The 57,671-nt window shown below is 47.9% G+C and carries 51 protein-coding genes (1 of these 51 running past the window's edge); 12 read left to right on the top strand and 39 right to left on the bottom strand.

Annotated features, from left to right (window positions below; all coding sequences use genetic code 11):
* Nucleotides 1–114: the 5' end (the start) of an HD domain-containing protein gene (locus TDIS_RS05915; RefSeq protein WP_068670328.1), read on the bottom strand. It extends 462 nt beyond the left edge of the window; the window shows 114 of its 576 coding nt (coding positions 1–114); it begins with the start codon at nucleotides 112–114; its stop codon lies beyond the left edge, outside the window.
* Nucleotides 115–355: 241 nt separating this feature from the next.
* Between TDIS_RS05915 and TDIS_RS05905 the strand changes: the two genes are divergently transcribed.
* A complete protein-coding gene (locus TDIS_RS05905) occupies nucleotides 356–1,669 on the top strand; it encodes a phenylacetate--CoA ligase family protein (protein WP_068670322.1) in 1,314 nt (437 codons plus the stop codon).
* A 2-nt stretch (nucleotides 1,670–1,671) separates the two neighbouring features.
* Nucleotides 1,672–2,118 (top strand): acetolactate synthase, encoded by a 447-nt coding sequence (locus tag TDIS_RS05900; protein WP_068670321.1) that lies wholly within the window; start codon nucleotides 1,672–1,674, stop codon nucleotides 2,116–2,118.
* 9 nt (nucleotides 2,119–2,127) lie between these two features.
* Here the strand turns inward: TDIS_RS05900 and ligA are convergent, their stop codons facing one another.
* Entirely contained in the window at nucleotides 2,128–4,185 is a 2,058-nt protein-coding gene (gene ligA, locus TDIS_RS05895; protein ID WP_068670319.1) for an NAD-dependent DNA ligase LigA, read from the bottom strand.
* Nucleotides 4,186–4,375: 190 nt separating this feature from the next.
* Between ligA and TDIS_RS05890 the strand changes: the two genes are divergently transcribed.
* Together TDIS_RS05890 and paaI are read left to right on the top strand one after the other, a co-directional pair.
* Nucleotides 4,376–5,527 (top strand): 3-deoxy-D-manno-octulosonic acid transferase, encoded by a 1,152-nt coding sequence (locus TDIS_RS05890; protein ID WP_161939488.1) that lies wholly within the window; start codon nucleotides 4,376–4,378, stop codon nucleotides 5,525–5,527.
* Complete coding sequence (gene paaI / locus TDIS_RS05885) at nucleotides 5,527–5,943, top strand: hydroxyphenylacetyl-CoA thioesterase PaaI (RefSeq protein ID WP_068670315.1); 417 nt, start codon at nucleotides 5,527–5,529, stop codon at nucleotides 5,941–5,943. Before TDIS_RS05890 ends, paaI begins: the two co-directional genes overlap by 1 nt.
* On the opposite strand, the gene TDIS_RS05880 is transcribed toward paaI, so the two are convergent.
* Complete coding sequence (locus tag TDIS_RS05880) at nucleotides 5,930–7,711, bottom strand: RiPP maturation radical SAM C-methyltransferase (RefSeq protein WP_068670313.1); 1,782 nt, start codon at nucleotides 7,709–7,711, stop codon at nucleotides 5,930–5,932. The genes paaI and TDIS_RS05880 overlap by 14 nt on opposite strands.
* Nucleotides 7,712–7,779: 68 nt before the next feature.
* Between TDIS_RS05880 and TDIS_RS05875 the strand changes: the two genes are divergently transcribed.
* A complete protein-coding gene (locus TDIS_RS05875) occupies nucleotides 7,780–10,209 on the top strand; it encodes a Lon protease family protein (RefSeq protein WP_068670311.1) in 2,430 nt (809 codons plus the stop codon).
* A 7-nt stretch (nucleotides 10,210–10,216) separates the two neighbouring features.
* Here the strand turns inward: TDIS_RS05875 and TDIS_RS05870 are convergent, their stop codons facing one another.
* From TDIS_RS05870 to TDIS_RS05860, 3 genes are all read right to left on the bottom strand, one after another.
* The gene (locus TDIS_RS05870; RefSeq protein WP_068670309.1) at nucleotides 10,217–12,802 is read right to left on the bottom strand and encodes a protein translocase subunit SecDF; all 2,586 of its coding nucleotides are present in this window, start codon (nucleotides 12,800–12,802) and stop codon (nucleotides 10,217–10,219) included.
* A 56-nt stretch (nucleotides 12,803–12,858) separates the two neighbouring features.
* Entirely contained in the window at nucleotides 12,859–13,674 is an 816-nt protein-coding gene (locus TDIS_RS05865) for a metal ABC transporter substrate-binding protein (RefSeq protein WP_161939487.1), read from the bottom strand.
* 208 nt (nucleotides 13,675–13,882) lie between these two features.
* On the bottom strand, nucleotides 13,883–15,187 hold the full coding sequence (locus TDIS_RS05860) for a lytic transglycosylase domain-containing protein (protein WP_068670305.1): 1,305 nt from the start codon (nucleotides 15,185–15,187) through the stop codon (nucleotides 13,883–13,885).
* Nucleotides 15,188–15,308: 121 nt separating this feature from the next.
* Between TDIS_RS05860 and TDIS_RS05855 the strand changes: the two genes are divergently transcribed.
* Both TDIS_RS05855 and TDIS_RS05850 read left to right on the top strand, forming a co-directional pair.
* Nucleotides 15,309–15,716: a Fur family transcriptional regulator gene (locus tag TDIS_RS05855; protein WP_068670300.1), complete on the top strand. Its 408-nt coding sequence runs from the start codon at nucleotides 15,309–15,311 to the stop codon at nucleotides 15,714–15,716.
* A 160-nt stretch (nucleotides 15,717–15,876) separates the two neighbouring features.
* Nucleotides 15,877–16,158, top strand: a complete 282-nt coding sequence (locus TDIS_RS05850) for an HU family DNA-binding protein (RefSeq protein WP_068670296.1) — start codon at nucleotides 15,877–15,879, stop codon at nucleotides 16,156–16,158.
* 37 nt (nucleotides 16,159–16,195) lie between these two features.
* Here TDIS_RS05850 and TDIS_RS05845 read toward each other — a convergent pair whose 3' ends face one another.
* Nucleotides 16,196–19,009, bottom strand: coding sequence for a ChaN family lipoprotein (locus TDIS_RS05845; RefSeq protein ID WP_161939486.1), 2,814 nt, complete (start codon nucleotides 19,007–19,009; stop codon nucleotides 16,196–16,198).
* Between the two features lie 4 nt (nucleotides 19,010–19,013).
* On the opposite strand from TDIS_RS05845, the gene TDIS_RS11165 reads away from it, so the two are divergent.
* Nucleotides 19,014–19,163, top strand: coding sequence for a hypothetical protein (locus TDIS_RS11165; protein WP_161939485.1), 150 nt, complete (start codon nucleotides 19,014–19,016; stop codon nucleotides 19,161–19,163).
* A 23-nt stretch (nucleotides 19,164–19,186) separates the two neighbouring features.
* Here TDIS_RS11165 and TDIS_RS05840 read toward each other — a convergent pair whose 3' ends face one another.
* The 6 genes from TDIS_RS05840 to TDIS_RS05820 are packed head-to-tail and all read right to left on the bottom strand — an operon-like array spanning nucleotide 19,187 to nucleotide 26,617.
* Nucleotides 19,187–20,542, bottom strand: a complete 1,356-nt coding sequence (locus TDIS_RS05840; protein ID WP_068670294.1) for a cobyrinic acid a,c-diamide synthase CobB — start codon at nucleotides 20,540–20,542, stop codon at nucleotides 19,187–19,189.
* Nucleotides 20,500–20,973: a hypothetical protein gene (locus TDIS_RS05835; protein WP_068670293.1), complete on the bottom strand. Its 474-nt coding sequence runs from the start codon at nucleotides 20,971–20,973 to the stop codon at nucleotides 20,500–20,502. Before TDIS_RS05835 ends, TDIS_RS05840 begins: the two co-directional genes overlap by 43 nt.
* Complete coding sequence (locus tag TDIS_RS05830; RefSeq protein WP_084270991.1) at nucleotides 20,970–22,019, bottom strand: prepilin-type N-terminal cleavage/methylation domain-containing protein; 1,050 nt, start codon at nucleotides 22,017–22,019, stop codon at nucleotides 20,970–20,972. Before TDIS_RS05830 ends, TDIS_RS05835 begins: the two co-directional genes overlap by 4 nt.
* Nucleotides 22,016–22,372 carry a prepilin-type N-terminal cleavage/methylation domain-containing protein gene (locus tag TDIS_RS10845; protein WP_161939484.1) on the bottom strand — a complete coding sequence of 119 codons (357 nt, stop codon included), beginning with the start codon at nucleotides 22,370–22,372 and terminating at the stop codon, nucleotides 22,016–22,018. Before TDIS_RS10845 ends, TDIS_RS05830 begins: the two co-directional genes overlap by 4 nt.
* Complete coding sequence (locus TDIS_RS05825; RefSeq protein ID WP_068670289.1) at nucleotides 22,359–22,844, bottom strand: pilus assembly FimT family protein; 486 nt, start codon at nucleotides 22,842–22,844, stop codon at nucleotides 22,359–22,361. Before TDIS_RS05825 ends, TDIS_RS10845 begins: the two co-directional genes overlap by 14 nt.
* Nucleotides 22,841–26,617 carry a pilus assembly protein gene (locus TDIS_RS05820; RefSeq protein ID WP_068670287.1) on the bottom strand — a complete coding sequence of 1,259 codons (3,777 nt, stop codon included), beginning with the start codon at nucleotides 26,615–26,617 and terminating at the stop codon, nucleotides 22,841–22,843. Before TDIS_RS05820 ends, TDIS_RS05825 begins: the two co-directional genes overlap by 4 nt.
* Before the next feature lie 439 nt (nucleotides 26,618–27,056).
* On the opposite strand from TDIS_RS05820, the gene purQ reads away from it, so the two are divergent.
* Both purQ and tatC read left to right on the top strand, forming a co-directional pair.
* Entirely contained in the window at nucleotides 27,057–27,878 is an 822-nt protein-coding gene (purQ, locus tag TDIS_RS05810) for a phosphoribosylformylglycinamidine synthase I (RefSeq protein WP_068670282.1), read from the top strand.
* Nucleotides 27,875–28,585, top strand: coding sequence for a twin-arginine translocase subunit TatC (gene tatC, locus TDIS_RS05805; protein ID WP_068670281.1), 711 nt, complete (start codon nucleotides 27,875–27,877; stop codon nucleotides 28,583–28,585). Before purQ ends, tatC begins: the two co-directional genes overlap by 4 nt.
* Here the strand turns inward: tatC and TDIS_RS05800 are convergent.
* From TDIS_RS05800 to TDIS_RS05745, 12 genes are read right to left on the bottom strand one after another with little or no spacing between them, the layout of a single operon-like run.
* On the bottom strand, nucleotides 28,582–29,121 hold the full coding sequence (locus TDIS_RS05800; protein WP_068670280.1) for a MotE family protein: 540 nt from the start codon (nucleotides 29,119–29,121) through the stop codon (nucleotides 28,582–28,584). The two genes, tatC and TDIS_RS05800, sit on opposite strands and share 4 nt — an antisense overlap.
* Nucleotides 29,118–29,549, bottom strand: a complete 432-nt coding sequence (gene fliJ, locus TDIS_RS05795; RefSeq protein WP_068670279.1) for a flagellar export protein FliJ — start codon at nucleotides 29,547–29,549, stop codon at nucleotides 29,118–29,120. Before fliJ ends, TDIS_RS05800 begins: the two co-directional genes overlap by 4 nt.
* Nucleotides 29,546–30,856, bottom strand: coding sequence for a FliI/YscN family ATPase (locus tag TDIS_RS05790; RefSeq protein ID WP_068670278.1), 1,311 nt, complete (start codon nucleotides 30,854–30,856; stop codon nucleotides 29,546–29,548). Before TDIS_RS05790 ends, fliJ begins: the two co-directional genes overlap by 4 nt.
* Nucleotides 30,846–31,583 carry a FliH/SctL family protein gene (locus tag TDIS_RS05785; RefSeq protein ID WP_068670277.1) on the bottom strand — a complete coding sequence of 246 codons (738 nt, stop codon included), beginning with the start codon at nucleotides 31,581–31,583 and terminating at the stop codon, nucleotides 30,846–30,848. Before TDIS_RS05785 ends, TDIS_RS05790 begins: the two co-directional genes overlap by 11 nt.
* The gene (gene fliG / locus TDIS_RS05780; protein WP_068670275.1) at nucleotides 31,576–32,586 is read right to left on the bottom strand and encodes a flagellar motor switch protein FliG; all 1,011 of its coding nucleotides are present in this window, start codon (nucleotides 32,584–32,586) and stop codon (nucleotides 31,576–31,578) included. Before fliG ends, TDIS_RS05785 begins: the two co-directional genes overlap by 8 nt.
* A gap of 1 nt (nucleotide 32,587) precedes the next feature.
* Complete coding sequence (fliF, locus tag TDIS_RS05775) at nucleotides 32,588–34,153, bottom strand: flagellar basal-body MS-ring/collar protein FliF (protein WP_068670273.1); 1,566 nt, start codon at nucleotides 34,151–34,153, stop codon at nucleotides 32,588–32,590.
* Nucleotides 34,154–34,163: 10 nt separating this feature from the next.
* The gene (gene fliE / locus TDIS_RS05770; protein WP_068670271.1) at nucleotides 34,164–34,451 is read right to left on the bottom strand and encodes a flagellar hook-basal body complex protein FliE; all 288 of its coding nucleotides are present in this window, start codon (nucleotides 34,449–34,451) and stop codon (nucleotides 34,164–34,166) included.
* A 10-nt stretch (nucleotides 34,452–34,461) separates the two neighbouring features.
* Entirely contained in the window at nucleotides 34,462–34,875 is a 414-nt protein-coding gene (gene flgC, locus TDIS_RS05765) for a flagellar basal body rod protein FlgC (protein WP_068670269.1), read from the bottom strand.
* 2 nt (nucleotides 34,876–34,877) lie between these two features.
* Entirely contained in the window at nucleotides 34,878–35,270 is a 393-nt protein-coding gene (gene flgB, locus TDIS_RS05760) for a flagellar basal body rod protein FlgB (RefSeq protein WP_068670267.1), read from the bottom strand.
* An 18-nt stretch (nucleotides 35,271–35,288) separates the two neighbouring features.
* Complete coding sequence (locus TDIS_RS05755; RefSeq protein WP_068670265.1) at nucleotides 35,289–36,611, bottom strand: sigma-54 dependent transcriptional regulator; 1,323 nt, start codon at nucleotides 36,609–36,611, stop codon at nucleotides 35,289–35,291.
* 4 nt (nucleotides 36,612–36,615) lie between these two features.
* Nucleotides 36,616–38,526: a tetratricopeptide repeat protein gene (locus tag TDIS_RS05750; protein ID WP_153303783.1), complete on the bottom strand. Its 1,911-nt coding sequence runs from the start codon at nucleotides 38,524–38,526 to the stop codon at nucleotides 36,616–36,618.
* A gap of 38 nt (nucleotides 38,527–38,564) precedes the next feature.
* Nucleotides 38,565–39,515 carry a sigma-54 interaction domain-containing protein gene (locus TDIS_RS05745; RefSeq protein ID WP_084270987.1) on the bottom strand — a complete coding sequence of 317 codons (951 nt, stop codon included), beginning with the start codon at nucleotides 39,513–39,515 and terminating at the stop codon, nucleotides 38,565–38,567.
* An 87-nt stretch (nucleotides 39,516–39,602) separates the two neighbouring features.
* On the opposite strand from TDIS_RS05745, the gene nadC reads away from it, so the two are divergent.
* Nucleotides 39,603–40,460, top strand: coding sequence for a carboxylating nicotinate-nucleotide diphosphorylase (nadC, locus tag TDIS_RS05740; protein ID WP_068670259.1), 858 nt, complete (start codon nucleotides 39,603–39,605; stop codon nucleotides 40,458–40,460).
* Nucleotides 40,461–40,558: 98 nt separating this feature from the next.
* On the top strand, nucleotides 40,559–41,338 hold the full coding sequence (locus TDIS_RS05735) for a sulfide-dependent adenosine diphosphate thiazole synthase (RefSeq protein WP_068670257.1): 780 nt from the start codon (nucleotides 40,559–40,561) through the stop codon (nucleotides 41,336–41,338).
* 48 nt (nucleotides 41,339–41,386) lie between these two features.
* Here the strand turns inward: TDIS_RS05735 and TDIS_RS05730 are convergent, their stop codons facing one another.
* From TDIS_RS05730 to TDIS_RS05665, 14 genes are all read right to left on the bottom strand, one after another.
* Entirely contained in the window at nucleotides 41,387–42,337 is a 951-nt protein-coding gene (locus TDIS_RS05730; RefSeq protein WP_068670255.1) for a manganese-dependent inorganic pyrophosphatase, read from the bottom strand.
* Between the two features lie 39 nt (nucleotides 42,338–42,376).
* The gene (gene hflX, locus TDIS_RS05725) at nucleotides 42,377–44,014 is read right to left on the bottom strand and encodes a GTPase HflX (protein WP_068670253.1); all 1,638 of its coding nucleotides are present in this window, start codon (nucleotides 44,012–44,014) and stop codon (nucleotides 42,377–42,379) included.
* 6 nt (nucleotides 44,015–44,020) lie between these two features.
* Complete coding sequence (der, locus tag TDIS_RS05720; RefSeq protein WP_068670252.1) at nucleotides 44,021–45,340, bottom strand: ribosome biogenesis GTPase Der; 1,320 nt, start codon at nucleotides 45,338–45,340, stop codon at nucleotides 44,021–44,023.
* A 9-nt stretch (nucleotides 45,341–45,349) separates the two neighbouring features.
* A complete protein-coding gene (locus tag TDIS_RS05715; protein WP_153303782.1) occupies nucleotides 45,350–46,909 on the bottom strand; it encodes an ASKHA domain-containing protein in 1,560 nt (519 codons plus the stop codon).
* The gene (locus TDIS_RS05710; RefSeq protein ID WP_068670250.1) at nucleotides 46,879–47,301 is read right to left on the bottom strand and encodes an archease; all 423 of its coding nucleotides are present in this window, start codon (nucleotides 47,299–47,301) and stop codon (nucleotides 46,879–46,881) included. The genes TDIS_RS05715 and TDIS_RS05710 overlap by 31 nt, the downstream gene beginning before the upstream one ends.
* Nucleotides 47,282–49,471 (bottom strand): DNA internalization-related competence protein ComEC/Rec2, encoded by a 2,190-nt coding sequence (locus TDIS_RS05705; RefSeq protein ID WP_068670249.1) that lies wholly within the window; start codon nucleotides 49,469–49,471, stop codon nucleotides 47,282–47,284. The genes TDIS_RS05710 and TDIS_RS05705 overlap by 20 nt, the downstream gene beginning before the upstream one ends.
* Nucleotides 49,468–50,157 (bottom strand): YggS family pyridoxal phosphate-dependent enzyme, encoded by a 690-nt coding sequence (locus TDIS_RS05700; protein ID WP_208595679.1) that lies wholly within the window; start codon nucleotides 50,155–50,157, stop codon nucleotides 49,468–49,470. The genes TDIS_RS05705 and TDIS_RS05700 overlap by 4 nt, the downstream gene beginning before the upstream one ends.
* Nucleotides 50,141–51,766: an L-aspartate oxidase gene (gene nadB / locus TDIS_RS05695; RefSeq protein ID WP_244147486.1), complete on the bottom strand. Its 1,626-nt coding sequence runs from the start codon at nucleotides 51,764–51,766 to the stop codon at nucleotides 50,141–50,143. Before nadB ends, TDIS_RS05700 begins: the two co-directional genes overlap by 17 nt.
* Nucleotides 51,767–51,771: 5 nt before the next feature.
* Nucleotides 51,772–52,995 (bottom strand): cofactor-independent phosphoglycerate mutase, encoded by a 1,224-nt coding sequence (locus TDIS_RS05690; RefSeq protein WP_068670239.1) that lies wholly within the window; start codon nucleotides 52,993–52,995, stop codon nucleotides 51,772–51,774.
* The gene (locus TDIS_RS05685; protein WP_068670237.1) at nucleotides 52,992–53,447 is read right to left on the bottom strand and encodes an FKBP-type peptidyl-prolyl cis-trans isomerase; all 456 of its coding nucleotides are present in this window, start codon (nucleotides 53,445–53,447) and stop codon (nucleotides 52,992–52,994) included. Before TDIS_RS05685 ends, TDIS_RS05690 begins: the two co-directional genes overlap by 4 nt.
* A 70-nt stretch (nucleotides 53,448–53,517) precedes the next feature.
* Nucleotides 53,518–53,934 carry a cytochrome c3 family protein gene (locus tag TDIS_RS05680; RefSeq protein ID WP_068670236.1) on the bottom strand — a complete coding sequence of 139 codons (417 nt, stop codon included), beginning with the start codon at nucleotides 53,932–53,934 and terminating at the stop codon, nucleotides 53,518–53,520.
* A 17-nt stretch (nucleotides 53,935–53,951) separates the two neighbouring features.
* Entirely contained in the window at nucleotides 53,952–54,716 is a 765-nt protein-coding gene (locus TDIS_RS05675; RefSeq protein ID WP_068670235.1) for a 4Fe-4S dicluster domain-containing protein, read from the bottom strand.
* 11 nt (nucleotides 54,717–54,727) lie between these two features.
* On the bottom strand, nucleotides 54,728–55,894 hold the full coding sequence (gene nrfD / locus TDIS_RS05670) for an NrfD/PsrC family molybdoenzyme membrane anchor subunit (protein ID WP_068670233.1): 1,167 nt from the start codon (nucleotides 55,892–55,894) through the stop codon (nucleotides 54,728–54,730).
* Between the two features lie 203 nt (nucleotides 55,895–56,097).
* The gene (locus tag TDIS_RS05665) at nucleotides 56,098–57,501 is read right to left on the bottom strand and encodes a NapC/NirT family cytochrome c (protein ID WP_068670231.1); all 1,404 of its coding nucleotides are present in this window, start codon (nucleotides 57,499–57,501) and stop codon (nucleotides 56,098–56,100) included.
* Between the last annotated feature and the right edge of the window lie 170 nt (nucleotides 57,502–57,671).

Genomic DNA, 57,671 nt, shown 5'->3' with positions numbered 1-57,671 from the left:
GTGAGCCGCTACACTCTCCTCGCCGCTACCTAGATAGGCGTAACCCGTGCGCTTTAGGTGTTTCAACATAGCGGCCTCAAATAGGGCCTTGGCGTAACGATGGAAGGCACTCATAGCTTTAAAAGTAAAAGCTTACGCCTCTCCTGTAAAGTTGAATTTTTGTGTGCCAAATGTCACGGAGAGCCATCCGGAGAAAAAGACCCTTTGGGATTTGAAAAAGCGGGTCTCAGAGAAGAGGAAATAATAGCCGTTATCGGCGTAGTCGTCCCAGTTGCAAAATAAAATAAGAATAAGCCTTCTTGCCTTGAAGGCCATTTTTTGGTAAGGGAGGGATAAAAGTCTGGGGAGGATAGTCATGAAACCGAATGCCGCCGATTACCTTTCACGTGAGGAATTCGAAGCTCTCCAACTAAGACGCCTCAAGGAGACCGTTACCAGAGTTTACAATTTAGTGCCCTTCTATAAGGCCAAATTTGATGAGGTTGGTATCAGGCCTCAGGATATCCGAAGTCTCGAGGACATCAAAAATTTGCCTTTTACCACCAAACAGGATCTACGGGATCACTATCCCTTCGGGTTGCTCGCAGTCCCCATGGATCAGGTAGTGCGGATCCACTCCTCTTCCGGGACTACGGGTAAGCCTACGGTGGTGGCCTATACCGAACACGACATGAAGGTCTGGATTGAGGTCATGATGCGGTCCCTCCTTATGGCCCGAGTGGGCCCGGGAGATGTGGTCCACAATGCTTATGGTTATGGGCTATTTACCGGAGGTCTCGGGTTCCACTACGGGGCCGAGGCCCTTGGGGCGGCGGTGGTGCCTTCAAGCGTGGGTTTCACCAAGCGTCAGCTCATGCTTATGCGGGATTTCGGGGCTACCATTCTCTGTTCCACCCCTTCCTACGCCCTGCATCTTGCGGAAGTGGCCGAGGAGGAAGGGTTCGATCCCCGAAACGATTTTAAGCTCCGAGCGGGCTTCTTCGGAGCCGAACCGGCCTCGGAAGGCCTGAGACAGGCGGTGGCCGAGGCCTGGGGCATTAAATATTTTGAGGCTTACGGTCTTTCGGAGATCATTGGTCCGGGGGTAGCAGCTTCTTGTGAGTACGGGGAACTTCACATTTTTGAAGATCATTTCTATCCCGAGATCATAGATCCCGCGACCGGAGAGGTGCTTCCAGAGGGCGAGGAGGGCGAGTTGGTCTTTACCACCCTTACCAAGCAGGCCCTACCCCTCATTCGCTACCGTACCAGGGACATCTCGCGGATCTATCGGGAGCCTTGCCGTTGCGGACGGACTATCCTTCGCATGGGGAAAGTGGTTGGCCGAAGCGACGATATGCTCATCGTCTCTGGAGTAAACGTCTTCCCCTCTCAGGTGGAGCACGTGCTCACCAAGGTAGAAGGCCTTACCCCCAATTACGTCATTGTGGTGGACAAGCGAGGAGTACTTGATGTCCTTGAGGTCTGGGTGGAGGTGGACGAACGCATCTTTACCGGGGATCTGGGATCTCTTGAAAATCTCAAACACAAACTCGAGGAAGAACTGGCCAATCACCTATTTTTGAGAGCCAGGGTTAAATTGGTTGAACCCAAAACCCTGGAACGTTCTATGGGCAAGGCCAAGAGGGTTATTGATCGTCGTGAATTACAGGAAAAACTTGGAGGTTAGCCATGCGAAGCCAATACGCCATAAAACAGCTTTCGATCTTTCTTGAAAACCGTAAGGGGCGTCTTAAGGAACTCACCGAGACCCTCTATAAGGCTCAGGTGAACATCCGTGCGCTTGCGCTTGCCGAAAGTGCGGAGTTCGGGATCCTGCGGCTAGTGGTGGACAATCCGGAGAAGGCCCGTAGTGTCCTTTCGGCGGCTGGTTTTACCGTTAAGGAGCAAAGCGTCTTTGCGGTGGAGGTGGAGGACAAACCGGGTGGTTTCTATCAGGTGGTAAAGCTTCTCTCTGAAGCTGACATCAATGTGGATTATACCTACGCCTTTGTGGGAGGCGGTGACCGAGCGGTTTTGGTCTTCAAGGTCCCTGACGAGAATTTTGATAAGGCCCTTGAGGTGGTCTATAAAGGTGGTATCAAATTGGTGGAGCCCATTTTCTTTTACGGAAGTTAGACTCCTAATTTAAGGCTTTTCGCCGATCATATGAAGAAATTCCTCTTCATTAATGATCTTGAGTCCTAGGGCCCGGGCGCGATCGTATTTGGAGCCCGGGTTCTCCCCCACTACTACATAGTCCACGTTCCTCGAAACTGAAGAAGTTACTCTTCCCCCAAGGGCCTGCACTTTCCGCTTGGCCTCTTCCCGAGACATACTCTTCAAGGCCCCGGTAAATACAAAAGTAAGGCCGGCAAGGTTCTTTCCCTCTGCCACCTCCTCCACCGTTTTTTCTTCCTCAAAAGTGAGGCCCGCCTTTCGAAACTTTTCTAAGGTCTGGAGGTTTCTTTCGTTGCGAAACCATTCCCAAATCGCACGGGCGGCTTCGGGCCCAATGCCAGGAACGCTCATGAGATCGGTCAGGGAAGCCTTTTTGATAGTTTCAAGGTTTTTGAAGTGTTGAGCCAGAAGCTGGGCCGTTACCTCACCCACGTGTCTTATGCCGAGGGCATATAGGAAGCGAGAAAGGGTGGTCTTTTTGCTCCTCTGGATGGCCTCGTAGAGATTACGGGCCTTTTTAAGGGCAAAGCCTGGAAGCTGTAGGAAGTCCTCTACCTTGAGATAGTAAAGATCCGCTATGTCCTGAACTAGACCGGCGTCCACTAAGGCCTGGGCTACTTTGGTTCCCAGACCTTCAATATCCATGGCCGCCCGGCTGGCGAAATGTATAAGATGGCGCACCAGTTGACCGTAACAACCCTTATTGGGGCATCTCCAGACGGCCTCGCCGGGTTTGCGTATCAGTTTGCTTCCGCAAACCGGACATTTTTCGGGCATCTTGAAGGGCTTCTCGTTGCCGGTTCGCCGCTCTTTAATAACCATGACTACTTCGGGGATGACATCTCCGGCCCGTTGGACCAGGACCCAGTCTCCGATGCGAATGTCCTTGCGACGGATCTCATCCTCATTGTGAAGGGTGGCCCGTGAGACCACCACTCCTCCAACTTGCACGGGTTTCAGAATGGCCACCGGAGTTACGGCCCCGGTTCGTCCCACCTGCACGATGATGTCAAGGACCTGCGTGGTGACCTGAGTAGGGGGGAATTTGTAGGCCAGGGCGTAACGAGGACTGCGGGCCTTGGTGCCAAGTTTTTCCCAAAGAGAAAGATCGTTCACCTTGATGACGATACCGTCTATCTCGTAGGGTAACTCCTCGCGTTTTCTCTCCATCTCGTGGTGGTAAGCAATGGCTTCGTGGATGTTTTTGACCTTGCGGACCATTGGATTGACCTTGAGGCCCCATTTGGGAAGGGTGGTCAAGATCTCCCACTGGCTCTTGAACTCGTAACCCTCAACCCTTCCTACTCCGTAAAAAAAGACGTCCAAAGGACGTTTGGCGGTGACATTGGGATCGAGCTGTCGCAGGGAGCCCGCGGCCGCGTTGCGCGGATTGGCAAAAGGGGGTTCTCCTTTGCTCAATCGTTCTTCGTTTAGCTTTTTGAAGTCCTCTTTCCTCATGAAAACCTCTCCCCGGGCCTCAAGAAGCTGGGGTAGAGGAAGATCTCCCTCTGAAAAGAGTCTCAGGGGTATGCTCTTTATGGTCTTGATATTATTAGTGACATCTTCGCCGGTGTAGCCATCTCCGCGGGTGGAGCCCACCGTGAGACTCCCGTTCTCGTAAACTACTTCCACCGCCACGCCGTCCATTTTGGGTTCAACCGTGTATTCTATTTCGGCATCCTTCGGGAGGTTGAGGAATCTTTTTATACGTTTATCAAATTCAAGGACTTCTTTTTCGGAAAAGGCGTCGTCAAGCGAGAGCATGGGAATATAATGTGGCACCTGCCGGAATTCTTTGGCTGGAGGATAACCGACCCGCTGGGTAGGAGAATCCGGAGTGATTAGCTCAGGGTACTTAGCCTCGAGCTCCTTGAGTTCCCGCATGAGGGCGTCGTATTCTGCATCCGAGATCACCGGCGAATCCAGGACATAATACCGATAATTGTGGTATTCGATTTCTTTCCGCAGTTGGTTGACCCGCTCAATAACTTCGGGGGGAATAGTCTTCTTTTCGTCGGCAGCCATCTTTCCTCCTCCCGCTTTAGGGAAGACTTCTTATGAAATTATAGGTCTTTCGGAAGTATTTTAAAAGCTCATCCGGTGCTATAGTTAAGCCGTGAGATTTGAAAGGTTAGACTTGGCATATACTCTTTTTTCAGGATTGGTTTGTCCTTTTTATTTTCTGGCTCAATTGAAGAAGAAAAGAAGGGTCTATTTGCGAAAAAGATGGCATCCTCGCTTCGATGATTTGTCGCCTAAAAAAGAACGTATTTGGATCCATACCCTTTCGGTAGGAGAGCTTCAGGCCGCAGGTACCTTGCTCAAAGGACTCCGCAAACGCTTTCCTCAATACGAGCTAGTGCTCACAGCCACTACGACTTCCGGACTCAAACTGGCCAAAGAGAGATTTTCGAACCTGGCCCGGGTCCATCCCTCGCCCCTGCATTGTCCACGGAGCCTCAAGCGCTATTTTTCGGCCATAAGGCCTCGACTTTTCATCCTAGTCGAGACCGATGTCTGGCCGGATCTCGTGGGTTTCGCTAAGGCTGCCGGAGTACCATTGATACTGGCTAATGGCGCCATTTCGGAAAAAGCCTACCGAAGACTTAGAAGATTTAGGTTTTTGGCTCGTTTCCTTTACAGGCCTTTTGCGGTACTGGCCATGGCCAGCGAGGAGGACCGTATTCGTATGGAGGCCCTCTCTCCGGGCCCCCGGGTCCTCTTCTTAGGCAATCTGAAGTACGATTTTCCGCCTCCCAACAAGGAAGAAATCGAGGCCTTGCGCCAGGATCTTTCGGCCTTTGTTTCTCCGCCGGTGATAGTGTGTGGTTCCACCCATGCCGGAGAGGAAGAACTGATCCTTAAAGCCTTCAAAAGGCTTCCCCATGGTACGCTCATTCTCTGCCCCCGGCATCCCGAGAGAGCCGCCGAAGTAAAAGCCCTTTCCGAAAGACTGGGCTTTGAGACCGCTCTGCGCTCAAGGCCTTCCCCGGCCAGGGTTTTGGTGGTAGATACCCTGGGGGAGCTGAGGGCTCTATATGCTCTGGCGGAGGTGGCTTTCGTGGGAGGCACCTTGGTTCCAGTGGGGGGACATAATCTTCTTGAGCCTGCGGCTTTGAGTGTTCCGGTCCTCTTCGGTCCTTATGTAGAGAGCATAGCTTCGGTAGCCCGCGAGCTTGAGGCCGAGGGAGGAGGTGAAAAGGTAAAGCCGGATCCGGAGGCCCTGGCCATGGCCATGAAAAGATTTTTGAAGGAGTCCAGGGATCGGGGAGAGCGCGCTTTGAAGGTTTTTTCAAGGCACCGGGGAGCCCTTGAGCGTTACCTCAATTTGATAGCCAATTTCTTGGACAAAGGAGGACGTGCCTGATGGACAAAGCTTTAAAGATCGCCCATTTCATGAGAGAGCACGACAAGGTGGCGGTCTGGCTCGGGGTAGATTTACTTGAAGTTCGCCCGGGCTACGCCCGTGTGGCCATTACGGTAAGGGAAGACATGCTTAACGCCGCTGGAGTCTGTCAGGGAGGGGTAACCTTTTCACTTGCGGACTTTGCCTTTGCCGTGGCTTCAAATAGTCATGGGAAACTGGCGCTGGCGGTCTCGGCCCAAATATATTATCCGGCTTCGTCTAGACTTGGGGATCGTCTGATCGCCGAGGCCCGTGAGGTAAACCTCACCGAAAAGACCGGTATATATGAAGTTGAAGTCCGCAAGGAGGACGGTACCCTGGTGGCCTTTTTTACCGGACAAGTGGTAAGGCGAGATATGGAACTCAAGGTAGATTAGCCCTTATCGCCAAGGCCAGAAAACGGTCTTTTTCCTGAAACATGAGTTTTTTGCGGACGAGATCTTGGAGAAAGACCTTAATCTTTTCTCCGGAAAGGTTGGGGAAGGCGGAAGTTATATCCCCAAGGCTTCGGGGTTCGGTAAGAAACAAATAAATGGCCCGCGAGAGGCCTTTCAGGCGGTGGTGAAGAACCCGCCCCTGGGGGGTTACCTGACGGATAAGAATGAAGTCCAGGCCTTCGCGATAAGTGAGAAGAGGCCCCTTCTCCTCCCTGAGCCTGGACCAGATTTTTTGCCAGCCTTTCACCTTTTCGATGACCGGCCGCCAAAGCTGAGTTTGTTTCCTGCGATCTCCGCTATAGGATAAAATTAAGGGTTTGAGGCGCTTGCGTAGCTCTTCTGGAAAGAGGTAACTATAATAAGGATGAGGATAAAGACGGGAGAGGCCGAAGTCCGTAGGATTTCTAAAAATGGGACTCCCATATCCCAACCAGAAGGAGACCGTGGTAAGAGGCCGAAAGGGAAAGACGTAATCTAGGGCAGAGAGGGTCTCTTGAATTTCTTCTTCGGTGCTCCCCGGAAAATGGCATATAAGATTGGCCGAGAGTTCAAGACCGGTCTCTTCACAATGGCGCATGGCGGCTACATTGGCCATGGCGGTTGTGCCTTTGCCCAGGCGTTTGAGAAGCGAAGTTGAAAGGGCCTCGATACCTATCTGAACCCAATAGAGGCCCCCTTTTCGCATTCGACGGTATTCCTCTGCGGTATAAATGGCTCGTAGCTCGGCAAAGATGCGATAATCCCGCCCCTCTCCGGCCAAGTTTTCAAAGAGTTCAAGGGCCTGAGATCTGTCAAGACAGTTATCCATGAAGGCGAAATCGAGAAGTCCGGCTTCGGCGTGGCGTCTTATGTCGTAAAGCACGTTTTTCATCGGCCTCAGACGATAGCCGTGCCACTGGAGATTGAGGTTGCAGAAGCGGCACTTTCCCCACCAGCAACCCCGTGAGGCTTCTAGAGAGATCAGCGGAAAAAATCGCTTTTCTGGAGGAAGGAGATTCAATTCTCGGAAGTAGTCCTCATAGATGGGGGAAGGAATTTCCTCAGGAGAAAGTTCCCAAAAACCTTGTCCAGAGATCTTGCCATCTTCCCGGAAAAAGAGGCCCGGGACATCCGAGGGCTTAGTTCCCGATGAAAGGGCTTTCAAGAGTTCGGTGAGGGGCTTTTCACCTTCACCGTTTATTACAAAATCAATAAAAGGAAAGACTTCAAGATAGCTTCGGCCCAGATCTTCGGCACAAAGGGCGCCCCCGAATACGATCTTGAGATGTGGGAAGGCCTTCTTCAGTCTTTGGGCGGCCCATAGGGAGAGAGTCAACTGGTTCAAACATACGGAAAAGCCTACTATCTGGAATGTCTTCCAAGGAAGACGTCGGAGATAAATGGAAAGGGTCTCTTCAGTAATAGCCAAGACTTCTTCATAGGTTTGCTTAAGATCCTCCTTGCGGGCAAGCTTCTGAAATAGTTTTCGGGCCCGGGGTCGCATTTCCGGAAAGAGGAGTCCGGCCCCCACGCTTTCTGAAAGCCAGGAGGAATCGCTTATTTTTTGATACTCTTTATAACCCAGGGCCTGTGCCAAAAAGAGGTAGGGATGAAAGGTTTTGACCTCGATTTCCGGCAGATGCTTTCTGAGATAGCCCTTGAGTACACCGAGCTGAATCGAGGGTCGATTAAAAAGGGGCCAGGGCATGGATATGAGGGCTATCTTCATGGAGTAGGCCTCTTGTTTTTCGTCCCTTTTTAACCTATGGTTTAGGTAAGTGTAAAGGAGGGGAGCCCATGGCGGAAGTAAGAGAGCTAACTCCTGAGGATCTCAGGGTAACCGTAGACCCCAAAACTCTCGGCGTAGAGTCTTCGGAAGAACTCCTTCGGGAAGAGCCTCCGATGGTCATGGCTCAGGAAAGGGCCCTGGCGGCCCTCTCCCTGGGAATAAAGCTGGATGATTCCGATTTTCATATCTATGTGGCCGGTGAGATGGAGCTAGGAGCGAATTATATCACTCGAGTTCTGGTTGAGGAGGAGGCCAAAAAAAGGCCCACGCCTTCGGACTGGTGTTACGTCTATAACTTCGAGGATCCGGATCGCCCTAAAGCCCTTGAGCTTCCGGCCGGCAAAGGCCGGGAATTCAAGAAGGATATGGAGCGTTTCATCACGGCCCTGCGTGAAAGGATTCCCGAGGCCTTTGAGGATGAGACTTACGTCCAAAAGAAAGAAGCCCTGCTCCGGGAATTCAACCAGCGTAGGTCTAAGATCTTTGAAGAACTCGAGAGCAAGGTCAAGGCCGAAGGCTTTGTCCTAAATGTGGAACCCATGGGTATGATGATTATTCCGGCCAAACCTGATGGTACCCCCATGACTCCTCAGGACGTCCAAGATCTTCCCGAGGAGGAGAAGGAGAGGCTTAAGGCCAAAAGCAAGGAACTTCAGCAGGAACTGAATGCCACTGTAAGAAATATCCAGAAACTCGAAAAGGAATTACATGAGGCCTTGAAGAATCTTGATCGGGAAGTGGCCTCTCAGGTTATCACAATCCATCTCCAGGAATTGAACCAAAAGTATGCCCACCTCACTCCTGTGGTCACCTATCTTGAGGAAGTCGCCAAGGACATCCTGGAGCATCTTGATGAGTTCCGTCAAGCCCCTGGGAAGGAGGCCCCGCACCCTCCGTTTCCCGTCCCCACGCCTCCCCGGGAGTCCATTTTTACTCGGTATGAAGTCAATCTCTTTGTGGATAATGCTGGTAAAGAAGGAGCTCCGGTGATTTTTGAACCCAATCCTACCTATCCTCGACTTTTCGGGGCCATTGAGCGCAAGGCCCAGTTCGGGGCCCTTATTACGGATTTCACCATGCTTCGGGCTGGAAGCCTTCACCGGGCAAACGGGGGTTTCATTATCATTCGGGCCATCGATATTCTAAGGAATTTCTATTGCTGGGAGACCTTGAAACGCATTATAAAAAGTGGAAAAATCTTTTTAGAGGATCTCGGTGAACAACTCGGGCTTTTCACTACCAAGACCCTCCGTCCCAAGCCCATCCCCTTTAGGGCCAAAGTGATTCTCATAGGAGATCTCTTCCTTTATCATCTTCTCTATACTTATGACGAAACCTTTCGAGAACTCTTCAAAATCAAGGCCCCGCTTGAGGAATGGGTGGACCGCAATGAGGAGCGCACCCGGGAATTTCTCCGTACGGTGGCCTTTGTAGTCAAAAAGAAAGGGCTCAAGCCCGTCTCCGCAGATGGTCTGGCCCGACTTGTAGAGTATGCCTGTGAGATCTCTGGCCGCAAGGATAAGCTCACCCTGAAACTCTCCGAGATCTTTGATACCCTAAGGGAAGCCGATTTCTGGGCCGAAAAGGAAGGGGCTGAAAGGATTACTGCCGCTCACCTGGAGAAGGCCATTGAGGAACGTCGCCGAAGGCTTTCTCTCCTTGAAGACCGTATCCACGAGGTTATTCAAAAGGATCTCATTAAAATCAAGACCACCGGAGAGGAAGTGGGTAGCATAAATGGGCTTTCGGTCTATGACCTTGGAGACTATCGGTTCGGACGGCCAACGCGTATTACGGTGAACATCTCTCTTGGAAAAGAGGGCGTGGTCAATATCGAACGGGAAGCCGAACTTTCCGGAAAGATACATACCAAAGGGGTGATGATCCTTTCCGGTTTTCTCAGGGAGCGTTTCATTCAGGATAAACCCCTTACCCTTTCGGCCACCCTCTGTTTCGAACAGAGCTACGGTCTGGTAGAAGGGGACTCGGCCTCCAGTGCCGAGCTTTTTGCTCTACTTTCGGCCCTTGCTGGCGTGCCCATCAAACAGGGCATTGCGGTTACGGGCTCCGTGAGCCAAAAAGGCGAAATACAGCCCGTGGGAGGAGTTAACGAAAAGATCGAGGGTTTCTTTAAAGTCTGCGCCGAGCGTGGGCTTACCGGTGAGCAGGGGGTGATCATTCCTCAGGCTAACGTCAATGATCTCATGCTCAAAAAAGAAATCGTGGCTGCGGTGGCCGAAGGCAAGTTTCACATCTGGCCCATCTCACGGGTGGAAGAGGGGATAGCTATCTTGACCGGTATGCCTGCGGGAGAGCCTGGGCCCGACGGCCGATACCCGGAGGGAACGGTCTTCTACCTAGTTGACAAGCGCCTCCGGGAACTGGCCGAACGGGCCCGGGAGTTCGCCAAACCAGAGAACTCTCAGGGCAAAACTTAAGCTCGGCTTACCCTCCCAGTTTCGGGGTCTTACCCTTGTGCCAAAGGTAAACTATGGGGCTGGCCACAAAGACCGAGCTGTAAGTTCCCACGATTACGCCCAGGAAGAGGGCTAAGGCAAAGTCTCTTAGCACTACCCCTCCAAAAATAAGAATAGAAAGGATCACCAACATGGTGGTGAGGGTAGTGATAATGGTCCGGGCCAGCATCTCGTTTACGCTCCGGTTTATGATCTCGGAAAAAGGCGTACGCTCCCCCAGCTTTCGGATGTTTTCCCGGATACGGTCAAAGATAACCACGGTATCCGTAAGGGAGTAACCGGCGAGGGTTAGGAGGGCCGTTACTAGAAGAAGAGATATTTCCCGGTTGAGAAGATAGAAAATACCCAGAACCGCCAGCACGTCATGAAAGGTGGCCACGGCCGCCGCAACCCCGAAACTGATCTTGAACCGAAAGGCCAAGTAAAGGATAAAACCGACCAGCGAGATCAAGATGGCAATGATGGCCTTGCGCTTCAATTCTTTGCTTATGGCCGAACCGATTTCTTCTTTTCCTATGAGTTTAAACTTGAGCTCTGGAAACTTTTCTGAAAGGACCTTGCTTATAAGTTTTTCAGTCTTCCCCACGGTTTCAGTTTTTTCCCGTACTCTTACTAGTAGAAGATTTTCGTTCTTTACGTCCTGTAGTTGTATGCCTTTGAGACCGGTTTCGGAAAGGACTTTACGGATGGCATCAAGCTTGAAGGCCTTTTCGGCCTTGTAGTAAGCCAAAACTCCTCCTCCAAAATCCACACCTAGGTTAGCCACTCCACGCGAAATCTGTACGAAGGCCAAGAGGCCCAAAGCTACTAGTGCGCCCGAGAGGGCGAAGCAGAATCGGCGAGCGGCCATGAAATTGATCTTGGGTTTGCCAATGATCTGCAGGAAATTGATGCGTGGAGTCTTGCCTTTCGCGATCAAGGCATCATAGACAATGCGGGTGGCGAAGATGGCCGTAAAGAGGTTGATCACGATACCGGCAGAAAGAGTGACCGCGAAACCCTTTATGGGGCCGGTTCCGAAGAGGAAGAGGGCCAGAGCCGTGATCAAGGTGGTCACATGGGCGTCCACAATGGTCCAGAACGCCCGGTCGTAACCGGCGTTAATGGCCGCCCGCGGCGGACGTCCCAAGAGAAGCTCTTCCCGCATACGTTCGAAGATGAGGACGTTAGAGTCCACACCCATACCCATGGTGAGGATGATTCCGGCGATTCCCGGCAGAGTGAGAGTGGCCCGGAATAGGCTCAGGACCGCGAGCAAGAAGAGGACGTTGAGGACTAGGGCTACGTCTGCAACGAAACCCGAAAAACGATAATAGATGATCATGAAGACCAGAACCGCTACGCCACCGATTACACCCGAAAGAAGCCCCTTATGGATGGAATCTCGTCCCAAGGTGGGCCCGACGGTAATGTTCTGAATGACCTCCACAGGCGCCGGGAGGGCTCCGGCTCGCAATACGATGGCGAGATCCGAGGCCTCCTCGTAGGTAAAACCTCCCGAGATCTGAGCTTGGCCTCCGGGTATGCGTTCCCTAATTACCGGGGCCGAACGTACTACATTATCCAGCACGATAGCCAGTCTTCGGCCTACGTTTTCTCCGGTAATCCTTTCAAAGATCCTGGCTCCACGGGAGGTTAGGGTTAGAGAGACGTAGGGTTCATTGTAAGGCCCTCCTATGCGCACATGAGCGGTCTTGACCATGTCTCCGGTAAGAAGGGCCCGGCGATGGAGAATAATGAGCCTTTTAATAGTTCTTCCGGTGTCCCGATCTCGGGTGACCCAGAAATAGATCTCGTCTCCGGGGGGAAGATAGGACCGAAGAATACGGTTCAGATCCTCACGGGTATAATTGGGTTTGAGGCGGCCATCCTTCAGGGCCTGATCTATAAGACGATAATAGAAATCGATCTTCTGCATAGCCTCTTCATCTACTAACTTGAACTCGAGTTGGGCGGTCTGTCCGATGAGTTTCAAGGCCCGTTCGGGGTCTTTAACTCCCGGGAGTTGAACTACGATCTTGTCCTTGCCCTGACGCACGATTACTGGTTCGGTAACTCCGAACTGGTCAATTCGGTTTCTGATAACCTCAAGACTTTGTTCTACCGCATGCTCCCGAATGAATTGGGCCCGTTCGGCAGAAAGGGCCACTTTTATCTCGGGATATTTTCCAGGCCTTTCCTCCAGGATTTTGAGTTCAGGATACTCACGGTCGATCAGATCTTTGGCTCGGGCAAAGTCCTTTTCGTTCCCAAAAGAGAGTACAAAACCCTCAGGAGCCTCTTTGATGACTACTTTAATACCATGCTTTCCCAAGGCTTCCCTGAGATCCTGAACAGAGGCGTTGAGGGCGTTGTGGATGGCCTTGTCCACATCCACCTTGAGGACCACGTGCATCCCGCCCTGAAGATCGAGTCCGAGCTTGAGTCTTGCACCATAGACGTACTTCTTGAACCAGGAAGGAAGATTTTGATAAAAAGAAGGCAAAACTAGGATCACTGAGACCAGGGTAAGAATCGCCACCAGAAGGACCTTCCACTTGAGATAGCGCGGCATAAAAAGACCTCCTTGCCTTTAGGTTTCTTTACGGATGGTTTTCTCCTATACCAAAACTAAGAATTTGGCAAGCTTGAAGAACAAAGACCTATCTTGAGATTTCTCAAGTTCTTGCGTAAAAGTGCAAAAAAATCTAAATTCCGATCTTCAGGCAAAAGAGGTAATCCGGGGTTGAGAGTAAAAACTCGAACTCGCCTTTTTTTCTGAAACAGAGGTAGATATTTCCGGAAAGAGGGATCCAAAAGGAAAACGACAGAAATATTTTCTCTTTTCATGAGTTCCAAGGTTTCATGTAGTCTTCTGGGAGGAACTTCTCCTTCAGGATGGGGACCGGCCAGGGCCACTTCTTCAAGTCCGGCCTCCCGCAGAAAATATCCTAGGGCCGCATGTCCCAAAATGACCACTTTTTTGGTCTGACAGGTGGCAAGCGTTTTTAGTTCCCGCCTTATGTTCTCAATCTCTCCTAGCACTTCCTGAGCCCGCTTTTCAAAAGCTACCTTTTCCGAAGGCTTAAGAGAAATCAAAGTCCTTGAGAGCTTCTGCACAAAAGTCTCCACGATCTCCAAGTCGAGCCAAAGATGGGGATTTTCGACCTCGATATCCTGGGTAAGGAAAAGAGTTTTTTTCCTCAGCTCAGCCCGTTTCAGCCAGGGTTCTGTGCCCACTGCCAGGATGAGATCACTTTCATAAAGGATCCTAAAATCCTTAAAACCGGGTTCGAAGTGGTGAAAATCCGCTCCCGGCGGGATCAGTAAATGAATTCTTTCCTCGGGAGCAAGCCTCCTAGCCAGGTCATAAAGAGGGAAATTAGTGGCCGTGATAGTGATCCCAAGGGCCGAAACAGCCTTAAATAGAAACAAACAAATCAGCAATAGAACTTTATTCAAAACTAAGTTTAGTTTCACTGGAAGGGAAAATAATCTGGTCCTCTCCATAGGACAGAGACTCCCTTATAAAGTACTTGGAAATAAGTCATATGCATAGTAGGTGAGATTTCCCCCCTCTGAGGATGGGCTTGTTAACATAGTCCATTCAAAATAATTTTCCATTTTTGCTCCAAGATATTACTTTAACAAGCAACTAAGCTTCCGGCCAGAGGACAAGTACTTGTCCGGGAAGGATACGATTGGAAGAAAGATTGTTCCACACTTTTAGCTTTTGCAATGGCACACCAAATTTTTGAGAAATTTTCCAAAGAGTATCTCCTTTTTTGACCTTGTAGTAGGTAGCTTTTAAGCCTGTTTGGGAAACCTTCAGTTCTGCCACATAGAAACTTACCTGCTCCGGATAAGGGATAACTAAAGTCTGTCCCACCCTTATGAGATTACCTTCGAGGCCGTTCATTCTTTTTAAAACTTTAAGAGGGACCTTATAATACGAAGCTATCCTTAGAAGGGTCTCTCCCTTTCGTACTCGATGGTAGAGACGTTTACGATGATACACAAATTTGACTTGAGAAAGATATTTCTCAACCATTTCCGCCGTACCAAAGGGAACCTTTACCGGATAGGAAGCCATATAGGGTGGGGTCTTGGCCCGTCGAAGTTCGGCATTGAGGGTTTTGATGGTTTTATAATCTACCCCTGCCGCCAAAGCTACTACTCGTAGATCTGTACCTCCGGGCACCTCCACGGTCTCATAGTCTAGGGGAGGATCATACTTCACGAAAAAGCCATATTTTTCAGGATTTTTGGCTATAACTAAGGCCGCTAACCATTTAGGAAGATAATTCTTAGTTTCCCTACGAAGATAGCGATAACGACAGAGTTTCCAATAATCTCGGGTACGATATCTCAATATAGCCCGAGTAATCTTACCCTCGCCGGCATTATAAGCCGCACAAGCTAGGCGCCAGTCGCCGAATATGCCATAAAGATCCGACAGATAAAGGGCCGCGGCTTCAGTAGCTTTTTCAGGGTCTCTACGCTCGTCTATCCAATAATTGATCTTAAGGCCATACTTTCGGGCCGTACCCCTCATGAACTGCCAAATACCACAAGCCCCGGCCCTAGAATAAGCGAAGGGATTGAATCCGCTTTCTATCATAGCCAGATAAGCTAAATCTTCAGGAAGGTCATATCGTGAAAAGATATTCCTGATAAGGGGCAAATAACGCCCGGAACGTCTGAGCCAATTTTCAAAAGTCTTCCTTTTTTTTACACTAAAGTAGTAAATAAAATAATTTATCTGATCATTGAGATTGGGGGGCAATTCTTCGGAGACTATTTCTTCTGGAAGAAGCTCAAGATTTTCTTCGATTAAATTCTCATCATTGTAGTCTCCAGGCAAAAAAATCTTCTGTTCGAAAGCCAAAACTTGAGTAATAAGACCAAATGATATCCAGATATAAAACAGACCTATAATCGTAGTTTTCGATATTTGCATGGCCTTTTTTATAGCTAGAATTGCAATTAAAGTCAATTCTTGAAAGAATCTTGTTTTTTATCTTGACAAACAATTTAAAGAAGCTATTCTTTTAGAAGAATTTTTATTTGGGAGAGAAGGGATGTTGGATAAAGATAAAATTGATTATTATCGAAGATTAGGCTTAAAGATTACTCCTCAGAGGCTAGCCATCTTGGAATATCTAGAGGGTAACACCTCTCATCCAACGGCCGAGGACATATATCGCCATGTAAGTGAAAAGTTTCCCAGTATGTCTTTTGCTACCGTTTATAATACCTTGGAGGCCCTAAAAGAAAAAGGCTTGATCACTGAATTGAATATTGAGGGGGGTAGGAAAAGGTTCGATCCTAATCCTCAACCTCACCATCATTTTGTATGTACTAAATGTGGAAAGATAATTGATATTTGTAAATCTTTAGATTTAAAAATTCAGAATTTTGATCAAATGGGTTTAATTATAGAAAAGTTTCAGATTTTTTTCTATGGAAGATGTTCTAAATGTAAATAGATCCTTTTTTGAGCTTTAATCTTGGATAGGTCTATTTCGAACCGACTCTTTTACAATAAATTTATTTCTTCATTTTAAAACTTCCCTCTTGACTTTCATTTTCGATTTTTCTAAAAGAGAGAAACGAGGGGGTTTAAAAACTCTATATAAGGAGGTTTCTATGAATAAGGCTGAATTGGTTTCTAAAATGGCTGAGATCTCTGGCATGACCAAAGCCTCGGCTGAAAAAGCTTTGAATGCTTTTATAGAGGCTGTAGGAGAAGCCCTTGGGAAAGGCGAAAAGGTCACTCTGGTGGGATTCGGTACCTTTATGGTCACTAAACGAGCCGCTCGAAAGGGCCGTAATCCCAGAACCGGAGAAGAGATAAAGATCCCTGCTAGGAAAATAGTAAAATTTAAGCCCGGAAGCAACCTAGAGTCTATAGTTAACAAGAAGAAATAAGCTAATTTATCAAAAAGGGGGGGTTATCCCCCCTTAATTAAAACTTTATTGTAAGAGAATGTACTTTTTGTTCTCTTAGATACCTAAGTTCGAGATTATCTCCCTTCTTTTTGAAAGTAAGAATAATCTTTAAGTCTGCTACACTTTTTAATCTTTGACCATCAGCAGAAACCAAGATATCTCCCTTTTTAAGACCGACTTTATAGGCAGGAGTCTCTTTTTCTACTTTTGCAATCCTTAACCCTTCCTCAATCTCTTCAAGCCATACTCCCAGTCGAGCGGTAAAAGGAGGTGCTACCGGTTCGGGGTAAAGGATGTAGTCGGCGAAACCGGCGGTAACTTTTTCGTTTCCCCCGAGGACTAGAGTGGCCACTGAGGAGATTCCGCGCCTTTTAATTCTAGAAGGGATACCATAGCCATACATTATATGGCCTTTGCCTGCTAAGATGATCATCTGATACTCAGGATTCTCCGAGAGCCAGCGTGAAGCAGCTTCGGCCATACCCTCATCCCAAAGGAGTTGGGCTTGATAAAAAAATTCAAATTTAGGGAATTCGTAAGCGAATTCTCGATGCTTCTTATAAATCTCAAAAAGATAGGCTCGATAGGCCTCGTTTGAAAAATCTATCTCGGGAAGATCGGCCTTTTCTTCCAGACTCAAACTCTCAAGTCCTGAGCGGGCCACTTTTTTAGTAATTTCGTAAGGAATATTGAGGGCTACTACTGGGATTCCGTTCTTTTTAGCATAATCTAAAATGGGTTTGTAAAGCTTCCAGTCAAAACGCCAACGTTTAAAGTATTCCGTCCTTTTGAGAAATTCCTGTTCACTTATCTCTCCAGAGAGATAAAGATCCAGATATTTTTGAAAAGGTTGTTGAAACATCTCCATACCGATGGCGATCTTGTGACCATGGTTATGAAGCCATTTTATAATTTCGAGCTGAGCCAAATGATGCTCGTAGCGATTATGTTCCTCGCCCACCAAGATAACCCGGCTCAAAGAGACCTGCCGTATGATTTCATCCAGGGAAAGGAGCTTTTTGAGCGGCAATCCAGTAATTCCGGCCTCGAGTGAAAGCCTCAGACCTTCGATTCCAACTTCTTTATCTTTCTCAAGTGTTCGCCCTTCTCTGAAATAAAGGCGAGCATAACGCCAAAGATGAGGTAGCTTTGAAATTACGGCCGTTATTTCATTTTCATCTTGGGCCTTGGCCACCATGATCACCCTTTGAGGAAAGTTTGGGTTCTCCTTTACTTCCAGAAGAAAACCTTCTTTAATTTTCCGATCAGGGAAGAGAAAACCTATTCCACCTGGGAGTTTTCCGAAATAAACTAAATTTTCTCGTTCATTAGCTGGTTCCGGAGGAGGCCCAAAGACTACTTCATATCCCGACTTTTTTAATATATGTATGATGGGTCGGTAAATCAGCCAGTCTTCCTTTTCAAGCCATATCTTTCCTGGAGACGAAAGGACCCGGCCTAAATTGGGAGGCAGCTCTGCTTCCGACAGAGTCCTCCAGATATCATAATCCGGATCTAAGATGACTTCTTGAGGTTTGGCGTTAAGGGTAATCTCTATCTCCTTTTTGAAATCCTTTAAAAGGATCCTTTTTGTGATTCTTTCCTGGTTGGTATTAATCAAAAGAGAAAGCTCAAGATCATAATAAGGGGCTTCCTGATAGATGGTTAGTCCCAGACGATAATTGCCTTGCTCATCTTTGACTAGGTATCTTTTGGTTAAGCCCAGTTTCGGTTTTCCTTTACGGGTAAGCCATTGTCGAAAGAAGTTCGAGAGGTCCTTTCGAGAGTATTTTTCAAAAATCTTTCTCAAATCTTCCCAGTCAGCCTTTCGATATCGGTATTCTAAGTATATGGCCTTGATAGAAGTCTCAAAACTCTGCTCTCCAATTTGCTGTTTCAACATATGAAAAAAGAAAGCTCCTTTCCCATAGCCTAGTGCCTGAGTACAGCGGTCTTTACGAACATCGAAGTTCATAAGAGGCAAAGGATCTTCACCCGCACACCACGTCTCATGAGCTATTAAAAGATCTTTGCGATAATCTTTCCCCTGGCCCTTTTCTTCAGAGGCCCTGTAATCCGCGAGATAGGTAACTAACCCTTCCGACCAATTTCCTTTATCAGGATATACACTACATCCGAACCACTGATGGAGTATTTCGTGGGACAAAGAAGTTTTCAAGATGAAAGGCAGTCTTATAACCTTGCTTCCAAAGAGCACAAGAGTAGGGTAGGAATAGCCTACTTCATGAGAGATCTCTACGATGGAAAGTCTGCGATAAGGGTAGGGGCCAATTAATTTTTCATAAGTTTTTAAGGCTCGGAGAGCATTTTCAAGATAATTTCGAGCAAGTTCCGGATCCGGCACCTTCAAGTATAAGGCCAGGGTTCGATTATGCCAGGTACGGTAGTAATACTCATACTTTCCAAAAATTAAAGGTGGGGCTGGTGAGGGATGAAAAAGAGAAAAATTATATATCTTCACTTTTTTTTGCTTCTGGACTTTCAGCTCTTCAGCAGAGGTAATTACTTTATATTTGTTGGGGACAGAGACTCGAAGGCTATAAATAGCTAAGTCTTCCGGAGCTGGAAACCAGTTTCCCAATAAAAGTCCTTCTTCTTTAGAAATAAACCCTTTGGTGTGGGCAAAATTTTTCGAAGGAAAATAGGCCCTGAAGTGGATTTCCAGAAATTGATTTTTGCCTACCGAAAGCACTCGAAAACGACCATTTTCGATTTCTGGTCTGATAAGTTTTTTCCCTAGAAGTACTTTCTGAAGGATTAAATTTCTGACATTTATCCAAGTAACCTTTCCCTGGGGCAGGAGAACCACGCTTTTGCCGGTTATAGTATGGTCTTGCGGATTGATATTAATCCAAACCGAAACCCTTGGAATATTGTTTTTTGGGGCTGCTTTTAAAGCAGAGGTATTTAAAAATAAAATTGCAAAAATTATTCCAAAGAATGAAATCCTTTTCATAAATTAGGCCCCCTTGAAAAAATCAAATCTTTAAATCTGAGATACGAAATGTTTGAGAGCTTCGGGACAGCTTCCAAAATGGAAGTGGATATAACTGGCCACGAGGTTGTTTTCCGCCAAGCCATAGGTCTCCACTCGTTGACCTTCGGCATCTTTGACTTCCAATCCCCAAAGCTTTCCGTTAGGAACTACACTATACCGGAATTCATGTCCTCTAGCGAGAGCTTTTTCGGGAAAAAGGAAATTTTGGCGGGGAAAACGCACTTCGCGATATCCAAGAGCCCGAAGGCCCTTAGTCATTCTAGCCACCCCCTTTATGGCGCCAACCATAGGGTAAACCTTTCCCTGAGTCTCAATGGCTTCTAGCAAGAACATAAACCCTCCACATTCAGCGAGAACCGGCAGACCTTCTTTGATTCTTTTGCGCAGATGTTCCAGCAATTCCTTTCTTTGGGAGAGGCTTTCCGCAAAGAGTTCAGGATAGCCTCCTCCAATGTAGAGAGCCTGGGCTTTCTCCGGAAAAGGATCTTTCAAAGGTGAAAAATAGATCAGATCTGCTCCGGCTTCCATTAAAAGATCGAGATTTTCCCGATAATAGAAGGCAAAGGCCCTATCTCGAGCCACAGCCATGTAAAATTTTTTCTTGAATGGATGATCCCCATGAAACCCCTCTTCAGGCTCCAAAGTATGGGATCTAATGTTTAAAATGGCCTCAACATCTATAAAGTTAGCCATTTTCTCCGCCAATTTTTCTAACCTTTCTCCAAAATCGAGTTCCTCAGCCTGAACCAATCCCAGGTGTCGGGAAGGAAGCTCTAAGATTTCATCTCTGGGAATAACCCCGATCACGGGAATCTCGACCTCGGAAAGGGCCCGGCGTAAAAACTTCTCATGTTTGGCAGAGCCCACTTGATTTAAAATGAGGCCTAAAAACTTGAGACTTTCATCAAACTCTATCAAGCCTCTGACAAGGGCAGCGGCGGTACCTGAAAAGCTTTTAGCCGGAAGCACCAGAACCACCGGAAGCCCTAACTCTTTAGCCACCTCCGCTGTGGAGGCCTTGGTTGTGCCTCCGAGGCCATCGAAAAGTCCCATTACGCCCTCAACTATCGCGAGATCCGCTTCCCGCATTCCTCGCCTGAAGCTTTGATGGAGGGCCTCGCCAGGGCAAAAGAAGGTGTCGAGGTTGTAACAGGGCCTTCCAGCGGCCTTTTCGAGATAGGCAGGATCTATATAGTCCGGTCCAATCTTGAAAGGAGCAACCTTTAATCCCCGTTTTTTCAGAAGCCTGATTAGAGCGCAGGTGATAATCGTCTTCCCTGATCCGCTCCAGGGAGCAGCTATTACAAGCCCACGATTTCCAGTCTGTAGCCTACGGAGAGCCAAGCCCTCTCTTCCCCTCCGATTTTCTCTCCCACTACTTCTACGGCATAAAAATAGCCATTTGTATAACCACGGGTATCAACAATCTTACACGAAACTCGATAGTTTCCATAATCCTTTTGCCAATCTGCGTGTTGGATAATATCTTCAGGAGAAGAATGGCTGGTAGCATTGGTGGTATCGGAAACATAGGCACTCCAGGTATTGGTTGAATGCTCGCACTTGAAAGAATTTATTATAGTGCAGTTTTTTAAGGCGGTTAAACATTCTAGGGTCCCACCCTTAGCGGCCTCCAGAGCCGAGGTATATCTTTTAGAAATTCCAGACATCCTTGTACCGTAGAAGATCAAATATGTTAGTCCCAAAAGCATTATAAGGGCAACCAAGCTTATTATGATGGTATTTATTAAAATAAACCCTTCTTTTTTATTCATAATTTAATATCCTCTAAATTGAAAGGTTTGACTTTTATTTCGATTAATTTCCATCTATAGTTTTTTGAAGGAATATTAATGTCATCGTAAGTACCATCAGGATAGTTGATCCTGATTATATCACTATCAAAAACTTCTTTGCGCTCTCTTTGCCCTTCTTGATATATTATATATATATCAATTTCCTTAACCTCTTCAAATACCTGAGTAGCAGACAAACTACTCAAATCTTTACTCCAAGCATCAATAATATTATCATTATTGGTGTCCCTGCCTACAATTACTTGAAACGATAAGACACAATCTAAAATAGGTTGCTCATTTACATCCCCATTACTATGCTGGATTTCTCCTCGATAAAGTTCATAGGTAGCTTGATAACATCTATAAGGAAGAGAAGAGGGTTTTTTCAAAAAATAATCTACTCTATTGAAAGGCATCCTTAGTGGGCTATCATTAATACCAAATAAATAATAAATTTCACTAATATTGCTTCCTGAAAAGTTATTACAAGAAAAGTTCCAGTTAATCAGAGATTTTTGATGATCCAGGGCTACACATCGATCGTTGGTAGAAAAATCTAACGTTCCAAGGGAAGTAATCCGCCAACCGGACCCGTCATAATAAGTATAAGCCCATTTTCGGCTAGTATTCTTATCCAAGTTAGCCGCGGAAGACCTTATCACTAAATAATCAGAGTTATTGCAGTAGTTACCTCCTAAGTCTATAGGTTTAGGCGTGCTGTTGGTAGAAGAATTAAAATAATCAGGAGAGCAGGTGGAACTACTGATAGCTTCTTCGTAGGTAAGATTTGAGATACTGATATCCCTTGGCATACCGAAGCCAGCCAGTTCGATATCCTTCCTAAGGAATTCTAGGGCCATAAGAACTTGAAAGTTTGTTTCTGCTATCTTCTCTTGCTGTTTTTTGGCTCTAAGAATAGCAAGGTAAGATTCATAAAGGGCACCTAAAGCCAAAAAGGAAATAACTAATGCTACTAAAATTTCTATCAATGTAAGACCTTTTATTTTGGATATGTTAATCATTTCTTTATTATAGTAGTTAAAGTATAATTATGTATTTGTCCTTTATAGGGGTATTCTACTGTGATTGCCACTTCATTTAAACCAGGAGATAGGGAAGAAAAATCGGGAGCATTAACTCTAAAATCCACGGAAAAATTTCTAATGTTTCTAGTAACAGTACTTGAACAATTCCTTCCATTTCTTAAAGATTGAGCACAACCTTGTGCAATCTTTACAGCTTCATTTCTTAGTAGATTCTTGATATTATGTGTGACATAGATGGACATTCCATGTAATAATCCAAGCAAAATTATAAGCATTATTAAAATGCTTACTAGTATTTCTATTAGCGAATAACCCTTACCTGAGTTCACAATTACTATTCCGCCACATTCCCATTTTGATTCTTGTATTACTCACTACAATACAAGAATTTTCTGGTAAATCATGTAGTTCTAATGGACTGATAGTACATGTATCTGTAGTAAAACCCTCTTTAGAGAAAGAAATGACCATTCTGGATGAATTATAACTCTCGCTCAGTTGGATGCGCTGGATTAAATTAAAGCCATTTTCAATATCGCCATCACTATCATTGTCACACCTTATCTCAAAAGAGGAGAAAGGTGAAGTGCTGTTGCCTAGGACTACTCCGCAAGTAGTTTTTCGAGTAAAGGCTAGATATCGGGCTTCTTGGAGGGACGAAAATAAGAGCTGGATATCTTTGGCGATTTTATGTTTTTTCACAATCCCCTTAACCCAGACTATACTGAATCCTGAAAGAAGAGCTATCAGTGCTATAACTACCATTAATTCAATAAGAGTAAGTCCTTGCCATCTTTTCATCTTTCAAACCAGTAAATGATATGTCCAACGGCGGACTGAAACGGTCGCAGAAACGGGGGATGACCATCAGGAGGCACTCCGATTTGCCACTCGGTGGCCTTACCCGCTTCTTGGGTAAAAGATTCGGTAGAAAGTTTGAATTCTTCGATATTACCTCGAGAAAGTTGTAAATAAATTGTACCACCATAGCTCTCTAAAGTATAACCAGGGCATGAAGTATCATTAAGAGCTCCTCCGATAGCACAATTCATAGCCCATACTCGGGTGCGTCCTCCATATCCACAAATATCAGCGGTAGGTTGAAAAGTAGTAAACAGAATAATATTCATGTCAGTTGTTGTAGGATCAGTGATCAGTCTCTCTTTGAAGTAAATATCGTCTTTAGGAGCTAAAGTTATACGCCAAGCTGGTACGCGATTGGCTGCAAGTAAATCGTTACAAGGATCATCAAAACCATGGGCTGGATTTATCATACAGCTACCCCCAGTTAAACAATCATCAATTGATACTCCGTAGAGCTTTTCAGTATCTTGAGTGTTTTGCCCGGGTTCATCGTCTTTAAAAAACCATCTTCCAGTGCCGAAGAAAATAAAGTGATGTCCAAAACATTCCATGTATTCAACCTTAGCTGTAACGGGTTCAATAGCAGAAGTAAAAATAGTTTGAAAATCCCATTCCGCAGGATTAACGCTATTAATTAGGACACCGGCTATATTACCCTGCCAAACTCCTCCTGCTCTTTGATTGATACCAAAAACTACCATGTCAGTATTGCCATCTTTATCGTAGTCAATACCATTGGAAAAAAGACGTCCTCCGAAAGCGTTATTGTAAGGGGCAAAAAAGCTGGTATCACCACCCGAACCATAGTCATCAGGAAATTTGTATACTCTTTCTACGGTAAAATCGTCTCTAAGTTTCAAAACGAAAGCCTTTAAATCTTGTCCAACATCCCCTTTATAGCTTGTGGGCCCAGAGAGAAACATTACGTAACGAGTGCCATTGTAGGTGATTACAGCTGGACCGGAATAGGTAAAGCCTAAGTCCGGATCTGCAAATTCCCATAAAAATTTAGGTCTCTCCGGATCAGTTACGTCCAAAGCAAAATAGGATGAAAGCCCCACACAATCATTAGAAGTTGGCGAATACCTACTTGGATTGTTACAAGTATCTTCGGGAGGATTAATACATCCTGTTCCAGTACAACCAGCGGCTCCTCCAAGCCTCATCCCTCCTATCAGAATGACTTTTTCTGGAATTTCATCCTTGTTGTCATCCACTTGAACAATATATGGTTGTAAATCGACATAATATAGATGACAATATTCTGGATCTGTTAAGTATCGCAAATAGGGAAGGGCATTCTTCGGTACAAAAGCCCAGAGTTCCTCCCCCAATTCATCGGTGCTACACGTCTCAGGGCTATTATTACAAAGCTTAACCACTTGATTGGCAGCCAAACCGTCAAAACGAGGTTGCCCTAGCCGGAAAGCATGAAGCATGCCGTCATTAGCGCCTACATAAACTACATTGTAGGCCTTACCGGAAGAAGTATTTTCACGATAGTATTGGACGACCTGGGGAGTAGAATAAATGATGTCTCCCAACTTCCAGACCTTACCGGTGTCGGTGGTACGGCTTCGGTAACCGGCTAAATCTACCCCGTAGACGTAATTCACAAGATCCGTAGCCCTGATCGGATTATCAATTACCTTTATGGTCTCGTCGGCGTCGTCTATCACCCTATCGCCGTCTTCATCTCCGAGTAAACCGGCCGTGGCGTTGGCCACATTTTTGAATTCAGATAAAGATACGGGCCTACTTGGCAGGAGACTACTCTGGTCGGCGGAAGTGTAGATGATACGCGTAGTGGCGTTGGAGGAGGCCAGCTTTTCCCCGGCCTCCCATACCGGATGGACCTCATCCAGCGAATTATAGGTAGTGGCCTTAGTAGTGGCGGTGCCGTTGCAGGCACTGTAATAGGCGTCGATCTGAAGATCTCCGGTATGGTTGTCTATCTTGAAATCCAAGATATAGTCCCCTCCCTCTTGGAGGGAAGGACTACAAACATCCAAAGCTCGATTCTGGATGGGCGTGTCTTCACGGATATTAGAAGTTGTAAAAGAGGTATAGAGCCAATAATCATAAAGATAGCCTATCCAGCTAAGATTTTGGCTGCCGAAGTATTTTTGGGGATAGAAGACGGCCTGGACTACGCTGGAACCCTTGAGGCCGCGGGCGGTAAGGACCGAGACCGAGGTTCCGGAGGCGGTCTTGGCCAGGATGCTTATTAAAAACTTCAAGAGGGAGCCTTTGATTTCCGAAGCTGTTTGTGCACTAAAGAAGGTGTCCGGCACCCCGTCTCCATCCTTGTCCCAGTCCTCCGAGGAAGGTGGAAGAGGTGTACAGAGACTTCCTTTGCTAATAATGGGACAATCTTCTACCGGCCAACAAGTATCCTGAGGGTAATTAGTTAGCCCATTTGGCCAATCTCCGTGGTTCAGGTCGAAGCTTCCATACATGGCCACGTTCTTGAGAGCTATCTCTCCCGCACTCCCCAGAAAGAGTCCCAGGGCGTAAACCTGTTGGACCCGAATATTGGTGCTACCCCCTGAAGCGGTAGTCAGGGTTCGCAGGACATCATGGTGCATCCGATAAGCCGGGACCACGGGATCAGCAGAATAGTTCTCATATCCGGAATCTATTCTGCAGGTCCACTCTCCCTCAGGCGTTCCGCCATAATTCCAGTGACCATCCGAGACCAGAATTATGAAGTTTTTGGCACAGGGAGCGGGTTGACAATTTGCCTTCTGGTAATCACAAAAGTATTGGGGGTCTTTATAAGTCCCAGGGGCTATATCAAAACCGTTTGCATAATCGTGAGCATTATTTTGAGCAAAATAATCGTAGGCCTCCCACATAGCTATCGCGGTTCCGGTGCCTCCCAAGGGGGAGATATAGTTGACAAATCTGATAAGGTGGGTGTAAGGATGATCGGGGTCGGCATCGCCCGGTTGACCTCTACCTGTATAAGGATAATCTCCGAGATAAACCTTTTCGGGACGAATTCTATCGGAATAAAAGAGGGCTCCGAAGCGAGGACGAACCGATTCTTTTTCCATTTGCTGGAGAATGCCCTGAATGCGACTTTTAGGGACCTTGACCTTCTGGCCAATGTAAGTTTCTAACATGCAGGTATCCCCGTTACAGGAGGAACTAAAAGCCGGATCGCATTCAGGACTATCTAAGAGACTGTCCACAGAAAAAAAGGAAAGGAAAAAATCATCGGTACATGATTCCGGAGTTCCACCCGTAATGGCCCATCGTAACAAATCTATCCTGGTCATAAACAGCCAATTGAGAAAGTTTCCGCTACAGACATTCCCTATCGAGAAAGAAAAAGAAAGATCGTCAAAATCGAAATCGAAACCAATATTAAAATCAAATGGACAGTTTTCTTCTGCGTCTCCAGCTTCTTCCCAAAATACTTCAGGAAACGAAAAAAAAGCGAGCTCGTGAACGAGTTTATACTTTTTATTCGGGTCGAAGTAGCCTTCGTATGTTTTATCGGGGTTATAGATCTCTCGGTAAGCCCGCCTGGTCATACTGCCGCTCACATCAAGTACAAACAGTATGTTAGGCGAAACGCCAGTGGTGAGAAAAGGAGGAAGAGCGCAATACTCGGCAGCCTCCACCACGCGGGGTAATTTCATTACCAAAAACAAAAATAAACTCAATAACATTAACCATGAAACCTCGAATTTTCTTCTCATGGTTATCTCCCAGGAGAGATAAAAATTCGATCGATCAAAGAAAGGGTATTGATATCACTACAATTCGTAGCAGAACTTTTGAAACACACGATACTTCCTTCTCGAATTCGGGATCTGAGGTCAGACGGTATCTTGAAGGTCTTCTCTCCCCGACAGGGCCCCCTAATCTTTAAGATCACTGATTGTTCCTGAACCTCTTTAACTTTTCCACAAATTAAAGTTTCCTCAATGGCATAAAGAGGCGGCCCCCAAAAGATTATCAAGAAAAAACTCAAAATATAGAAGGTAAAAAGCCTATTCATTTTCCCCCCTCTTTTTCTTAAAAGGATAATCTATTTTGCACTTCCAGGTCAAGCAAATCCTTCCCAGATCCTAGCTTAATCGTTTCGTCAGCGGGAAGCTTGTCTTTTTCGAAAAATTGAGGCATATTGTTCTTGCGATGAAACCTAGAGCCTTGGTACTTTTCGGATACGGTATAAACTGTGAGCTAGAGACAGCCCATACCCTAGCACTCGTCGGGGCTGAGCCGGAAATTGTTCATCTTTCCGAACTCATTTACGGCGAAAAAAGCCTTCGCGATTACCATCTTCTTTGTTTCCCTGGAGGCTTTCTCGATGGCGATCATTTGGGAGCGGCCCAGGCTGCGGCCCACCGACTGCGTCATGCCCGGATAAGAACTTCGGGCGAACGGTTAATGGATCACATTTTGGAGTTCATTCAGGCCGGAAAACTCATTATCGGTATCTGCAATGGTTTCCAGCTCTTAGTAAAACTAGGGCTGCTACCCGGTTTTGACGGCCACTACGGAGAAAGGCTGGTAAGTCTTACCTACAACGATTCCGGCCGCTTCGAGGATCGCTGGGTATGGCTCAAGGTGAATCAAGAGTCTCCCTGTGTGTTCACTCGGGGGCTCAAAAAACTCTATTTTCCTGTGCGTCATGGCGAAGGAAAGTTCATGGTGCAAAACGAAGAGGTCCTTAACAAGTTAGTAGCCCGCCAACAGATAGTTCTTCAATACATCCACCCCAGAACCGGGAAACCCACCGAAGAATATCCTTACAACCCTAATGGTTCCGTAATGGCCATAGCTGGGATATGCGATGCCACTGGAAGGATCTTTGGTCTTATGCCGCATCCTGAAGCCTTCAATCATACCACCAACCATCCTCGTTGGACCCGAGAAGAGGTCTCCGAAGATGAGCTTGGTCTGGTCATCTTTCGCAACGCCGTGGAGTACATTCAGGAAACCCTCCTTTCATGAGGGAAGAGGCCCCAGTCAAATCTTTTGCCCGTGTAATCCTCTCTTTAAGGCGTCGGATTCTGAGGGTCTTAATCCTTCTTTGCCTTACAAGCCTTGGCTTCTTGATGGTTGCTCCCCGTATACTTCTCTATCTCCAAAAGAGGTTGGGCCAGAATTTAGCCTTTTACGGGGTAGCCGAGCCCTGGCTAGCGGTCATAAAGGTAGCTGCTATCTCGGCTATCATCTTCGTATTCCCTTATATCCTATGGCTCCTATGGAAGGCCCTTTCCGGGGCCTTTGGACTTTCTAGAAAATTAGGTCTTCTCTTTATTTTAGTGGGGATGTTCCTCTTTTATGGAGGACTGGCCTTCTGTTTTTTTGTGACCCTCCCTTACGGCATGAAATTTCTGCTTTCGTTCCAAAGGGACGAGATTGTGCCCACCATTTCAGTAGGACATTTCGTAAACTTTGTAGGACTCTTTCTTTTAGCCTTTGGGCTGATCTTCGAGCTACCTCTTTTTATGATCCTAGCAGCCCGCATCGGGCTACTTGATCCCTATAAGGCTGGGAAATATCGAAGGCACGCCATCCTAGTAATTGCTATTTTGGCCGCCGTCCTTACTCCCACTCCGGATGTCTTTAATATGGCTCTCATGGCTGGCCCCCTTTACCTTTTATTCGAACTTGGCCTCTTAGGAGGCAAATTGGTAGTGAAGAAAAACGCTTAAAATTCCTTAGGGGCATAACCTGAAAGGGCCTCGGCTAAAGAGGCTGCTTTTTGCGGGGGCATGGCCGCAAGGATACGGGCCACTTGATCGCTTTTCATAGCCGAAAGGATCCTAACCGCCATCTCGGGATCCATATTAACCAACAATCCGGCAGCCTTCGAAGGTCGCATCTCAGAATAGGCCTTGACCAGAAGCTTAAACCTTTCGGTTTCGATGGTTCGGATCTTCTCCAGTTTTTCCTCTAAGGAGTTTTCAAGTTCAAGAAGGGCTGTAAGGCGCCTTTCAATCTGCTTTTCTAGAAGTTTGAGCCTCTTTTCCTGAAGTTCAATCTCTTTTCGCCTTTCTTCCAGCTTTTTCCGTTCTATCTTAAGGCCTTCAAATAGTTCGGGAGGGCAGGAAGTTTGGGATGAGGTCTTTTCTTCGGCCAGAGCCTCGGTAAAACCGGACTCAACTTTAAGTATCATAAATAAACCGGCCAGCGAGAACTTAAGGATTCCCACTATCAAAAGCAAACTCATAAGGCGGGAGAGCTTCATGATCTCCCCCCCCTCATAAGGGCTAAGTCATCCATTTCTTTAAAAAAATTCCTTTCTTCCTCGTGACGATATTTTCGCCGTAGTCTTTCATAGAGCCTTTCTACGACTCTCTTTTCTCGATGGGCCTTTTCCAGTTCCTTTCTAAGGTTTTCTACTTCTTCCTTGCGGGCCTGACATTTTTCTTCCGCCCGCCTCCTTTCATAGAAAGTGGCCTCAAGCCCCTGACCATAGAGAAACAAATCCTTTCCCGAAAGTTCCCTACCGCTCAACTCCGAAAAAAGGCTTTCTTGCAGCTCGGAAATCTGTTCCAGATCTCTGGTAGCGTTTTTGAGGGCTGAAAGGGCTAGGCCCAGCCTCTCTCGGGCCCGTTCTTCCCGGAGTTCTCTTATAGAGAGCAAGGTTTTCAAAATCCGAGGGGGACGCTTCACAGTCCGACCACCTCCTTTAAGGCCGTTAGGCTTTCTTCAAAGGAGGTCTTTTCGTCGACATCCTGCTGGAGGAATCTACGAATAGCCCCGATACGCTCTAGGGCCTGATCGATCTCGGGATTACTGCCCTTTACGTAAGCTCCGATGTTGATGAGATCTTCAGCTCTACGATAGGCGGCCAAGAGCTGAATCAATCTACGAGCGGCCTCTATATGATCTCGCTTGACGATGTCCTTCATAACTCGGCTTACGCTGGCCAAGACATCAATAGCCGGATAGTGCCCTTCGTGGGCTAGATCTCTAGAAAGGACTACATGTCCGTCAGCAATAGCCCGTACCGCATCTGCTACCGGTTCGTTAAAGTCGTCCCCTTCCACCAGCACGGTATAGATGCCAGTAATACTTCCGCCGTTGACCCTAGGTCCCACCCTCTCCAGGAGTCGGGGAAGTTGAGCAAAGACCGAAGGCGTGTAGCCCCTGGCCGTAGGTGGTTCACCTATAGAAAGGCCGATTTCACGAGCCGCCATGCAAAAGCGGGTAAGAGAATCCATGAGGAGCAGGACATCCAGGCCCTGATCTCGAAAATATTCCGCAATGGCGGTGGCGTAATAAGCGCCTCGGATGCGAAGGGGAGGAGGTTCGTCCGCAGTCGCCACCACGATCACTGAACGCTTGAGTCCTTCTTCACCCAGGTCTCGCTCAATGAATTCCCGTACCTCCCGTCCCCTTTCGCCGATAAGGGCAATTACATTGACATCCGCCTTTGTATGACGGGCCATCATGCCTAGAAGCGTACTCTTTCCAACCCCAGAGCCCGCCATAATAACCATCCGCTGACCTTTACCTAAACTCAGAAGCGCGTTTATGGCCCTTATCCCCACGTCAAGAGGCTCTTTAATACGTTCACGCTCGAAAGGCTTAAGGGGTTCGTTATACAAAGGATAGGTCTCGCGGACAAACGGCAAAGGCCGACCATCGATGGCCTCGCCCAGAGCATTCACCACCCGTCCGAGAAGTTCCTGACCAACCTTTGCGCCAGGGGCCTCACAAGCGTAAACTCGATCGCCGGGTTCAATTCCCAGAGGCTCTCCCAGAGGGGTAAGCAAAAGCCTGTCTTCCCGAAAGCCCGATACTTCAGCTAGAATCTCTTTATAGGACGTTTTAATCCGACATAAATCACCTACCTTCAGAGCCGGCCCCTCGGCTTCTATCACAAGCCCCACCACCTGCGTCACCCGTCCACAGGCCACAATGGGGCTTACACGTTCAAGGGCCTGACGGTACTTCTCTAATGAATTAACCCTCACTTGAAGAGGCCTCCTCAAGGGCCCTGAATATTTCTTCCCAGCGCCTCTCGACCGTAGCATCCACTAACCCAAAAGTGGTTTCCAATAAACAGCCTCCCAAAGAGACTCCAGGATCGGGTTTGATCTCTATTTTGGGGAAATTTTTTTCTGAAAGAGAGGCCAGATCTATTTTCTCAAGAATCTCAGCTTCTTTGGGATGCACTTTTATGACAATTTGTGCGCCCTCTACGACCTCTTTAAGGGCCTCTTTTATCACCCGGAGAATGAGCTCTTGATCTTCCTCTAAGGCCTTAAAAAGAAATTTTTCAGAGATCTTCTCCACAATGGCTAGTACTTCCTGATCCAGGTTGAGGATACTCTCGGAAAAGGTCTTTCTAAGTTTAGAAATCAGACCCTCTAAAGTTTTTAATTTTTCCTGGTATTCCTCTTCGAGTTTGGCTTTGGCCTCGGAGAGCTCTTTTTCCGCAAAAATTCGACCCTCAGCATATCCTTTCTCAAAACCTTCTGTGTGTCCCTTGTCAAAGCCTTCTTGATAGCCTTCTTGATAGCTCTCTTCATAAACCTGTCTCTTTAGTTTTTCTATTTCTTCATTTAATGAAGGCAAAGGCTCTTGACTCTCAGAAACCTCTTTATGATAAAAAAATTCCTTTAAGGCACTAAAAGTTTCACTTTCACGAAATTCGACCTTCAAAGCTTGGACCTGATGGCCCTTCAGAATCTTAGACAAACTCTTCCTCCCCGCGACCAAGGATAATTTTGCCTTCCTGCTCCAGCCTCTTGGCTACTTTGATGATATTTTGCTGGGCCTTTTCTACATCTGAGAGCCTTACAGGGCCCATGACCTCCAGGTCCTCTTTGAGTAGGTTAGCAGCTCGCTCACTCATGTTGCGGAAGAATTTCTCACGGACCTCTTCCGAGGCTCCCTTCAGGGCCAAACGGAGATCATCGGTGGAGATTTCCCGAAGGAGAGTCTGAATGGCCACGTCATCCACGGCCAGGAAGTCTTCAAAAGTGAATAGATATTTCCGTATCTCTTCGGCCAGGTTGGGGTTTTCTTCCTCAATGTCCGAAAGGATCTCGTCTTCAAGCTCGCGACCGGCATGCGAAATAATCTCCGCCGCTTTTTCGCTTCCCCCCAGTTTGCGGGCAAAGGTTCCTCCCACAGCCTGGAGTTCTTCCTCAAGGGCGTTACTTATTTCTTGAACGATGTCCGGGTCCACTTTATCAAGAAGGGCAATTCGTAAAAGGACTTCCGAACGAATCCTGTCCGGCAGGAATTGCAGGACTTGACCGGCCTGGTCAGGCTCAAGGTGCACCAGTACAATAGCGATAGTCTGAGGATGTTCATTGGTTAAAAAGTTGGCCACGGTCTTGGGGTCAAGCTTTTTAAGCTTTTTGAAGGTTTCGGGACCTAGTTCCTTTTTGATTTCTTCCCAGAGGGCCTTACCCTTTTCTCCATAAGCCTTGATCAAGCTTTTTTGCAAAAATTCTTCCGGGGAAACCGAGATATCGGCTATCAATTCTTTGGCCTCAAGATTGGCCTCCTCAAGTACCTTTTTGATGGCCTCTGTCGGCACATACTCCAGTTTGGCCATCTCGATGCCAATACGCTTGATGTCTTCCTCATCGAGATACTTATAAACTTCGGAGGTAAATTCTTCCCCCATCACCATAAGAAAGATGGCCGCCTTCTGAGGACCGGTTAGTTTATCCGGATCTATCTTGGCCATCCTAAGCGGCCTCCCTTAAAGCTTTGGCCCTCTCTTCTGCCGATTCTTCAAGGAGCCATTTCTTGACTAAAATAGCTGCCCGCTCGGGGCTGCTCTGTACAATGCCCATAGCCATTTCGTGGGGAAGCGGCTTAGCCTCCTCGCCCTCCACCTTTGGAGCCCCCTCTTCGCCTTCAAGGGCTGCTGCTTCTTCTGCTGCCGGTGGGGTAGTTCGCTCGAGCAAGGCCTTGAGAACGGGACGCACTACCAGCAATAGCACTAGGACGACTATCAGAAGCTCTACTAGAGGCTTGCCCAGCTTGCTCAAATATTCCATGACCATAGAAGGTCCTTTGGTAACCTCGGCTTTAAAGGGTAGGGTAGAGACCTCCACCACATCACCGCGATCGGGGTTATAACCCACCGCCCCTTTAACCAATTTCTCTATCCATTCTAATTTAGCTCCGCTTTTTTCTTTGGGAAGGACGTTGGCATCCACGAGCACAGCCACCGAAATCCTTTTGATTTTACCGGGGGTTATGGTTACCTCCTTCAGAGTTCGACTGGGTTCGTAGTTTCGAATGATCTTTTTGGAAGAGGACGATTCTCCCTTAGCTGCTATCCCCAAGTTGCCCTCCGCCTTGGCCGCTAGGGCCCCTTTTACTCCGGCCGGTCCCCCCTCAGCCTTCGCGGTTTTAGTTGATTCCTCAAGTGATTCTGAAACGACGGCTGTCATTTCAGGATCATAGGTCTCTTCCCGAATGGCTCCACGGTCGAAATCTAGGTCTACTGAAACCTGAGCTATAGCCTTTCCCGGTCCCAGTGCTCTTGAAAGAAGCTCCTCAATCTTCAACCGATAACTATCCTCAAGCTTACGACGATAGGCCAGTTGAGTAGTAGTAAGTTTTTCCTCTTCTTCTTCACCCCGGTAAAGAACACGACCATTGGTATCTATGACCTTGACGTTTTCCGGAGTAAGACCGGTCACCGCTCCGGAAACTAGATTGACGATCCCGAGAACTTGTCTGCGAGAGAGGGTATAACCAGGTCGAAGTTGAATGAAAACCGAGGCCTTGGGAGGTTTTTCCTCTTCTATGAAAAGACTCTCTCGGGGAAGGGCCAGGTGAACACGGGCATATTTTACGGCTTTGAGAGCCATAATAGTGCGAGAAAGTTCCCCTTCTAAGGCCCGCTGGTAATTGACCTTTTGTGCAAATTCCGTAGCCCCGATCTGTCCCTTGTCAAAAAGCTCAAAGCCCGGACCTACTCCTCCCACCAACCCTTGGCCGGCAATTTCCATCCTCAGCTCCGGGACCTTTTCCTTCGGAACACGAATGGTGCCATCCGGCTCAAGCTTGAAAGGAATGTTGTGTCCCTTAAGATAAGCGATCACCTCGGCGGCGGTATCTTCCGGTAACCCCCGATAAAGGAGTCCCCATTCCGGGCGATTACTCCATAAGATAAGAGCCACGAGCCCCCCGATCACAAGAAAAATCAGAACAACTCCCAAAATCTTTTGTTCCCTGGTTAGCCCCTCGTAAAAGGTCTTGAGTTGTCCGCCTATTTCTCGTGGTTGGAGAAGTTTCATGCCTTAACCTCTAAATTTGCATCCGCATAATTTCCTGGTAGGCCTCAATGACTTTATTCCTCACCCGCATAAGGAGCTTGAAGGAAAGATCGGCTTGGCTCAAAGAAAGGGTGAGCTCGACTAGATCCTGTTTTCTTCCCGTAGCAAAATCTTGGAGATTGTTCATGGCCTCTTTCTGGAGCTGATCCACCTCTTTAATCTTGTCTTTAAGGAAGGCTCCAAAATCCTTTTCGAGGGCCTTGAATTTCGAATTTTCGGACAGAGGGAACTTAAAGCCCTGAAAACCGTTAATTTTCATGCCTTACCCCCTAACGTAGGATCTCCAACGTCTTTAAAGCCAAAGTTTTGGTAATGTTCATTACGGTGAGATTAGCCTCGTAAGCCCGTCCGGCCGAAAGAAGTTCCACCATTTCGGTTAGGATGTCTACATTGGGATACTTCACCATGCCCCGTTCGTCGGCATCGGGATGACTGGGATCGTAAACCTCTTTGAAAGGTGAGGGGTCGTCCACAATCTCCACCACCTTGACTTCGGAAAGCTTGGCCTTCGCCTCGTTCTCCAACGGGATAGCGGCCAAGACCACATCCTTAGCTCGATAGGGCCCACCCTCGGCCGTCCTGGTTACATGGGCATTGGCAAGGTTCATGGAAGAGATATTGAGTCTTACCCGCTGGGCCATTAGGCCACTTCCGGCAATCCTAAGAGCGGAAAGGAGTTTCATGGCTATTTACCTCCTTCCGTTATAGCTTCTCTCATTAACCCGATTTCCTTTATCAAGGCCTCCACCGTGGCCTGATAAAGTAGGTGGTTTTCCATGAGTTTGGACATCTCCTCCTCAAGGGAAACATTGTTGGGCGTGCCAACCTCTTCCGGTTCTACTATCTGAGCTTGAACCTCACGCGGGGAGTTAGAAATATGACGGGCGTGTGTCATCTTTAAAGGCATCTCTTCCCCCAAATAAGCCCGCATTACCTTTTCAAAAGGGATATCCTTTCGCCGGTAGCCCGGAGTATCCACATTGGCGATGTTTGAAGCTAGGACATCATGACGCAGGTTCCGCAGTTTGAGGCTTCGAGCTATTAAATCCCAGGTTTTCGAAAACATCTTTCCGAACATCTTCAACCTCTCCCAAATTTATAGCAAACCCTGTGCCTTATAGGCCTGGAGTTTGTTCCTCAAGGTTCTCACGCTTATTCCTAAAAGTTCGGCCGCCCGGGTGCGATTACCGCCACAAGCCTCAAGGGCCTTGAAGATCAGCTCTCTTTCTATCTCTTTAAGAGGTTTTATTTCCAAAGGAGTAGCAGTTTCCCTAGGAGCTCGGTTCCCTTTGGAGTCTCCTTCCCATAAAAGATCTTCTAAGGTAATTAGATTATTCCGGGCTAAGAGTACGGCCCGTTCTATAAGATTTTTGAGTTCGCGGACATTTCCAGGAAAGGTATAGCTTTCTAAGATCTCAAGCACACCGGGGACGAAACCTTGGACGTTCTTGCCATAGCGCCTAGCAAACTCCGAAAGAAAATGTTCCGCAAGGAGCCGAATGTCTCCCTTTCGCTCTCTTAAAGGGGGAAGTTTTACTGGTATGACGTTCAGTCTAAAATAAAGATCCTCCCGGAAGCGACCGCTGGCTACTTCGGCTTCGATATCCCGGTTCGTTGTAGCAATGACTCGCACATCCACCTTGACAGGGTAGGCCCCTCCCAAACGGTCGACCTCTCCTTCTTGAAGGACTCGCAGGAGCTTGGCCTGGAGAGGTAAAGGCATCTCGGTAACCTCGTCAAGCAAAAGGGTGCCACCATCAGCAAGCTCAAATTTACCTTTCTTGCGAGTAAGCGCTCCGGAAAAAGCGCCTTTCTCATAGCCGAAGAGCTCGGATTCCAGGAGAGCCTCTGGAAGAGCCGCGCAGTTTATGGCAATGAATGGCCCCCGGGACCGATCACTCACCCGATGAAACCACCGGGCTAAGACCTCCTTCCCAGTTCCGGACTCTCCGGTGATGAGGATAGGAGCCCGGCTACGAGCTACTGGACGTAATCTTTCGAGAAGTTCAAGGAGTTCCGGATCCCTGGTAATAAATCCCTCTTCGACAGGATGTTTAGGACTTTCCCTTAAGGCCGTTAAGATAAGCTTTACCAAAACCTCAAGATCGGTCGAAAGGAGGCGAAAGTCATAAGCCCCTAACTTCACCGCCGAAACCGCTTCCTCAACCCGGGCCTCTTCCGCTAGGAATATGACGGCCGTATGAGGGGAAGCCCGTTTGATTGTGTCAAGAATTTGACGAAAAGGTGGGCTCTCGACCGAAATTTCGCATACCGCAACCGAAGGCGTTTCTTTGGAAATGAGCTGAAAAATCTTTTCATAGTCCCTAGTATTGATGATTTCCAAGCCTTTCCTGGTGAGCTCCTCGGCTAATAGGACGATAGTCTCGTGGCCTCCCACCAGGAGTACTTGCGTCTTCATAGTTTTAATATATTACCTCTCTAGCTTCCTCGACCAGTTCGAGACTCCTCAAGATTCCTTGGGCCAACTTGCCTTCGGTGGTTTCCTTCCCGGAAAGTTCCTTCCAGACCCCAAGGGCTTCGTTTTCCTGGCCCAGCCTTTCGAGGAGGAGGCCCTTCAACCACTTTAGGGTTACCGAATTCGGGAAACGTTTTTCGGCAAAAGCCAAAATCTTCTTGGCTCTCAGGTAATCTTCGTTTTCCAAGGTCATTTGGATGAGAAAGGCGAATTCATTTTCCCCGGAAGGAAAATCTTGATCTTTCAAAAGTTCAAAGGCCAGATCTATATCCTTGGATTTCAAGGCTAGCGAAAAGAAGGAAGAAAGGGTTTTGCTTTTTATTTCTGGTGACAGTTTTTTCTGAGATAGAATTTTTTTGAAAAATATGCGAGCTTCAAGCCATCTTCCGGTTTTATAGGCGTACAGACCTTTAAGATAAAGATAGGTTGGATTTTGAGCATAAAAAGGATATTTTTGAATCAATAGTTTCAGAAGCTGAGTAGCCACTTCTACTTTGCCGCTAACAATAGCCTCTTCAGCCAGGACAAGCATGAGCACAGGCTCCCAGCCTTTGGGAACTCCAAATTCATAGGCTTGTATTAAGTAATATTTGGCTTGGGTCTCAAGATGGTATTTCTCGAAGAGTTTGCCTAACCAGTAAAAGTGTGGGCCACAAGTTGCAGATTTTAAAAACTCCTGATATTCCCGGTCCAAAGCCAAGATCTCGAAGTCCTTTTTTTCTCCATAAAGCTTTTGGAGATAAAGAGAATCCGCCTCACATAACAAACCGTAAACTTCATTAATTATTTCCGATTGCGGGTATCTCTTTAGAAAATCTATAGCCGTAAAAAAGGCCTTATCCGGCTTCTTGTCCTCTAAATATAATCTGACCTCAAGGGCTTGGGCTTCTTCAGTAATCTTTTTCGTGGGATACTTTTTTCGTAATTCGTTGATGAGGGGTATGAGAACCTTTCTCTCTTTAAGGGTGGGAAGACCTAATTTTTTGTGAAAAATGTAGTTCAAATGATAAAGCCTGAACTTGGCAAATTTGGCTTCGTCCAGATGGGGCCAAGCAGTAAGAAGTAATTCATAGTAAATGCGAGCTCTTCTTAATTGATTTTGATGGAAGTAGGCCTCCGCCATTTTAAAAAGGATTGCCGGCGCTTCCTCTTCTTCCCCAGAAAGGTTCAAATAACGGAAGTAGGCCTTTTCGGCCTTTTCTAACTTTTTTCTAGAAAGATAAAAATCTCCGAGATGCCTAAAAAATTTGGGAGCATAAAGTTTCAAAGCAGGAAATTTCCTGAAGAAATTTTGAATCTCTTCTGGAGAATATCCACCTTCAATAAGGACTTCTAAGGCCTGAGCCTTTATCTTCTCGCTACAAGTAGATTCCAATATTTCTTGAGCCTTCTTTACGGCCTTAGCCTTTATCCGATTGGCTAAATAGGCTTTGGCTACGATGCCTTTGGCCTGACAGGACAAATCTCTTCGGGAAGTCTTTTTCTCAACTAATCGGGCGTAAAAAAGGGCTTTTCCAAAATCCTTTAATTTTAAATAAGCCTTAGCCAGAAGCAATAAGCTCTCGTCTGGCAGTTCATAAGAGATGGAAAGGGGCTCCAAGAGCTTAACTGTTTCCTGGGGTTTTCCCATATCGTAAAGGACCTGAGCTTCAAGACATTTAAACTCTCGGGTGAGCTTTCCAGGAAAGCGTCTTCGGGCTTCTTTAATGATCTGAAGGGCCCCCATAAGATCGCCCTGATGATAGACAAAACGAGCTTCAGAAAGCCACCAGGAGGGATCCCTTTCGGGCACCTTAATCCCGAAGACCGTGTTTACCCATAAGAAAACCGCTATAATAGCCACTATCTTAAATCTCATTATCAGCCCTAAAAGAGATTTGCAAAAAGAAGGCCAAATCAACAAAGGCCGAGTCTTTTCATCTTTTCGATGAGGGTAGTTCTATTGAGTCGTAAGAGCTTGGCAGCCCTACTTTTGACCCCTCCTGAGGCCTCAAGGGCCTTGAGTATCAAGGACTTTTCGATCTCTTTCAATGTCTCTTGTAGATCTAGTCCCTCGGGGGGGAAGGTTCCCGGAAAATTCAAGCTGAGAGAAGATGGTTCACACAGGTGTTCAGGTAAATCTTCTTTTCTTATAACTTCGTCTTCAGTCAAGATGACCAGTCTTTCCATCAGATTTTCGAGTTCTCTTACGTTGCCGGGCCATGAGTAACTTAAAAGACATTTGAGGGCTTCTTCAGAAAGACGCTTTAAGGGCACCTCCTCCCGCTCACAGAATTTTTCGAGAAAGTGCTCGGCTAAAAGGGGAATATCCTCCTTTCTTTCGCGAAGAGGGGGCAATTGGATGGGAATCACATTTAGACGGAAATACAGGTCTTCCCTGAAGCGACCTTCGGCTACTTCCGCCTCCAAATTTCGATTGGTAGCCGCAATGATCCGAATATTGACCGATATGGACCTCTCACTTCCGAGACGCTCAATCGTCTTTTCCTGAAGGATCCTCAAGAGTTTTACCTGAAGCTTGGGGCTCATCTCCGCGATTTCATCGAGAAAGATGGTGCCTCCGTTGGCTAGCTCGAAACGCCCGGGTTTACTACGGTTGGCTCCAGTAAAGGCCCCCTTTTCGTAGCCAAAAAGTTCGGACTCTAAAAGTTCCTCCGGAATGGCTCCACAGTTCACTGGAATAAATGGACCATCCTTTCGTCGGCTTTTCTGATGAATGGCCCGGGCAATCAACTCCTTTCCGGTTCCGGACTCGCCTAAAATAAGGACTGTACTTTCAGTAGGAGCAACCTTCTCTATAAGTTTAAAGACCCTTTTTATGGCCGAACTCTGACCTATGATTTCCATGTACAGAAAGATATCACAGGCCTAACACTTATGTCAATTTTTTGAACAGTCTTGACCCAAGTTCTCTTGTTAAGCTACATTATTTTTATGTTAGCTCCCAATCCAATACTTTACGATTCGCTTATCGAAGCGGCTTTAAAAGAAGACCTTCCTTTCGGGGACTTCACTACCGAGGCTCTGATCCCTTCGGACCTGAAAGGGCTAGGAGTAGCCCGGGCCAAAGAAGAATTGGTGTTCTGTGGTTTTCCGGTGGCTTTATCCGTCTTTCATAAGGTGGACCCGGAACTGGAAGTTCGCCCTTTGGTGGAGGAGGGCAGTGAAGTTTCGGCCGGTGAAGCCCTTCTTGAGGTTTCCGGACGCGTAGCCTCCATCCTAAAAGCCGAACGGGTAGCTTTGAATTTCATGCAGCATCTTTCAGGAATTGCCACCCTTACCAGAAAGTTCGTAAAAAAGCTGGCAGATCTCCCAGTCAAAGTCGTGGACACTCGGAAGACCACCCCAGGACTTAGGGTTCTTGAAAAGTACGCCGTAAGGGTAGGGGGAGGCTCAAACCACCGCTTCGGTCTTTCGGAAGGCATCCTTATCAAAGACAATCATGTCAAAGCCTGTGGTGGTGTAAAGGAGGCCCTCGCCCGGGCTCGAACCTTTTCCCACGTCTTTCGAATAGAAATTGAAGTCAAAACCTTGACCGAGCTTCGAGAGGCTATTTCTGCCGGAGCCGAGGCTGTCCTCCTAGATAACATGTCGCTTGAGGAGCTGAAAGAAGCCGTAAAACTAGCCCGTAGCCTCAACCCTAAGATAATCCTTGAAGCTTCGGGGGGAGTCACTCTCGAAAATGTGAGAGCCATAGCCGAAACAGGCGTTGACCTCATCTCCGTGGGACGTTTAACCCATTCAGCCCGGGCCATGGACATCAATCTGAAAATCGAAAAACTTTTTATTTGAAATTTTTCACTTCCTATTGTGCCGATGTGAAGACCCGTTTATAGTTTTCTCCAAAAAAGGCGACAAGCCTAATCCCCAAAACCAAAAAGGAGGCTCTTATGGCGCTTGATGAAGTGAAGATTACACAGGCCATCGTGGAGAGGTTCACCGAAAAGTTGAAGGAAGCTCTGGAACTTGATGTAGCGGTAGTAGGAGCTGGGCCCTCGGGACTCATGGCGGCCTACAAGCTAGCCAAAGAGGGCTTCAAGGTAGCGATCTTTGAACGCAAGCTCTCCATCGGCGGTGGTATGTGGGGTGGGGGCATGATGTTCAACGAAATCGTAGTTCAGGAAGAAGGAGCCAGACTATTAAAGGAAATCGGCGTGGAGGCTAGACCCTGGCAGGAAGACTATTACACCGCCGATTCCGTGGAAACGGTCTGCGCCCTAGGATATGCCGCCCGTAAGGCCGGGGCCATGATCTTCAATCTCATAAGCGTGGAAGACGTCATGGTGCGAAAGGATAGGGTGGTGGGTCTGGTCATCAACTGGACTGCAGTGGAAATGGGGGGTCTCCATGTGGATCCTCTGGCCATAAGATCCAAATACGTGGTGGAATCCACCGGTCACGAACTTTCTGTGCTCCACATCATGCAGAAAAAACTGGGAGTTCAACTCATGACTCCCAGCGGAAAGATCGAGGGCGAAAAGTCCCTTTGGGCAGACGTAGCCGAGACCACTACTTTGGAAAATACAAGAGAAGTCTTTCCTGGAGTCTTCGTGGCCGGAATGGCCGCCAACGCCACCTTCGGTTCCTACCGCATGGGGCCTATCTTCGGAGGCATGCTTCTTTCTGGCGAAAAAGTGGCCCAGGAAATTGCCGCTCGTCTCAAAAAATAAAAAAGGGGGCCGTTTGGCCCCCTTCTCTTCCTTGAGTTCTTTTCTTCTCTAACCAAAAGCTTTTTCCAGCGGCGGAACCACCTGTTTCTTACGGCTCATCACCCCGTCGAGCCACACGCTCTTGCCCTCCAGGGCCTTGCCGAAGGCCTTCTCGATCACGGAAGGATCGTCGGTCACCACTAGGAGTTCCGTACCTTCCTTCATAATGTCGGTGAGCATGAGGACGATAGTGTGGTAACCACCCTCGGCCTTCACCTTCTGCATCTCCTCGTAGATGGCGTCCTTAACCTCGGCCAACAGATCTAGGCTCACCACCTCGATCTGTCCGGCCCCTACCTTCTTGCCGCTCATGGTGTAGTCCTTGAAGTCGCGGTAAAGGAGATCCCGTGGACTCTTTCCAGAGACGTCGGACTTGGCCTTGAACATCTCCATGGCGAGGGCCATAACGTCATCCACCCCGGCTATTTTAGCCAAATCCTCGGCCATTTTCTTATCGAAGTCCGTAGTAGTCACGGACTTGAAGGCCACCGTGTCGCTCAAAATGGCGCAGAGCATGATACCCGCGATATCCTTGGGAATCTCGATCTGGAAGTAATCGAAAAGCCCCTTCACGATGGAAGCGGTGCAACCTGTGGGAAAGTTGATAAAGGTAATAGGGTTGGGGGTGCTAATATCACCGATCTTGTGGTGATCGATAATGGCTAGGATCTGGGCCTCATCAATGTTGTCCACGGTCTGACCCCGCTCGCTGTGATCTACCAAAATCACCTTTTTGCCGGCTCCATCACTCATGAGTTCCGGGGTTTCTACCCCAAACTTATTGAGCACAAATTCAGTCTCAGGATTGAGATCTCCCTGCCGCACGGCTACGGCTTCTTCAGTATCGTTTTTGATATAGCCCTTTTTGACCAACTCGTTGCGGAGATAAGCGTAAGCAATAGCCGAACAAATGGAGTCCGTATCCGGGCTCTTGTGCCCCACTACATATATCTTGCTCATCTCACCCTCCTTTGATCTTGAATTTCCGGGTTTGTCCTATCACATGGGCTTTTCATTGTCAAGAAAGGTTGCCAAACGTGAGAGCAGAGGAGGCAAAGTTTCGGGATTTAAGGCCGAAATAGCTTCCGCATGATAACGATTTTGATAGGCCCTGACCTCTTCGGGAGAAAGTTTATCAATTTTATTGAAAACCAAGAGCCTTGGCGCTCTGGAAAGCCCCATTTCTTCGAGTATTTCTTCTACGGTCTTAATGTGCTCTTCAAAATCGGGATGGCTAATATCCACGAGATGAAGCAATAGGTCTGCAGAGTAAAGCTCTTCGAGAGTAGCCTGAAAGGCCCTCTTGAGGTCTTTAGGAAGTTCACGAATGAAACCCACAGTATCGGTGAAAAGCACCGTCTTTCCGTCAGGGAGCCTTATCCTGCGGCTCACCGGATCCAGAGTGGCAAAAAGCTTATCTTCAGCCAGCAGATGCTCGCGAGCTAAGGTATTAAGTAAAGTGGTTTTGCCGGCATTGGTGTAACCGATAATAGCCACTACCGGGAGCCCATGTCGTTTACGTCGTTTGCGCCGTAATTCACGCTGACGGGAGATAGCCTTGAGTTCTCTCTCAAGACGAGCAATCCGTTCTCGGATACGGCGACGATCAACTTCGAGTTTGGTCTCTCCCGGTCCTCGGGCTCCGATGCCCCCGGTAAGACGGGAAAAAGCGTCGTCCTTGGCCCTAAGACGTGGGAGCATGTATCGCAATTGGGCCATCTCCACCTGGATCTTGCCCTCGCGGCTCTTCGCCCGCTGGGCGAAGATGTCCAGGATAAGTTGGGTGCGGTCTATTACCCGAAGATCCACCATCTCGGTGAGAGCTCTAACTTGAGAAGGCGTAAGTTCACAATCGAATATGAGAAGATTAGCTGAGGTCTGCATGGCCTGGATGATGAGCTCTGAAAGCTTACCTTTGCCGACCACGTAGCGGGGATCAGGGCGATCGCGCCGCTGGATGACCTCTCCCACCACTGTGACCCCAGCGGTGCGAGCTAGCTCTCGCAGTTCGGAAAGCCTTTCTTCTGCATAGAATTTGGGACCGGAGTGGACTTCTACCAGTAGGGCCCGGTCCTCCCGGTCGCTCACTTCTTTGAGGGGTCTTACTCTCTCTAGTTCCTCCTCTAAAGACTCTATAAACTCCCTGAAGTCTCCCTTGAGCTCCCAGGGATAAACCGGAGAAAGATAGCCATAATACCCGTCGCTATCCTTTTGAGGAAGGAGATAGGCGGTATGTAGACGTCCAGGAAGCCCTGCCTCACCGACCTCAAGCACGCTCATACAATCCAGCCGCAGAAAAGCCAGGTCTAGAAGATCGTCTTGATCGAGCCCTTCGTGAGAGAGATGGGTATGGACACAACGCAGGCCTTTTAGTCTGCCCTCGCTTTTCCGAGATCTGGTGATCGCCGGAATCACGATCTGGTGATAATCACCAACAATCACGTACTCTATTTCTCCACGGCGATTGATGAGTAATCCGAGCTGGCGGTTGAGCTCAAAGGAAAGCCGAGAGAGCTCTCGGGAGAGTTCATGAGTTATGAGATAGTCAGCCGGAACCCTACGTCGATAAAGTCGTTCCAGGGCCCGAAGTTCACTAGGTTTAAGTCCGCTGATGTGTCCGTAAACCGTCTTGGCCATTAAGTTTTATCGGCGGGGCCTGAAGACCACTTTTAATGGAGATTTCTCGAAACCGAGATAATTGCGCAAACGATTTTTAATAAACCGCTCCACACTTTTTGGTATCTCTTCTGGATAATTGGTAAAGACCACCACTGTAGGAGGTCTGATCTCCGCTTGGGTGGCGTAGTAAAATTTTAATCTATTTCCCGAGGGAGTGTAAAGGGCCCGCTCTCGTTTTATCTCTTCCAGGGCCCGATTGACCTGCGCCGTAGGCACACGACGGGAGTATGCAGCATACACCTCGTCTACCAAGGGCAAGACCTCCTTTATTCGCCTACCAGTCTTGGCCGAAATAGTCAAAATAGGTGCCCAGGGTACAAATCTCGCTCCGTATTTGATTTGTTCCATAAGGATGTTGCCTTCCTCGCGTTTGCCGTCCAAGAGATCCCACTTGTTGACCAAGATAATACAGGCCTTATGGCGTTTCTCGATCTGAGAGAGGATCTTCTGATCCTGGTCGGTAATGCCCTCTTCGGCAGTAAGGACCAGGATGGCCACTTCAGCCCGATCCAGGGCCTCAAAGGCCTTGTCCACACTGAACTTCTCGGTCCGGGCCTTGATACGAGGACGGCGGCGAATACCGGCGGTGTCTATAAGGAGATACTGTCGACCGTCAGGGAGCTCGAGCAAAGTATCAATGCTATCCCGGGTGGTTCCAGGGATATCTGAAACGATCATCCGCTCATAACCTACGAGACGGTTGAGAAGAGAACTCTTGCCTACGTTGGGGCGTCCCAAGATGACGACTCGGATGGGCGCCAAGCTTTTCTCGGCTTCCTCTTCAGTTTCCTCCGGTAGATGTGCCAGGATTTCCTTTCTCAAATTCTCAAGGCCTTTTTTGTGTTTGGCGGAGATGGGAAGCAGGGGTTCAAAGCCCAGAGCATAAAATTCCCCAAGGTTTAGAACTTCCTTTTTACTATCTACCTTATTTATCACCAGAAGGACCGGTTTTTCCTTTTTCCGCAAAAGTTCGGCAATTCTCTCGTCAAGGGGGGTAAGGCCGGTCCGAGCGTCTACGAGGAAGAGCACTAGGTCCGCTTCCGCCAGGGCCTCCTCGGCCTGTCGTAGAATCTCGTGACTGAAAAGTTCTTCCACCTCAGGAGTAAGTCCTCCGGTATCGATCACCGTGACCTTACGGCCCTCGATTTCTGCCTCTCCGTACAACCGATCTCGGGTCACTCCAGGTGTGCGCTCCACCAAGGCCTTCCGTTCTCCGATCAGGGTATTGAAGAGGGTAGATTTGCCAACGTTCGGTCTGCCTATAAGGACGATCTTGTGAGGCATCTTTTGCTCCTAAATTCCAGGCCTTTTGGCTTTTACCGAAGGAAAGAGATCAAGGTCCGTGTGTGGGAGGAAGAGGGCCCCGGTTAAAAGCTGCATGAAACGGTTCTCTACGTTCATCTCAAGGTAGGTGAGTTTGGAGACGATCTCCCGAACCTCCTCGAAATCTCCTTCCAGCAAAAACTTTACCGTTCCGGCGCCGGCGGCGTTGCCCACCGCCACGAACTTTTCTCGTGGAAGGTCAGGAAGCATCCCTATGGTGATGGCCGCCTCGGGATCGATGTAATTTCCGAAACTTCCAGCCACATAAAATCGCTCCAGATCCTTAAATCGCACTCCCACACTCTCGCAGATCACCGTAAGCATGGTGTACATGGCCCCTTTGGAGCGAATGAGATTTTTGATCTCACCCTGAGTTACATAGATGGGCCGCCCGGTACCACTCTCGCTCTCGTCGGCGAGCACGAAGGCTAGTTCACCATCTATTTCCCGAAATCTTTCAGGCCACCTTTCCGGCTGAAATATCCCCTGAGGATTTACTAGACCGGCAAGGAATAGCTCTGCCAGAAGTTCAATAGTGCCTGATCCGCAGATACCAATCGGTTTCGAATCCCCGATAACCTTGAGTTCTAGTTGTCCTTTCCGGATGCGTATCCTCTCGATAGCCCCCTCTCGGGCCTGCATCCCACAGGCCAGCACACCGCCTTCAAGAGCCGGCCCTGCGGCACCGGCACAGGCCAAAAGAAATTCCCGATTGCCCAAGACGATCTCGGCATTAGTCCCTACATCCACGAAAAGCGAAATGGCCTCGCCGCGATGAAGACCAGCAAAAAGAAGTCCCGAGATGAGATCCCCGCCGAAATAGCTTCCACCGGAGGGAAAGACAAAGAGCAGGGCTTCGGGATGCCCTGGAAGCCCGCTTTCTCTGAGTTTCAGGACGTCAATGGCATTGGCACAAGGAATATATGGTTCTCGATAGAGCCACCTGGTAGGAAGACCCAAGAAAAAGTGGGTCATGGTAGTATTCCCACAGAAGGCGTAGTAATAAAGATATTCGGTCTCCTTCTCTCCTACCAGTTTCAGAATCTCACTTTTCAAACCTTCTATAGTCTTCTCCTGAAGTTCCGCCAGCCCTCCTGGTCTTTCGGCGAAATGGAGGCGAGTCAGGATGTCTTCCCCATAAGGAATCTGAGGGTTCCTGAAACTGGCCTCCCTGAGGACCTTTTTTTCTCTGAAATCTACCAAGTAAAGGGCAATTCCTGTGCTCCCTAGGTCAATCCCCAGGCCATAGACCGGCCCGCCCTTTCCCTTGGGAAACACCTCTAGTACTTCGTAACCCCTTTCGGTACGGCCCAAGATTACTTCCACTTTAAAGTCGGAACCCCTTAAAACCTCAGGAAGCTTCCTTAAAAGGTAGAGAGGAAGGGCAGGGCTTTCCCCAAGACGTTCCGAAAGGGCTTCCCTCAAGCGCCTTTCGTCAGATCGCTGATCTTGAAGAGAGGGCTTCGGAAGTTCTAACGAAATAATCTCTACCACCGGCCTCATACGTCCACCACACATTGGGCTACCCAAAGATCGCCTTCTTTTGCCACTTTTGCCAAGGTAAAGGTGGCTCCTTTAACCTCTATTCCTAGAAGATGTTTCTCGGTATCTAAAGCCTCTCCGCGAGCTACGCCTTGAAGGTTTTCACCCTTGATTTTGATTTCAAAGTCACTAAATACTCTGTGCTCTAGGGCTGAGAGGGTGATCAGTCTGTTCAACCAGGCTACAAAGAGTTCGTCTGGAAGTTCTGCCGAAACCGAAACCGGGGTCTCCTCTCTAGGCTCAATAGCCTCAAAATTTTCCACCATCAACGAAAATAAGGCTCGGGCACCGTTGGCAAAGGCCTCCTCTATAGTTCGTCCATAGCCTCTTACCCCGATATCGGCCCCGTGTTCGAAGGTTTCATAAGGCGTGAAGTTCATATCTTTGACATCCTTGTTCATTTAAATAAGGAATATAAGGCCAGATAAGCTCCAACGGAAGTCCTTTCTTAAGGGGCCTTGCCGAGCAAACCAGAAATCCGTTTCGCTTTAGGAAGACTGTAATGGTTCCTTCTTGGGCCGTTACGTATAACGGACGATGATATAGTTTGAGAATTTTTAACACCGAAGGATGAGGATGACGAGGGCCTCTGGCGGAGGCCACGGCCACTCGAAAGTCAATAGCTTGCCAAAACGGGGCAAAGTATCCGTTTCGGGCTCCATGATGAGGAAGGATGAAAATCTCCGCGGGGATAGTTCCGCCGAAACGAAACAGCCGAGCCAAACGCTTGCCATCGGCGTCTCCCGGAAAAAAGACCGTGAGACCCTCATATTCCAGATAGGCCATCAGGCTTTCCCGATTGGTGTTTCGGGACTCCGGCGTTCCGGAAAAAAGAAAGATCTCGGCCGAGGAAACTTTGAGAACCTCAGGCCGAACCACCTCATCAAGCGGAGGGCTTAGCCCCAGTTTTTGCCAGTCCTCCCGGCGAAACTTGCCTGAGAGTATTCGTGTAACCGGAACACTTTCGAGTAAAGCCGGAAGACCTCCGGTGTGATCGAGATCTGGATGTGAGATGATAACAAAATCGAGATGTCCTATCCCTAATTTACGTAAAGTTGGTACGAGAATCCTTTTCCCAAGGTCGGCCGAGCCATACCTGGCCCCGGCGTCAAATAGGAGATTGCGATCCCCTGGAAGGTGTACCAGGATGGCATTTCCCCTACCTATATCAAGGACTACCGAATAGAAGAGCGCATAGCGGACAAAAAGCCCTGAAAATAAAAACAAAGCTGTCACCGAAACCAAGATCAGGGCGGGTTTGTAACGTTTTCGGAGGCCGAAGTGGATCCCTAAGGCCAGGGAAAATGAGGTCAAAATAAAAAGTCCCACGGGATAGGGGGGTGTCAAAACCAAATTGGGTAAAGGAAGATGGACCGCCCGTTCAAAGAGGCCTCCCAAGAATTCGGCTAGCTCGTGAGCCAGATCTTCACTCAGGAAGGAAAGCCCGGCGACCACCATTTCTCCAGGTATGAGAATCAAACACCAGAACGGAGAAAGAATAAGGGTGTTAAGGGGTGAGAGAAGCGGGGCTTCTCCAAAAGCAAAGAGGAGTAAGGGTAGGGTAGCGAGACTGGCTCCCAGAGAGACAAAAAAACTTCCAAGAAGATATCGTACGAAGCGGTTTGGAGGGAGAGACAATTTTCGATAGAGTCTATGTCCCACGAGTATTCCCAGGACTGCGGCTACGGAGAGCCGAAAGGAAAGGTCGAGAATGCTTTCCGGAGAAAGAATCAATATGGTAAACACTGTCCCGGCCAGGAGATCGAAACCCGAAGTTCTGAGAAATAAAACCCGAGAGAGGGTGAATAGTAGGAGCATGATCAAAGCTCTTTGGGCCGAAGGGCTGGGGCCGGAAAGCAAGGCGTAGAAGGCAGCCCCCCATAGAGCGAAGAAGGCCGCCGGGATCTGAGCCGGTATCCCCTGGGACGGAAAAATTCGTACCCATAATCTGCGGAAGGCGAAATATATCATGCCGTAGATAAGTCCTAGATGAAACCCCGAAACCGCAAGAAAATGATAGAGCCCCTGAGCCTTAAGTGTCTCTTTGAATTCCTCAGGCAATGGCCCCTTCTCTCCTAGAACCAGGGCAGAGAACAGGCCTTGAGCCAAGGGTGAAAGTCTCCGGGCGAAATCAAAAAGATGGGCCCTAAAGTCTAAGAGAACAGAACTTCTATGGGTATCAAAGCAGGAGATATCTTCTATGCGCTTTACCCGGGCCGCAAAGAAAAGTCCTCGGGCTAGGAGATGTCTTTCCCGAGGAGTATCAAAAAGATTGAGATAACCGGAAGAAGTGGGAAAGGTCCGAGCCTTAAAAAACCGTCCAGGAAGACATTTCCAGGCCTCAAAAGGCATAAAGAGAATCCCTTTGCCATAAAAGGTTTTGACCTCTAGGATGGTTCTACCGGCATAAGGACTGACATTTAAAATCTGACCCTCAACAAGGGTTTCTCCGAGATAGTTGTGCAAGGAAGGAGACACCCACCAGAAGTAAAAAAGAAGCCCTAAGGAGAGACCCAGGGCGGCCGCCTGAAGAGGACTTTTTATGATCACTTTTTCGGTGTTCTCGGACCAAAGAGGGCAGTCCCTATCCTCACAATGGTAGCACCTTCCTCTACCGCCACCTCAAAATCATGGCTCATGCCCATGGAAAGTTCGGTAAGGGCTGGAAGATCAAACTTTTCTTGAAGTTCGTCCCGCAGTTCCCGGAGGCGTCTGAAATAAGGTCTTACGGCCTCCACATCCTCGAAATAGGGAGGAATACACATAAGGCCCCGGATCTCTAGCCCCGGGAGATCTTTTATATGGCGGATAAGTTCTGGAAGGGCCTCCGGTAAGATTCCCTTTTTGTTTTCCTCGCCACCCACGTTGACCTCAATAAATACCGGCAGTCTACGTCCAGTCTTTTGGCACAGCTTAGAGAGCTTTTCGGCGATCTCGATTCGATCCACAGTCTCAATTAGATCAAAGAGCTCAAAGGCCTTTTTGGCCTTATTTTTCTGTAGATGTCCGATGAGATGCCAGGTAAGGGAAAGATCCGAAAGAAAAGGCTTTTTCTTTTCGGCCTCCTGAACGTAATTTTCTCCTATAAGAGTGAGGCCTTCGGCCACCGCTTCCCTGATCTTTTCCGTGGACTGGCCTTTGGCCGCCCCAAGGATTTTAACCTCCTCAGGCTTTCGGCCGACCCTCAGAGCGGCCTCGGCAATCTTTTCCCTAATACGTCTAAGATTCTCCGCCACTCCGTTCAAGGAGAACCCTCCGATCAACCATGGTGTCCTTTAAATAGGCGGGATCCCTTCTGGGAAAATCCTTTAAGTAATGAGTCCCCCGGGATTCCCGTCTTGAAAGGGCACAGGCCACGACAAGACGAGCCACCTGACACAAGTTCCTTAACTCTACAAACTCCGGAGTAAGGATATAATGCCAATAGTGATCCTCGATCTCCTTAGCGATAAAGTTAAGTCTCCTCCAGGCCAGGTGAAGACGGTCGAGACTCCTCACAATCCCCACGTAGTTCCACATCAGACGCCTGATGGCATCCCAGTTGTGGGAGATAAGTACCTTTTCCTCCATATCTACTGCCCCTCCGGGATCCCATTCCGGGGCCGGAATAAAGGGAAGCTTACGCCACTCCGGCCATCTATCGCGAATCCTCAAAGCGGCCTGATGGGCAAAGACTAGGGCCTCAAGGAGAGAGTTTGAGGCTAGACGGTTTGCCCCATGTAGTCCGGTAAAAGCACATTCCCCTACGGCAAAGAGCCCTGGGATATCGGTTTCGGCAAAGAGATTAGTCATTACCCCCCCACACATGTAATGAGCTGCCGGAACCACCGGAATAGGCTCTTTCGTAATATCGATACCGTAGCGGAGACAGGTTTCGTAAATGTAAGGGAAGCGAGACTTGATGAAATCTGCTCCCCTATGGGAAATATCCAGATACAGATGATCGGCCCCAGTGCGCTTGAGCTCCATATCAATGGCTCGGGCCACGATGTCCCTAGGAGCAAGTTCGCGCCTCTCCGGATCATATCGTTCCATAAAAGATCTTCCGTCCGGACCGAGAAGACGAGCCCCCTCACCCCGCAAGGCCTCTGAAATCAAAAAGTTCTTGGCCTTTGGATGATAGAGACACGTGGGATGAAACTGAACGAATTCCAGATTTGCTGCCCGGGCGCCAGCCCTTACCGCAAGCGCAATACCGTCCCCGGTAGCCGTGTCCGGGTTGCTGGTATATAGATAGACTTTTCCAGCCCCTCCGGTAGCCAAAATCACCACCCGGGAGAGATAAACCTCTATCTCCCCCGTCTCCCAAGACATAACGTAGGCCCCGATGACCCGATCCCCGGAGACCGCTTTTCCAATCTTGCCCAAGGTTATAAGATCGACCGCCAGCCGATTCTCAAGGATTTTGATGTTGGCCTGTTCCCGCACCCTTGCAAGCAGAACCCTCTCGATCTCACGGCCAGTGTGATCCTCCACATGGAGGATCCTTCGGCGAGAGTGTCCCCCTTCAAGCCCTAGCATAAATCTTTCCGGGTTCTCGGGATCACGGGTGAACTCCACCCCGAGCGCCACCAACTCCTGGATCCTCTCTGGAGCCTGTTTTACCACCAGCTCTACGATTTCAGGATGGGAAAGTCCATCTCCGGTCCGTAAGGTATCCTCAATGTGAAGTTCAAAACTGTCGTCCTCGCCCATTACACAGGCTATACCTCCCTGGGCTAGAACGGTGGCCCCCTCGTGAGCCTTCTTTTTGGTAATAATGGTCACTTCTCCTAGAGAGGAGAGTTTAAGAGCCAGAGAGAGTCCAGCGATACCAGAACCTATGATCAAAAAGTCGGTTTGCATGGGCATCATTCCTGAGGAAGCCTAGGCTCCTTTTGTAGAAAACGGATCATTAGGGTCTGACCATCAGGTATAAAAAGGCCACTTCCTTGAGCTGTCCGTTCAGAAAAACCCTCCGAACGTTTGATATCCTCGTCTCGGGAGTCAAAAATTACGAAGGGGACCGGTTTGGAAGAGTGGGTCCGCAAGGGAATAGGAGTCAGATGATCCGTAACCGCCAGGATACGATATTCACTGAAATTAGCCGCCGCCTCTTCAAGAATGGTTCTTACCACATAGCGATCAAAGTCCTGAATGGCTTTAATCTTGAGCTCAATGGAACCTTGATGGGCAGCCTCATCCGGGGCCTCCACGTGCAGGAATACGAAATCGTGCTTTTTAAGGGCTTCGATAGCCGCAAGCGCTTTGCCCTCGTAATTGGTATCAAGATACCCGGTGGCTCCCTCGACCTCTATGATCTCAAGACCAGCGAGTACTCCAAGGCCCTTAATGAGATCCACGGCGGCCACCACCGCTCCCGAAAGGCCCCACTTTTCGGAGAAGGGCTCGAGTAAAGGTATCCTTCCCTGTCCCCAGGGCCAGAGGGCATTGGCCGGAGGCTTGTTTTCCTGAACCCTTCTCTGATTAACCGGATGCTTCTCCAAGATCTTAATGGCTCGGATCAGGAAGTCCCGTAACATGGGCTCCTCTTTGTAGGCTAGCCAGGCGTGATAGATGTTCTTTCCGATGAGGTCATGAGGAGGGAAGGTTCTTAGGCCTTCCGGCCCTCCTCTCCAAAGGAGGATATGCCTATAGCTCTTGCCGCAAAATAGCTCCAGCTTATCGGTAGAAAGTTCTCGGTTCAGATCTTCTATGAGTATCCGGGCCTCTTCGGTAGAGATGTGGCCGGCGCTATAGTCTTCCATGATAAGGTTGGTACCAACCTTTTTAAGGGTTACCAAGTTACATCGGAAGGCCACATCTTCGGGTCTCATGGGAATATTGAGACTGGCAGCCTCAATTGGACCGCGACCGGTATATTTTTCCTGGGGGGGATATCCCATGAGGCTCATGTTGGCCACGTCGCTCCCCGGAGACATTCCTTGAGGTACGGTTTGAACCAGGCCCATTTCGCCATGCTGGGCCAAAAAGTCCATACCGGGAGTAGTGGCCACTTCGAGCGGTGTCCGGCCGGAGAGCTCTTTGAGAGGAAAATCCCCCATACCATCTCCTACCAGCACGATGTACTTCATAAGTCTCCTCCTTCTCCAGAAGGTTCGGAAGGCGTTTTTTCAATCTTTAGAATCTCGACCTCAAACCGGAGATACTTCCCAGCCAAAGGATGATTGAGATCCACCACAGCCAGTGAAACATCCCGACGGCGGAGCTTAGCCGGATGAAGGACTCCAAACTCATCCTGAATAAAAACCGTCTCTCCCACCCGGGCCTGAGGAGGGAGTTTCTCGCTGGGGATGAGCTTTACCTTCTTCGGGTCGTAGCGGCCATAGTGTTCCTCGGGAGGCACCCAGACAACAACCTTTTCTCCTTCTTCTTTTCCAAGAAGGCCCTCCTCAACCGGCCTAAAAAATTGGCCTTCGCCTACAACAACGGTTATCGGGGTTGGAGAGGCATCTACCAACCCCGTATCGCTAAAGACTTGATAACGGAAGGTAACTTTATCGCCGTGTTCTATTTTTATACCCAAAACAAAAAACCCCCTCTTTCGAGGGGGAAGATAATCTTTCCTAAGTTAAGAGGCAAGTCTTAAAAGATCTTCAATGTCCTTCGTGCCCGGTCTGCGACTCTTGACCGGACAATCTTTTTAAACCCATGACCCCAATGTGACAGGTGGCACAGCGGGTATTGGAGGCAAAGGCCGACTCACCGTCATGACAGGTCCCACAATATTTGCCGTTATAGAGGGCCTCCATGGTAAAGTCTTCGTTTTCTTGAGTGCTTCCGGCCTCCATAGGAAAAACTTCCTCATGGCAATCCTCGCAGGAAAGACCAGCCTCTTCCACATGGATCTTGTGTTCAAAAAGGACAGCCTTGAGAGGTTGAGTAAAAATTATCGGTTCGGTGGGATACTCGGCCTCCTCTTCGCTACTTCCCTCTTGACTCATGGAGGGTAGGCTATGGAAAAATAACCCTATTACAAAGAAAATACCCAAAAGGAGAAATATCTTCTTCATGGCTTATGACCTCCTTTTTAGTTTATGGTGTAAAAGACGTTGGGTCGGGCCCCTACTTCAGGTCTCAAGACCCAAATGGCCCGTTGAGGATCGTGCACCAGCTGGAAAACTTCACTTTCCGGATCCGAAAGGTCTCCAAATATCCTAACCTTAGCCGGACAGGCCTGAGCACAAGCCGTAATCTTTTCGCCTTTTGAAAGACGGCTCTCCCAACAGAAATCGCATTTATCTATAGCACGTTTTTCCTCATTGAAATAACGCATATTGTAAGGACAGGCTGCCATACAAGTCTTACAACCGATACATTTTTTGACGTTCATCCTAACGATTCCGGTCTTCTTGTCCTTATAAGTGGCCCTGGTGGGACAGGCCCTTACACAGGGGGGCTCGTTGCAGTGATTGCAAAGGATGGGCATAAACCGTCTTTCCCACTCACCTTCGCCTTTGGGAAGATGCTGTTCCAGTATCCTAGTCCGCCAGCCGTAAGAAGGGACGTGGTTGGTCTTACGGCAAGCTTCCATACACCTTTCACAATCTATGCACCGGTCTGTCCTAAGGACCATGCTATAGTGAGGTTTATAGGGATAATGTCCCACGTATTCGGGTATATCCGCATAAACCTCGTTAACCTTCGAAACTACCGAAAGCAAGGTACCACCGGCATAGACTCCAGTAATGACCAGCCCCATTTTTAAAAATTTTCTCCTTTCCTCAACAGAAACATGCTCGACCCCTTCGTTTTTAAGACTCTTAAGCCACTTAGCGAAATCCTTTAAATACATAGAACACCTCCTTAATGGTGATGAATTTCTTTATGACCGTCAAAGGCCATCTCTCCCCAGAGGAACAGGGAACCAAAAAGACCAAAGCTACCTAGAACCACCAACCATTCCGAAAGGGAAGGGAAGTAATGATAATACTCGGGCAGGCCATAGATGTGCATACCATGGTAGTGAGGCACGATCTGACCGCCAACCACCAAATCATATCGCATGACAAAGATGGCCAATAGTGCTAGCCCTGCCACATAGGCCATGGCGTTTATATCTTTGGCCCTGACCCCAATTACTACCAGGAAGGGAAGAACCAACCCCAGAAAGATCTCAAAGACCCAGAAATTGAAGGCATAGGGTCCTTTCATAAGGGCCATCACCGTTTCCCACTTGCCATGGGGTTTACCGGCCAAGCTGGCGATGATCTTCCAGATGGTAAAAAAGATCACCACCGCCGTAAGAAGGGCATAGACCTTTCCGGTAACTTGGAGGGCCTTAACCATAGATTCCTCCATCTGACGACCGGATAGCTTATAAGCCAGCCAGGTGAAGAAGATGATGGCTGCGGCCCCACTCATCATGGCCGAAGCAATGAAATAGATGGGCATATAAGGTCCGTACCAGAATTCATGAGCATGAAGTAGTCCAAAGACTGCCCCCAAATTACTATGGGCGGCTATTCCGGCAACGACTCCTAAGAGGCCGGCCATGGAGGCTTCCTTGTGTTTGCCAAGCCTTATGAGACCGAACTCTATCAGCATAAAAAAGAGGTAAGCACCATAAAGGGTCCCCATCCACCAGATATTGGACTTGAGGTTGGGAGAAAGGACGTTCCAGATAGGCATACGCCAGGGATTTTCGAGCTCCAATCCGATGGCTAGGAATCCAGAAAGGATGGTGGCGATAGCTAGGAATATACTCCGGCTGGCAATGGGGTGCATAGGCTTATAGCCAAAAACGTGCCCGATGGAGGAGGTCAAACAGAGTCCAGTAGAAGTCACCACCCAGAAAACATAAGTAGAAATAAGAATGCCCCAGGGAACCTCCCGAGTAACTCCATAGACATGCTCGTGTCCAACAATGAATCCTCGAAGTCCAGCTACTAAACCTATGCCTAAAAGAATCAAAGAAAAAACAAACAATCCTACTATACGACTATTCTTGACTCCGCCTTGGGCTACCAACATAAGGACCTCCTTTTTAGGAAATTGGAACTTCCTTTTTTTCTGTTCTCCAGATTTAACAGACTTTTTTCTAAAAGGTCAAATAAGATTTTAAAAAAGAAGAGGGCGTGAGGGAAGATTAGAAGGCAAAAAATAATTTTGTGGGGGGATTTTTAAAACGATTTAAAATGAAAAGAGGCCCGGGGATCCCCGGGCCTCTAAAAGAACTATTCTCCTAAAATAGTCTCCAAAATTTCGGGGTTTTCCTCCTCTTCCGCCAATAGATTGTGGCACAAAGAGCAATCCTGGGGAATAACTTCTCCATCTGCACTTTCCAGTTCCTCATTGTGACAGCGGAAACAACCATCATGGCCTAGGAAATTGGTATAAGTGTTCCAGGAGATGTTCATCTCTGGAAATACATTCAATAAATAGGCCTCACGTGCGGCTTTGATGGCCTTATCGATTTTTTCTTTGTCATTTTTAAAGATATCCGGATAATTATTCTGATAGTAATTGTTTATGTATTCGGCAATCTTGATCTCGGCCTCCTCTCGGGAGGAATATTCCTTGGTAATCGCTTCGAGAGCGACCTTCTTAATAAAGGGGAGGTCCTCAGGCATGGCTCCACTTACAAACTGAAGATCAAGCGCCTCCTCCGCGGAATGGAAAATATGGGTGGGCCTGTTGTGGCAATCCAAACAATCCATCTCGCGGATATGGCCCTCGCCTACTTCCTCGCCTCCCTTAAAAACGGTCTTCTGACCATTTTCTACCTTGATGACCTCTACGATGTTTTCCCTCTTTTCATCCGTATACTTGTAATAGATCTTCACATCGGGAGACACGTGCCAGTGGATACCATGAGCCTTCTGGGCCCGCATACCTCCGGTTCCGGTTTTCATTAAAAGAACGGTATAAACCTTGCTGTTGTTTTCATCGGTTTCTCTCTTTTCTTTGATTACAAACTTATAACCAATAAAGTGTTCAGGCCGGTGACATTCTTCACAGGTTTCCCTAGCCGGCCGAAGGTTATGCAAGGGGGTAGGAAGAGGTTTAGGATACGTATTGGTAAGATACTCTACGACTTCCTTCATTCCATTTAGTTTGGATTTTACAAACCAGCTAGCTCCAGGACCGATATGACATTCCACGCATTTCACATGCGCATGAGGAGAGTGTTTATAAGCTGTAAATTCCGGAGTCATAACTTTGTGGCATAATTTCCCACAAAAATTAACGGATTCTGTATAATGATACGCACTATAGACAATGGCACCCATACAGATAAGTACAACTGTAAGAATTACCGAGGTCACTAAGGCGGTTTCTTTTAAAACCTTGGCTTTATCCGCCTTTTGAACCAGCTCTTTAATGGTTTCAGTAGAAAAGAATCCCTGTCTGGAGATAAAAATTCCTACACAAAAAAGGGCCAACCCCAAAAGCATTAAAGGAAAAAGACCTAGATAGAAAAACTGTTGCAAAACGTGTGATTCTACATGGTAAGCACTATCTATTAAAGCGAAAATAGTAAGCGGAGGTACAGTAACCAAAAGTAGAATAGACCCTATTAGACAGAGCTTATTCTGTTTAATAAAACTTTTGAAAAATAACCAGCCTTCTTTCAACATCCTCTTCCCTCCTAACTAAGATTTTTAGAATTTTTTAGATTTAGTTAACAATTTCCACAAAAAGAGCCCCCATGGGGGGCTCTTTTTGTCCCTACTATATCTAAAATCAAAAATTTACAACTAGGAGGTAGCGGGAGCTACTTCACCTTCAACCTCAGTTTCTTTAGCAA

The organism is Thermosulfurimonas dismutans (assembly GCF_001652585.1).
Taxonomy (GTDB): Bacteria; Desulfobacterota; Thermodesulfobacteria; order Thermodesulfobacteriales; family Thermodesulfobacteriaceae; genus Thermosulfurimonas; species Thermosulfurimonas dismutans.
Note: the sequence above shows the minus strand (reverse complement) of the source record. Positions and strands in the feature narration are given on the sequence as shown.

What these genes read in the sequence shown, in the direction of transcription:
- TDIS_RS05905 (WP_068670322.1), top strand. Translation starts at nt 356, where the DNA reads ATGAAACCGAATGCCGCCGATTACCTTTCACGTGAGGAATTCGAAGCT.
- TDIS_RS05900 (WP_068670321.1), top strand. Translation starts at nt 1,672, where the DNA reads ATGCGAAGCCAATACGCCATAAAACAGCTTTCGATCTTTCTTGAAAAC.
- ligA (WP_068670319.1), bottom strand. Translation starts at nt 4,185, where the DNA reads ATGGCTGCCGACGAAAAGAAGACTATTCCCCCCGAAGTTATTGAGCGG.
- paaI (WP_068670315.1), top strand. Translation starts at nt 5,527, where the DNA reads ATGGACAAAGCTTTAAAGATCGCCCATTTCATGAGAGAGCACGACAAG.
- TDIS_RS05880 (WP_068670313.1), bottom strand. Translation starts at nt 7,711, where the DNA reads ATGAAGATAGCCCTCATATCCATGCCCTGGCCCCTTTTTAATCGACCC.
- TDIS_RS05875 (WP_068670311.1), top strand. Translation starts at nt 7,780, where the DNA reads ATGGCGGAAGTAAGAGAGCTAACTCCTGAGGATCTCAGGGTAACCGTA.
- TDIS_RS05870 (WP_068670309.1), bottom strand. Translation starts at nt 12,802, where the DNA reads ATGCCGCGCTATCTCAAGTGGAAGGTCCTTCTGGTGGCGATTCTTACC.
- TDIS_RS05860 (WP_068670305.1), bottom strand. Translation starts at nt 15,187, where the DNA reads ATGCAAATATCGAAAACTACGATTATAGGTCTGTTTTATATCTGGATA.
- TDIS_RS05855 (WP_068670300.1), top strand. Translation starts at nt 15,309, where the DNA reads ATGTTGGATAAAGATAAAATTGATTATTATCGAAGATTAGGCTTAAAG.
- TDIS_RS05850 (WP_068670296.1), top strand. Translation starts at nt 15,877, where the DNA reads ATGAATAAGGCTGAATTGGTTTCTAAAATGGCTGAGATCTCTGGCATG.
- TDIS_RS05835 (WP_068670293.1), bottom strand. Translation starts at nt 20,973, where the DNA reads ATGAATAAAAAAGAAGGGTTTATTTTAATAAATACCATCATAATAAGC.
- TDIS_RS05830 (WP_084270991.1), bottom strand. Translation starts at nt 22,019, where the DNA reads ATGATTAACATATCCAAAATAAAAGGTCTTACATTGATAGAAATTTTA.
- TDIS_RS05825 (WP_068670289.1), bottom strand. Translation starts at nt 22,844, where the DNA reads ATGAAAAGATGGCAAGGACTTACTCTTATTGAATTAATGGTAGTTATA.
- TDIS_RS05820 (WP_068670287.1), bottom strand. Translation starts at nt 26,617, where the DNA reads ATGAGAAGAAAATTCGAGGTTTCATGGTTAATGTTATTGAGTTTATTT.
- purQ (WP_068670282.1), top strand. Translation starts at nt 27,057, where the DNA reads ATGAAACCTAGAGCCTTGGTACTTTTCGGATACGGTATAAACTGTGAG.
- tatC (WP_068670281.1), top strand. Translation starts at nt 27,875, where the DNA reads ATGAGGGAAGAGGCCCCAGTCAAATCTTTTGCCCGTGTAATCCTCTCT.
- TDIS_RS05800 (WP_068670280.1), bottom strand. Translation starts at nt 29,121, where the DNA reads ATGAAGCTCTCCCGCCTTATGAGTTTGCTTTTGATAGTGGGAATCCTT.
- fliG (WP_068670275.1), bottom strand. Translation starts at nt 32,586, where the DNA reads ATGGCCAAGATAGATCCGGATAAACTAACCGGTCCTCAGAAGGCGGCC.
- fliF (WP_068670273.1), bottom strand. Translation starts at nt 34,153, where the DNA reads ATGAAACTTCTCCAACCACGAGAAATAGGCGGACAACTCAAGACCTTT.
- fliE (WP_068670271.1), bottom strand. Translation starts at nt 34,451, where the DNA reads ATGAAAATTAACGGTTTTCAGGGCTTTAAGTTCCCTCTGTCCGAAAAT.
- flgC (WP_068670269.1), bottom strand. Translation starts at nt 34,875, where the DNA reads ATGAAACTCCTTTCCGCTCTTAGGATTGCCGGAAGTGGCCTAATGGCC.
- flgB (WP_068670267.1), bottom strand. Translation starts at nt 35,270, where the DNA reads ATGTTCGGAAAGATGTTTTCGAAAACCTGGGATTTAATAGCTCGAAGC.
- TDIS_RS05755 (WP_068670265.1), bottom strand. Translation starts at nt 36,611, where the DNA reads ATGAAGACGCAAGTACTCCTGGTGGGAGGCCACGAGACTATCGTCCTA.
- TDIS_RS05750 (WP_153303783.1), bottom strand. Translation starts at nt 38,526, where the DNA reads ATGAGATTTAAGATAGTGGCTATTATAGCGGTTTTCTTATGGGTAAAC.
- TDIS_RS05745 (WP_084270987.1), bottom strand. Translation starts at nt 39,515, where the DNA reads ATGGAAATCATAGGTCAGAGTTCGGCCATAAAAAGGGTCTTTAAACTT.
- nadC (WP_068670259.1), top strand. Translation starts at nt 39,603, where the DNA reads ATGTTAGCTCCCAATCCAATACTTTACGATTCGCTTATCGAAGCGGCT.
- TDIS_RS05735 (WP_068670257.1), top strand. Translation starts at nt 40,559, where the DNA reads ATGGCGCTTGATGAAGTGAAGATTACACAGGCCATCGTGGAGAGGTTC.
- TDIS_RS05730 (WP_068670255.1), bottom strand. Translation starts at nt 42,337, where the DNA reads ATGAGCAAGATATATGTAGTGGGGCACAAGAGCCCGGATACGGACTCC.
- hflX (WP_068670253.1), bottom strand. Translation starts at nt 44,014, where the DNA reads ATGGCCAAGACGGTTTACGGACACATCAGCGGACTTAAACCTAGTGAA.
- der (WP_068670252.1), bottom strand. Translation starts at nt 45,340, where the DNA reads ATGCCTCACAAGATCGTCCTTATAGGCAGACCGAACGTTGGCAAATCT.
- TDIS_RS05710 (WP_068670250.1), bottom strand. Translation starts at nt 47,301, where the DNA reads ATGAACTTCACGCCTTATGAAACCTTCGAACACGGGGCCGATATCGGG.
- nadB (WP_244147486.1), bottom strand. Translation starts at nt 51,766, where the DNA reads ATGCAAACCGACTTTTTGATCATAGGTTCTGGTATCGCTGGACTCTCT.
- TDIS_RS05690 (WP_068670239.1), bottom strand. Translation starts at nt 52,995, where the DNA reads ATGAAGTACATCGTGCTGGTAGGAGATGGTATGGGGGATTTTCCTCTC.
- TDIS_RS05680 (WP_068670236.1), bottom strand. Translation starts at nt 53,934, where the DNA reads ATGAAGAAGATATTTCTCCTTTTGGGTATTTTCTTTGTAATAGGGTTA.
- TDIS_RS05675 (WP_068670235.1), bottom strand. Translation starts at nt 54,716, where the DNA reads ATGTATTTAAAGGATTTCGCTAAGTGGCTTAAGAGTCTTAAAAACGAA.
- nrfD (WP_068670233.1), bottom strand. Translation starts at nt 55,894, where the DNA reads ATGTTGGTAGCCCAAGGCGGAGTCAAGAATAGTCGTATAGTAGGATTG.
- TDIS_RS05665 (WP_068670231.1), bottom strand. Translation starts at nt 57,501, where the DNA reads ATGTTGAAAGAAGGCTGGTTATTTTTCAAAAGTTTTATTAAACAGAAT.